At 35.0% G+C, this 43061-nt stretch carries 43 protein-coding genes; 6 read left to right on the forward strand and 37 right to left on the reverse strand.

The features are described from left to right. The 12 genes from Q0K80_RS03300 to Q0K80_RS03355 all read right to left on the reverse strand — a co-directional run. Nucleotides 1-270: helix-turn-helix domain-containing protein (locus tag Q0K80_RS03300; RefSeq protein ID WP_294603115.1), on the reverse strand; the 270-nt coding region annotated here is incomplete at its 3' end. 149 nt (nucleotides 271-419) lie between these two features. Next, nucleotides 420-1241 (reverse strand): PTS system mannose/fructose/sorbose family transporter subunit IID, encoded by an 822-nt coding sequence (locus Q0K80_RS03305; RefSeq protein ID WP_294603117.1) that lies wholly within the window; start codon nucleotides 1239-1241, stop codon nucleotides 420-422. Further along, the gene (locus Q0K80_RS03310) at nucleotides 1225-2013 is read right to left on the reverse strand and encodes a PTS sugar transporter subunit IIC (protein ID WP_294603119.1); all 789 of its coding nucleotides are present in this window, start codon (nucleotides 2011-2013) and stop codon (nucleotides 1225-1227) included. The genes Q0K80_RS03305 and Q0K80_RS03310 overlap by 17 nt, the downstream gene beginning before the upstream one ends. A 5-nt stretch (nucleotides 2014-2018) precedes the next feature. Then, a complete protein-coding gene (locus Q0K80_RS03315; RefSeq protein WP_294603122.1) occupies nucleotides 2019-2495 on the reverse strand; it encodes a PTS sugar transporter subunit IIB in 477 nt (158 codons plus the stop codon). 11 nt (nucleotides 2496-2506) lie between these two features. Further along, nucleotides 2507-3211, reverse strand: a complete 705-nt coding sequence (locus tag Q0K80_RS03320) for a GntR family transcriptional regulator (protein WP_294603125.1) — start codon at nucleotides 3209-3211, stop codon at nucleotides 2507-2509. 15 nt (nucleotides 3212-3226) lie between these two features. Further along, nucleotides 3227-4204: an SIS domain-containing protein gene (locus Q0K80_RS03325; protein WP_294603127.1), complete on the reverse strand. Its 978-nt coding sequence runs from the start codon at nucleotides 4202-4204 to the stop codon at nucleotides 3227-3229. A gap of 92 nt (nucleotides 4205-4296) precedes the next feature. Beyond that, nucleotides 4297-5274 (reverse strand): SIS domain-containing protein, encoded by a 978-nt coding sequence (locus Q0K80_RS03330; RefSeq protein ID WP_294603130.1) that lies wholly within the window; start codon nucleotides 5272-5274, stop codon nucleotides 4297-4299. A 43-nt stretch (nucleotides 5275-5317) separates the two neighbouring features. Further along, the gene (locus Q0K80_RS03335; RefSeq protein ID WP_294603132.1) at nucleotides 5318-6154 is read right to left on the reverse strand and encodes a PTS system mannose/fructose/sorbose family transporter subunit IID; all 837 of its coding nucleotides are present in this window, start codon (nucleotides 6152-6154) and stop codon (nucleotides 5318-5320) included. A gap of 9 nt (nucleotides 6155-6163) precedes the next feature. Further along, nucleotides 6164-6958: a PTS sugar transporter subunit IIC gene (locus Q0K80_RS03340; RefSeq protein WP_294603135.1), complete on the reverse strand. Its 795-nt coding sequence runs from the start codon at nucleotides 6956-6958 to the stop codon at nucleotides 6164-6166. Between the two features lie 15 nt (nucleotides 6959-6973). Further along, nucleotides 6974-7444: a PTS sugar transporter subunit IIB gene (locus Q0K80_RS03345; RefSeq protein ID WP_294603137.1), complete on the reverse strand. Its 471-nt coding sequence runs from the start codon at nucleotides 7442-7444 to the stop codon at nucleotides 6974-6976. Further along, on the reverse strand, nucleotides 7441-7863 hold the full coding sequence (locus Q0K80_RS03350; protein ID WP_294603140.1) for a hypothetical protein: 423 nt from the start codon (nucleotides 7861-7863) through the stop codon (nucleotides 7441-7443). Before Q0K80_RS03350 ends, Q0K80_RS03345 begins: the two co-directional genes overlap by 4 nt. Before the next feature lie 223 nt (nucleotides 7864-8086). Next, entirely contained in the window at nucleotides 8087-9082 is a 996-nt protein-coding gene (locus Q0K80_RS03355; RefSeq protein ID WP_294603142.1) for an SIS domain-containing protein, read from the reverse strand. 184 nt (nucleotides 9083-9266) lie between these two features. Here Q0K80_RS03355 and Q0K80_RS03360 point away from each other — a divergent pair, with 184 nt between their 5' ends. Beyond that, the gene (locus Q0K80_RS03360) at nucleotides 9267-9989 is read left to right on the forward strand and encodes a GntR family transcriptional regulator (protein ID WP_294603145.1); all 723 of its coding nucleotides are present in this window, start codon (nucleotides 9267-9269) and stop codon (nucleotides 9987-9989) included. An 88-nt stretch (nucleotides 9990-10077) separates the two neighbouring features. Here the strand turns inward: Q0K80_RS03360 and Q0K80_RS03365 are convergent, their stop codons facing one another. The 3 genes from Q0K80_RS03365 to pfkB all read right to left on the reverse strand — a co-directional run bounded on the left by Q0K80_RS03365 (nucleotide 10078) and on the right by pfkB (nucleotide 14342). After that, entirely contained in the window at nucleotides 10078-10746 is a 669-nt protein-coding gene (locus Q0K80_RS03365; RefSeq protein WP_294603147.1) for a hypothetical protein, read from the reverse strand. A 742-nt stretch (nucleotides 10747-11488) separates the two neighbouring features. Beyond that, on the reverse strand, nucleotides 11489-13411 hold the full coding sequence (locus Q0K80_RS03370) for a fructose-specific PTS transporter subunit EIIC (protein WP_294603150.1): 1923 nt from the start codon (nucleotides 13409-13411) through the stop codon (nucleotides 11489-11491). Nucleotide 13412: 1 nt separating this feature from the next. After that, a complete protein-coding gene (pfkB, locus tag Q0K80_RS03375; protein ID WP_294603153.1) occupies nucleotides 13413-14342 on the reverse strand; it encodes a 1-phosphofructokinase in 930 nt (309 codons plus the stop codon). Between the two features lie 120 nt (nucleotides 14343-14462). Here pfkB and Q0K80_RS03380 point away from each other — a divergent pair, with 120 nt between their 5' ends. Then, the gene (locus tag Q0K80_RS03380; RefSeq protein ID WP_294603156.1) at nucleotides 14463-15224 is read left to right on the forward strand and encodes a MurR/RpiR family transcriptional regulator; all 762 of its coding nucleotides are present in this window, start codon (nucleotides 14463-14465) and stop codon (nucleotides 15222-15224) included. A 101-nt stretch (nucleotides 15225-15325) separates the two neighbouring features. Here Q0K80_RS03380 and Q0K80_RS03385 read toward each other — a convergent pair whose 3' ends face one another. Together Q0K80_RS03385 and Q0K80_RS03390 are read right to left on the reverse strand one after the other, a co-directional pair. After that, nucleotides 15326-16321 (reverse strand): tagatose 1,6-diphosphate aldolase, encoded by a 996-nt coding sequence (locus Q0K80_RS03385; RefSeq protein WP_294603161.1) that lies wholly within the window; start codon nucleotides 16319-16321, stop codon nucleotides 15326-15328. A 142-nt stretch (nucleotides 16322-16463) separates the two neighbouring features. Then, entirely contained in the window at nucleotides 16464-19229 is a 2766-nt protein-coding gene (locus Q0K80_RS03390; RefSeq protein WP_294603164.1) for a TIM-barrel domain-containing protein, read from the reverse strand. 282 nt (nucleotides 19230-19511) lie between these two features. On the opposite strand from Q0K80_RS03390, the gene Q0K80_RS03395 reads away from it, so the two are divergent. Further along, nucleotides 19512-21530, forward strand: coding sequence for a hypothetical protein (locus Q0K80_RS03395; RefSeq protein ID WP_294603167.1), 2019 nt, complete (start codon nucleotides 19512-19514; stop codon nucleotides 21528-21530). Between the two features lie 71 nt (nucleotides 21531-21601). Here Q0K80_RS03395 and Q0K80_RS03400 read toward each other — a convergent pair whose 3' ends face one another. The 16 genes from Q0K80_RS03400 to Q0K80_RS03475 form a co-directional block, all read right to left on the reverse strand. Beyond that, a complete protein-coding gene (locus Q0K80_RS03400) occupies nucleotides 21602-22003 on the reverse strand; it encodes a PTS sugar transporter subunit IIA (RefSeq protein ID WP_294603170.1) in 402 nt (133 codons plus the stop codon). A gap of 63 nt (nucleotides 22004-22066) precedes the next feature. Beyond that, nucleotides 22067-22885, reverse strand: a complete 819-nt coding sequence (locus Q0K80_RS03405) for a PTS system mannose/fructose/sorbose family transporter subunit IID (protein WP_110445658.1) — start codon at nucleotides 22883-22885, stop codon at nucleotides 22067-22069. Further along, nucleotides 22872-23795: a PTS sugar transporter subunit IIC gene (locus Q0K80_RS03410; protein WP_034980636.1), complete on the reverse strand. Its 924-nt coding sequence runs from the start codon at nucleotides 23793-23795 to the stop codon at nucleotides 22872-22874. The genes Q0K80_RS03405 and Q0K80_RS03410 overlap by 14 nt, the downstream gene beginning before the upstream one ends. Before the next feature lie 10 nt (nucleotides 23796-23805). Then, nucleotides 23806-24294, reverse strand: a complete 489-nt coding sequence (locus Q0K80_RS03415; protein ID WP_187157373.1) for a PTS sugar transporter subunit IIB — start codon at nucleotides 24292-24294, stop codon at nucleotides 23806-23808. Between the two features lie 163 nt (nucleotides 24295-24457). After that, on the reverse strand, nucleotides 24458-25624 hold the full coding sequence (locus Q0K80_RS03420; protein WP_294603182.1) for an SIS domain-containing protein: 1167 nt from the start codon (nucleotides 25622-25624) through the stop codon (nucleotides 24458-24460). A gap of 23 nt (nucleotides 25625-25647) precedes the next feature. Continuing rightward, nucleotides 25648-26364 (reverse strand): GntR family transcriptional regulator, encoded by a 717-nt coding sequence (locus tag Q0K80_RS03425; RefSeq protein WP_294603184.1) that lies wholly within the window; start codon nucleotides 26362-26364, stop codon nucleotides 25648-25650. Nucleotides 26365-26523: 159 nt separating this feature from the next. Next, nucleotides 26524-26769: a hypothetical protein gene (locus Q0K80_RS03430; RefSeq protein WP_233558034.1), complete on the reverse strand. Its 246-nt coding sequence runs from the start codon at nucleotides 26767-26769 to the stop codon at nucleotides 26524-26526. A gap of 25 nt (nucleotides 26770-26794) precedes the next feature. Beyond that, entirely contained in the window at nucleotides 26795-28213 is a 1419-nt protein-coding gene (locus Q0K80_RS03435) for a PTS transporter subunit IIC (protein ID WP_122037289.1), read from the reverse strand. A 20-nt stretch (nucleotides 28214-28233) separates the two neighbouring features. After that, the gene (locus Q0K80_RS03440) at nucleotides 28234-28548 is read right to left on the reverse strand and encodes a PTS fructose transporter subunit IIB (protein ID WP_045927619.1); all 315 of its coding nucleotides are present in this window, start codon (nucleotides 28546-28548) and stop codon (nucleotides 28234-28236) included. An 11-nt stretch (nucleotides 28549-28559) separates the two neighbouring features. Beyond that, entirely contained in the window at nucleotides 28560-29033 is a 474-nt protein-coding gene (locus Q0K80_RS03445) for a PTS sugar transporter subunit IIA (RefSeq protein ID WP_294603222.1), read from the reverse strand. A gap of 357 nt (nucleotides 29034-29390) precedes the next feature. Further along, nucleotides 29391-29966: a galactose-6-phosphate isomerase subunit LacB gene (gene lacB, locus Q0K80_RS03450; RefSeq protein WP_294603192.1), complete on the reverse strand. Its 576-nt coding sequence runs from the start codon at nucleotides 29964-29966 to the stop codon at nucleotides 29391-29393. 12 nt (nucleotides 29967-29978) lie between these two features. Beyond that, nucleotides 29979-30407: a galactose-6-phosphate isomerase subunit LacA gene (gene lacA / locus Q0K80_RS03455; RefSeq protein WP_046324395.1), complete on the reverse strand. Its 429-nt coding sequence runs from the start codon at nucleotides 30405-30407 to the stop codon at nucleotides 29979-29981. Nucleotides 30408-30427: 20 nt separating this feature from the next. After that, nucleotides 30428-31183, reverse strand: coding sequence for a DeoR/GlpR family DNA-binding transcription regulator (locus Q0K80_RS03460; protein ID WP_110445648.1), 756 nt, complete (start codon nucleotides 31181-31183; stop codon nucleotides 30428-30430). Between the two features lie 292 nt (nucleotides 31184-31475). Then, the gene (gene phnD, locus Q0K80_RS03465) at nucleotides 31476-32405 is read right to left on the reverse strand and encodes a phosphate/phosphite/phosphonate ABC transporter substrate-binding protein (protein ID WP_294603200.1); all 930 of its coding nucleotides are present in this window, start codon (nucleotides 32403-32405) and stop codon (nucleotides 31476-31478) included. Nucleotides 32406-32744: 339 nt separating this feature from the next. After that, nucleotides 32745-34085: a hypothetical protein gene (locus Q0K80_RS03470; RefSeq protein ID WP_294603202.1), complete on the reverse strand. Its 1341-nt coding sequence runs from the start codon at nucleotides 34083-34085 to the stop codon at nucleotides 32745-32747. Nucleotides 34086-34103: 18 nt separating this feature from the next. Continuing rightward, nucleotides 34104-34382 carry a zinc ribbon domain-containing protein gene (locus tag Q0K80_RS03475; protein WP_294603204.1) on the reverse strand — a complete coding sequence of 93 codons (279 nt, stop codon included), beginning with the start codon at nucleotides 34380-34382 and terminating at the stop codon, nucleotides 34104-34106. A gap of 307 nt (nucleotides 34383-34689) precedes the next feature. Between Q0K80_RS03475 and Q0K80_RS03480 the strand changes: the two genes are divergently transcribed. Further along, nucleotides 34690-35652, forward strand: a complete 963-nt coding sequence (locus Q0K80_RS03480; RefSeq protein ID WP_294603206.1) for a D-2-hydroxyacid dehydrogenase — start codon at nucleotides 34690-34692, stop codon at nucleotides 35650-35652. Between the two features lie 130 nt (nucleotides 35653-35782). Beyond that, the gene (locus Q0K80_RS03485; protein ID WP_294603208.1) at nucleotides 35783-36547 is read left to right on the forward strand and encodes a MerR family transcriptional regulator; all 765 of its coding nucleotides are present in this window, start codon (nucleotides 35783-35785) and stop codon (nucleotides 36545-36547) included. 135 nt (nucleotides 36548-36682) lie between these two features. On the opposite strand, the gene Q0K80_RS03490 is transcribed toward Q0K80_RS03485, so the two are convergent. The 4 genes from Q0K80_RS03490 to Q0K80_RS03505 form a co-directional block, all read right to left on the reverse strand. Beyond that, the gene (locus Q0K80_RS03490; RefSeq protein WP_294603210.1) at nucleotides 36683-37447 is read right to left on the reverse strand and encodes a hypothetical protein; all 765 of its coding nucleotides are present in this window, start codon (nucleotides 37445-37447) and stop codon (nucleotides 36683-36685) included. A 38-nt stretch (nucleotides 37448-37485) separates the two neighbouring features. Next, a complete protein-coding gene (locus Q0K80_RS03495; protein WP_294603213.1) occupies nucleotides 37486-38196 on the reverse strand; it encodes a uracil-DNA glycosylase family protein in 711 nt (236 codons plus the stop codon). A 139-nt stretch (nucleotides 38197-38335) separates the two neighbouring features. Further along, nucleotides 38336-40699 carry a family 78 glycoside hydrolase catalytic domain gene (locus Q0K80_RS03500; protein ID WP_294603215.1) on the reverse strand — a complete coding sequence of 788 codons (2364 nt, stop codon included), beginning with the start codon at nucleotides 40697-40699 and terminating at the stop codon, nucleotides 38336-38338. Nucleotides 40700-40704: 5 nt separating this feature from the next. Next, a complete protein-coding gene (locus tag Q0K80_RS03505; RefSeq protein WP_294603217.1) occupies nucleotides 40705-41880 on the reverse strand; it encodes an MFS transporter in 1176 nt (391 codons plus the stop codon). Between the two features lie 145 nt (nucleotides 41881-42025). On the opposite strand from Q0K80_RS03505, the gene Q0K80_RS03510 reads away from it, so the two are divergent. Beyond that, on the forward strand, nucleotides 42026-42916 hold the full coding sequence (locus tag Q0K80_RS03510) for an AraC family transcriptional regulator (protein ID WP_294603219.1): 891 nt from the start codon (nucleotides 42026-42028) through the stop codon (nucleotides 42914-42916). The last annotated feature ends 145 nt before the right edge of the window (nucleotides 42917-43061 follow it).

Below are 43061 nucleotides of genomic sequence, written 5' to 3' on the forward strand. Positions count from 1 at the left end.
AAAAGCTTGCTTACGGCCGCAGTTTAAGCGGCTTATCTGGTAGCGTCTTTGCGCTGCCTGGGCATCGTAGCGGTACCGTTTGCCGTGATACAAAGAAATCTGGCCGCGTTCAAGCTCGTACTTGACTGTAGTGGGCGAACAGTTGAGGGCACGGGCAATTTGACGCAGGGACTGGCCTTGGCTGCGTAAAACTTGGATAATTACGCGGTCTTGCAAAGCAAGATGTTGGCCCTTTTGGTGAGTAGATATGGTAGAATTAAGGGAGTTCATTGGAAACTTCTTTCTAGAATTGATTGGGTTAATTACATTCTATCAGAGAAGTCCAATGGACTTTTTTTATTTTTTAATCAGGGCAAGTGTTCAACTTCATTTTACAATTTACCTTATTTTTTCAATTAAGAAATAGTCTGTAATATTTATTATATTGACAAGAAATGAAGCCAGGTTCCTAAAATACTAAATGCTACAATTGATACTAGAATCCATACCACCTTTACTTTCTTTTTCAACATAGCAAAAATGATAATAGTGGCTAATAATGGCAACATGTTAGGCATAATAGTATTTAATATGCTTGTTAAAGACTGGGCATTCTTACCAATACCTATTTTAAGAGGTGTATTTACAACAACAAGACTGGGGATCATAGAACCAATTACAAACATTCCTAAAATCGAAGCTTTATCTGAAATATTTTGAATAATATTGGTATCACTCAGTTTATTTAAAAAACTTGATCCCTGTTTATAACCAATCTTCAAACCAAAATAGCGAATTAATGTAGCCGGAATATTGTAAGCAAGTAAAAATATAATAGGTCCCAGAATATTTCCAGCCTGACACAGTGAAATTGCAAGTCCTGTACAAATAATTCTCCAAGTAGATAGAAACAGTGAGTCACCAATCGCAGACAGAGGCCCCATCAGACTTATTTTAATGTTATTAATTAAGTCGGGTGAAAAATCAGCTGAAGAAGCATTCTTCTCCTCCATTGCTATCGAAGTCCCTAAAACAAGAGGGGCAAAAATGTTGGTAATGTTAAAAAATTGCATATGCCTTTCTAAAGCAATTTCCATTTGCCTTTTATCACCTTGATAAATTGACTTTAGAGCAGGTACCATTGCGTAACAATATCCCGTACCCATTTGTCTGGTGTATTCCCAAGAGGCACCCATGGTAAAAGTCCGCCAAAACGTCTTATGTAGGACTTTATTCATTTTAATATTAGAACTCATCGACATTATCATCATCTCCTAACTGACTGTTGGCCATATTGGGTTGATATTTTTTCTCGTAAAAATACATGATTGCAATGACTGATGCGCCAAACAAAGCAACACCAATTATTGGTACTTTAAGATAAGTTGTTAACAAAAAGCCAATAACGAAGAAAGGAATTATTTCTTTGCGCAATATTTGTTCAAGTAACATTGCAAAACCAAAAGCCGGTAAAATACCACTGACAACGACTAACCCATCTTGAACGAACTGTGGAATAGCAGCAATTATTTCTTTTGAAAAACTATTACCAAAATAGAAGGCTAACATAATTAATATTACTGAGGGAACAAAATTAATTATGGTTCCACCCCAAAATGACATTCTACTTAATTTGTCTGGCTCCCCAGCTTTGGCATAGTCATCACATTTTTGGACGTACCAAGGACAAACGGCAACATAAGCAAAGTTTTGCACTAATAAAACTAACATGGAAAGAGGCAAACCAAAAGCCAATGCCGCCGAAGTGCCTTTCCCAGTTGAAATAGCAAAAACAGTCCCTAAAACTCCAGCGGAGACCATATCCTGCGGCACAGATGCTCCAACTTCCACTACTCCAATATAAGCTAATTCTAAAGCCGCACCTATTTTAATACCGGTAGATAAATCTCCTAATACTAGCCCGGTTAAAGGGCCCATGACGATAGGCCTAGCCACCATACCACGTCCAGTCAGAAAGTACTCACCATAGCCAAATAGTGCGACTAATCCAATTAAAATTGTTTTTAAAAACATGAGCACTATTCCTTTCTAAAATTTACGACTTTTTTTGCTTCTGAAGGAACCTGTTGAATGAATATTTCCGTTCCTTTTTCTTGTAGCTCCCGTAAATCTTTTCTATCTTGTGGCGTAACGCCAACAGCAGCAGACAATGATTCTGCTTCAGCAGACGGACTTGTACCACCTAAATTTAATTCTTTAATCTTGATTGTTAATTTCTTCAATAGCCGATAAGCATCATGAATACTAGCGACGACTACAAATACCTGATATTTATCTGTAACCCCGCTGTTAATAGAGTTTGCACTTTTAGCAATTGATTGAATCACTAATTTTGCACCTGCCGGCTTAGCAAGCTTCATTACGTTTTTTCTTAATTGATCACCAGCAACTTCATCATTTGCAATTAAAATACAATTAGCTCCAGTAGCTCCGTACCATGCTTGTGCTACTTGACCATGAAGTAAGCGGTGATCTACTCTAAAAAAATTAATCACTTTTTCTTTCCTCATACGTGAAATTCATACCTGTCGGAAATTATGTAGTGTTTCCCGGCGTGTACTATATTATTATTTTCATCTTCAACACACACTTGTAATAACAACAAAGGAAAGCCAACAGATTTTTTTAAGACTCTAGCTTCGCTGAGACTAGCTAAAGCAACACTAATAACCATATCACGTGACTTTAATTCTTTAATATGATATTGCCTGCGTAAAATTTGGTATAGAGATTTACTTAGATCAGCTTTCTCCAATCCAGTAAATCGTGGTAAAGGAAAATAATTACATTCAAGCATTACAGGTTCATCTTCAACTGCATATACCCGTTCAACATAGAGAGCATCTTTGGTTTTCAAAGTAGTTTTCAAATTATCAGGTGTTTCAACCTTTTTAATTTTAATTACTTTTGCATTAGCTTTAAACCCAGCGTTAGCAGCTGTTTGTGAAAAGCTTTCAGCTGAAGCAGAACTAATAATTCTTTTTACCTTGCGTGGTTTGCGGACAAATGTACCTACACCATGAATTTTTTCAATTAAGCCATCTTCAGCCAGGCCTGCAATAGCTTTGCGTAATGTTACGCGACTAACATTAAATTGCTTACTTAATTCAAATTCGTTTGGCAATTTACTATTTGTTGGATACTCACCTGTAATAATTTTTTGCTTAATTTTTTCCATTACTTGAGAATATAAAGAACCTGTTGCTGCCAAATGTCATCACTATCCTTAATATTTAACTTTGCCCATGTACCTTCTAACATCCAATGAATGATTATGTACATCAGCTAATTTTGATCTATATTCACAAAGAATAGTATAGAACAAAATTGGATTAAAGTACTCCGAAACCTTGTCATCTATCATGTCCAAGCCAAGTTTCTTAGCGTCAACAATTTCTATTTTTTCTGCATATTTCTCTAAGAAAGTTTGTGCTCTTTCATCAAGAGCTCGAGTTCTCCCTAAACTCTTAATTAGAATATAAGGGGTGTTCTTATCTGTGACTTCAAATGGACCATGGAAGTATTCTCCAGAATGAATTGCTGAAGCATTTAACCATTGCATTTCCATCAAAGAACAGATAGCAAAACCATATGCATGACCAAAAGAAGGGCCACTACCCAATACGTAAAACATTTTTTCATCTTTATACTTTTGCGCAAAAGCTTTTGTCCGTGGTTGAACCTGTTCAATGGCATTAGCAACAACTGTATCTATTTTCTTAAAGCCATCCTCAAATTGATCGACATAAGGATAGTCTTCAATTCCATGTAATAATTTTGCAGTGGCGTGCAGCGTTATCGCCATCGGATTATTAACTACTTCAGCTTCGTTACCCCACTCATAAATTATTTTAGCGTCAGAATAAGTAAGTAAATCTGCCTGTTTATTAAATGTTAAGCCAATAGTAAAAGCTCCATGCTCTTGTGCAACCTTGGCTGCTTCGACTGTTTCGGGTGTGTTACCACTGTGCGAGCAAACGAACGCGATCGAATCTTTATCTAATTTTGCCGGAGTTACATGTACAAATTCGTTTGCAGTATACCAACCTGTAGTTACTTTCTTTGCTTCCGCTTCCAGAAAATATTTTGAAACATATAAATCAACTAACGAACCACCACAAGCTGTAAAATAAATAGTATTTATTTTTCCTTGATTATGATTTAAGGCATCTTTAACAACTTTGTTTACTATATTGCTATCCATATTTTGAACTCCTAATTTATGTTAAATTTTAGTATGACTATTTAATATAAAAGGATTCTACTTTCATAGAATCCTTTTAAAACTCTTTTCTATTAATAAGTAAGTTTCCACATATAACGACGCTTGGTTAACGGATGCTTTCTAGCCTTAGCAAGCTCTTCAGCATAAACACGCATTACACCAGTATGAATCATTGGGTTAAAGTAATCAATTACATTTTCACTAGCAACTTCGTTAAGACCGTAATCCTTAGCATCAATATTTGTTACCTGTGCATCAAATCTTTGTAAGAATGTCAAAGCACGGGCATCAAGATGACGAGTACTACCATCATTCATGAACAATAGATACGGCGCATCCTTTTCGGTAAGTTCAAACGGGCCATGGAAATATTCACCGGAATGAACTGTTGGAGCAGCAATCCATTGCATTTCCATAAACAAAAATGATGCTGTTGAATATGCGACACCAAGTGATGCACCACTGCTTAGTACAAAAATTTTCTTTTCATCTTTGTACTTTTCACCAAATTCTTTTGCGGAAGGCCCAACTGATTTTACTGCATTTTTAATTAAATCAGGCATGCCGTTAAAAGCTGCAACAGCTTCATCATAAAACTGATAACCCTCAAACTGCTTAACAATTTCAATAGCAAAGGCTAAGCAATATGACATTTTTTCAGTTTTAGCAGCATAATTTTCGTGGAAACCATGAATAACTTTATATTCTGTTTCTTTAATAATAGGTGAATCATCTGCCATTGATAAAGTAATCAAGTGAGTACTCAATTCTCTAGCCTTTTTAGTTGCAGCTACTGATTCAGGAGTTGTACCGCCAAGAGAAGCAGTTATTACAATAGTATGTTCTCCCACTCCCTTTGGCGTATCATAGTTAAATTCATTTGCAGTATGAATTGAGGAAAGCAGTTTAGTACTTTCATGCGAAACGAAGTAATAACCTGGATACAGGTCGGCCATTGAAGCACCACAGCCAACAAACATTACACGATCAATATCAGGTTGTTTTTCCTTAATATCACTTACAATAGATTTAACTTTTTCAAAATCCATAATTTATATAATCTCCTTATTTATTATAAAAATTTACTAACAACTAATTAAAAATGCCTAATACGCTAAGTAGGATACCGCCAAAAATACAGATGACCATAATCCAAGCAGTGTTAACCTTCTTTTTGATTAGGTAAAACATACCTAAGGTGAATGCTAGAGATAACATCTGTGGGAAAATTGAATCTAATGTCTTTTGTAAAACAAAAGTTTTACCAAATTTAATTGGTGTCGTTATCCCAATCATCGTTGCTACCATTGCTCCAATAACCATTAGCCCGATTACGTTCATCAAAGACATGATTCTGTTAATGGTACCGTTACTAATAAGACGCTGAATATTCTTTTTACCTTGCAGATAACCCCATTTACCGCCCCAATAAGTAACAATAACTGAAGGGATGATGGAAATAATCATTGCCAAAATTGGCCCAAATATGTTTCCTTGTTGAGCCATGTTGATTCCCAGCCCAAAGGCAATAATTTTAATTGTCCCTTGGAAGAAGGAATCACCAATACCTGATAAAGGCCCCATTAACGAGGTTTTCACCCCATTAATTGAATCAGGATCGAAGGTATCTGGATTGGCTGCATATTCTTCTTCCATTGCTGAAGATAAACCTAAAACAAACGAGGTTAACTGTGGAGTACAGTTGAAGAAGGCCATATGACGATGGTATGCCTCTTTTTTCTTCTGGAGTTTTTCAGGTGTATCTGGCTTCTCGCCATAAATTTCATCTATTGTTGGTGCCATACCATACATGAAACCCATGTTCATTTGACTTTCATAATTCCAAGAAGTCTGAATAGCCCAAGATCTCCAGAAGAATTGCCAAAATCTATGACGTAGCTGTTTTTCTGTATGCTTTTGTTCAGTCATAATTTCCTCCTATAATTCTTCCAAATCATCTAGGTCGTCACTACTTGATGAATTTGATCCAGAACTATTATTGCCGTTATTAGTCATAAATTTGTTAAGAATAATAGCAAAAATAACTGCAAAAATAGCTACACTAATAACTGTCATCTTACCGTATGCGGCAATAAAGAATCCTAGGAACAAATAAACTGCATTCTTTTTATCAATCATAGTTGACATCAAAAGTGCAAACCCATATGCTGGTAAAATCTTACTTGCCAAAGTTAAACCGTTAGTTAGCCAATCTGGAATCATCTTAACAAAACTGGTAACAACGTTTGTACCTAAGAAAATTGCCAAAAATACTGGAACAAAATATAACAAACCATAAATAATTGGTCCATATACTATGTGGTAGCTTCGCGCTTTTCTGAATTTGCCGGCATCAATTGCATTTTCAACTAACTGATTAAAAGATGAAAACAGCATTCTGATAACTATGGCTACCAGTTGCCCCAAAACGGCTACTGGCAAAGCTACAGTTAACGCAGCTTGTGCACTGGTATGTGACAAAATAGCAAAAGCTGAAGCTACGACTGATCCCAAAACCATATCTGGGGGAACGGCAGCACCTACTTGAACTATTCCCATTGAAACCAGCTCTAGTGTCGCACCAACCAGCAATCCCTTCGAAACATCTCCTAGTACTAAGCCAACAAGTGTACTCACTATTAATGGCTGTTCAAAGTTTTCACGCCCAAGCAGTCTTGAGTCGAACATGGCGAATACACCGACCAAGCCGACCACTAATGCTTTCCAAAACATTTTTTACCTCCTTTTCTAAATAATATTATTTAAAAGTTCTTTATTAGCTGAAGGAACTTGTTGCATGGTGATCTTGATACCCTTGTCACACATTTCTTTAGTAAGTTTAACTTCTTCTGGAGTTAAATAAATAGCATTACTAAAGCGTTTTGCATCTGGTTTAGAAGGAATTAAGCCATAATTAATTTCAGCTACAGATCCATATGCAGCAATAAATTTACTCAATTCCGCTACGTTTTCATAAAGCAACATAATATTATCTTTTAGCGCCTTTATCTGGTCAATTTTACTAATTGCTTTATCGACGCTAAAAACGTTTAGACGGACATCTTCTGGCTTAGCCAGTTTCAAGGACATTTTCTTAAAATCATCATTTGCTGTAGCTGTATCAATTACAATTACTCTTTCGATATCCGCAAATTTGGTCCATGAAAAAATGACTTGTCCGTGCAACAATCGGTGATCAACTCTAATTACTTTTATCATAATAAATCTCCTTCATCGTCATCTTCAGTCATTAACTTATTTATCGACAAAACTCCTTTCTGTCCTTCGTTAATAGCCTCTTCTATACTCTCTTGGGTTAGGCCGGAATCTGCTGTAGTAATTAAAGTTATAACCAAAGGCAGATTCATGCCTGTTAACACAGTCAAATTTTGATGATCTTTTAACAGCTGGGTCATCTCATTATTAACTGAGCCACCTAAAACATCAGTAATGATTACTGCTCTCTCATCACCAACCTTATCAAGCGAATTTTTAATATCACCAATAAAGCTATCATCACTCGTACCATTTTTATAGGCTTCATACGCTTCGAGATTATCCTGATTGCCGGCGATCATTTCAACAGTATTTTTCATTCCCTTGGCAAGCTTGCCATGGCTAACTAAAATTATTTTCACTAAACTTCACCCCTAATCCAAACACTCACTAGCATATTATAAGATGTATTAGCATGTATACTTGATATAATAATATAAAAACAAGATCGCGTAAAGGCTTTCTTCAAAAATAATTAAATTTTATTTTAAAAATTATTTGTTTAAAGCGATTTCGTTAAATTTTTCATTAAAAAATAATGACACAAAGTTTCAAGTTCCTAAAATCATTTTGCGTCTGAAATAATTACTTATAATCTTCTTTCCACATATACCTACGAGTTTCATAGCTTTCGTGGGTAGCATAAGAAAGTTCCCTCATATAAACATTATTCAGAATAGATGAAAAAATGGGGTGATTAAAATATGGAGAAACTTCAGGCTTAATATCATCTAAAGCTATTTCCTTACCGTCTAATACATATAATTTTTTGCCGCCAAACCTTTGTTCAAATTTAAGAGCACGCTCATCTTCAGGTCTTGTTTTTCCTGTGGCCAATAGCTGAAAAATTGACTTACTTTTATCTGTAACTTCAAAAGGACCATTAAAATATTCATAACTATGAATGGTAGGTGAATTCAATTGCAGCATTTCTTCTATATTGCAAATTGAGAAAACGTAAGCTGCACCATATGCTGGACCACTGGCAATAACATAAATAGTTTTTTGATCTTTATTTTGCTCTGCCCATTCTTTTGCCAAAGGAGTGGTGTAATCAACTGCTTTACGATAAACAGGATCAAGTAAATCAAAAGTCTTCATCGCTGTTTCAAAATCATCGTAGCCTTCAACTTCTTGAAGCAAATTCATTGCTATGCACAATCCAATACTGCCATTTACACGTTCAAGCCTGCTTTTATCTAAAGCTAAACTTTCATATTTTATTTTAAAATCACAAACTTTTACCAAGTCGGATTCATCAATATACAGAGCAATTGTGGTTGCACCATGTTCTTTAGCAACTTTTGCAGAATCAATCGTTTCACTGGTTCCTCTCATAGAACATAAAACTACTAATGAATTATGGTCTAAATTCTTTGGCGGAGCATAAACGAATTCCCCACTAGTATACATACTGGAAAATAGCGTTTTTGACTCTTGATGTAAAAAATATTTAGCACCATAAAAGCCACCAAACGAACCACCGGCGCCTATCCAAATTACTTGTTTAATACCTCCTTCATCTTCCATTTTGTTAGCAGCTTTTTTGACAATCTGTTTAACTTCATCTTGTATTTTCATTTTTATCTCCTGTATTTAAAAATGATACATGTATCTTAATTTATAAATTATAAAGCGCTTCATTGACAAAGTAAAGTGGATATTTAAAAATACCAGTATCTCCATTTGGTATAAAAAGATACTGGTGCTTAATCAATCAGCTTTTGATATAATACAAATAATAATATTCAAGAAAGAAAAAAACATGTTAAAAAAATCAGAAAATCATATGCCATTATATATTGACCTGGCAAAGATCGTAAAAAACAGAATTGCAGAAAATAAATATCAAATAGGCAAAAAAATACCTTCTGAAATGGAGCTGCAAAAAGAGTTTTCTGTCAGTCGTACCACTGTTCGAAAAGCTCTTAAGGTATTAAGTGATGAGAATTATTTAATTAAGCTTCCTGGCAAAGGGACTTTTGTGTCCGACAAAAGAAACGAAATTGAAACTCAAAATCAAAAGTTTTCTAGCCTGACAGACAGTGCTGCAAAAACGGGTAAAAAAATCTCCAATCGTTTAATTAGTATCAAGACTATTACAGGTAATGATGAGCAAAATACATTTCTGCAAACTAATGCCCAACAACAAATAATTGAAATTAAACGTTTGAGGTATATCGACGATATTCCTTTCTGTCTTGAATGGATTTGGCTAGCTCCTAAATATAGTGCTATTAAAAATGAAGATCTTGATATGCCGCTGTACAAGATTTTACAAAAGAAATTTCACATTAATCCTGGAAAAGGAAAGAAGACTTTTAAAATTGCATTCGCTAATAGAGAAGAATCCTTCTTACTAAATGTTGACGAAAAAACACCATTAATGCGGATTAAAGATTTAGTTTATGATGATCATAATGTTCCGCTACATATTACTCAAGAAATTATCCGCAGCGATAGGTTTACTTATGCAGTTAACCATTAATTTTCACATCAAAAAAGCAGATACTAGTATTTTCTACTAGTGTCTGCTTACTTTTATAAATATTCTGTTTTAACTTCTGATTAACTAATTAGTACCAACCATTAGCAAGCCAGAATTGTTTAGCTGCTGCCCATGAGCCATAGCGGCCAGCAACATAGTTGTTAGCAACACGCTCTTGATTAGCGGCTGAATAGTCACCGTTAAGATATGCGGCAGAAAGTTGGTATTTACCTATGTACTGACCATTTTGCGCACTGTATGAGCCACCAGATTCACGACTAGCAATCCACGCCTTTGCCCCTGCTTCTGAGTCACTTGAAGCAGTAGTGTAATTAATATTAGTAGCGTATGTAGACTCAGTGTTATTTGCAACAGTACTGTTTTCAGTCTGGCTGCTGGTTACCGCTGTATTTTGAGATTCATTTGCCGGATGATAGCCTTTATTGACGTATTTGGCCTTAACCCATTGGTTCTTGCCTAAGTCGTACCACTTATGACCCTTTTTGTCATAAGCAGTCTTAATGACTTTCCAAGAAGAATTACTTGGTAAAATTTGACCAGTAGCCTTAGGGTGTTTATAACTGTTCCAAACATGAATTGAATTACCATCAACATAGTTAACAGTTACAACTGCTGCATCATTTTCAACGGTAGCTGCTTGAACGTCGCTGGTTGCAACGCTGCCTATAACTGCAACTCCAGAAGCAGATAATGCTGCTACTGCTGCTGATTTAACTAAAATAGATTTTACCTTCAAAAAAATTCTCTCCTTAAATAAAAATCCATAATATGTTTTTCAAATCAAAAATAGTAAACTAATAATCAATTTGATGTTATATATACTACAACGGTAAAATTGCAGAACGATAACAGGAATATCACTTAACCTTTAAGAATTAGTTACTATTTTTATAAAAAATGTCATAGTTGTAACACAAAGTTAACTGTTATTTAATTTGACAAACAGCCATAATAGCAAGGTAAAATGCAAAGTTGTAAGTAGCAAGAACATGCGTTTGTGCACTTAAATTTAAGCGAGTATAGATTATTTCTGCAACATAAATGAAAAACAATAGCCAGCTTTGAATATTTTTGTTGCAAAAGTGATATAGTTAATTTAATATTCAGTTGAAAGGAAAAGAAAAATGAGTAAATATGAAGTTAAATTAGAAGAAAAAGATTTGCAGATGCTTGAGGATTGTCATTCAAAAAATCCTTCAATTATGAAGGCATTGAATGAAGCTAAAAAGATTGAAGATTAAAAGTTAATACGAATAGAAAGTAGATATTAACTGCCCCAAAGTCTGAGAAATATTTTATGGCTAAATTGTCTAAGCAAGATAAAATTGAATTTGTTAGTCTTAGAAGATTTTCATTAGTAAAATTTTGGCGGTATAACATTATCAAATCTATCTCAGCAGCAAACACATTTGTAAGATAGCGCAATTATAACTGTAAATAAAAAACACAAGATTTTTAGTCTTGTGTTTTTTAGTATATTAATAATTATTTTCAAACAAAGCTTGAATTTCTTTAGGAGTGTTAGCCTTTTTAAGGCTTGCAATGAAGTCTTCATGAGTCAACAATTTAGCAGTATTTGACAAGTATTGCAGATGAGCACTACTATCAGTTTCTGGTATTAAAAAAGAAATAACTATATCAATTTTCTTACCATCTAAAGATTGCCAATCAATTGGCTCTTTGAGTTTTAAGACTATCATTGAAGACTTGGTAATTGTTGCTGACTGAGCATGGGGAATTGCAAAGCCATCAGTCATACCAGTTGAGCCTTCTTTTTCACGTTTAAGATAGCTATCGTAAACCGCATCACTATCATTAGCCAATTTATTTTTGACGGCAAAATCCGCCAGATATTTGAGCACATCATTACGACTAGTAACATCAACACCAACCTGAATGTTCCTTAATTCAAGAATATCACTCGGCTCAAATGCTTCTGTCTTAGTTTCAGTATTATGATTAGTTACATTGGCAACGCTAGGTGCGACAGTAGTTTCTGCTTCTACAGCTAGTTTATCTTTTTTATTAAATCTACCGGCAATTAATGCTAATAACGCACCCGAAATAGCAGCTCCAATGAGAATCCACAATACCCATAAGAAAGGTTTATTAACTAATGGTAAAACAATAAATCCACCGTGAGGAGCAGGCACACTAATTTTCGTTATGTAAGTTAAAACTGATGCTACTGCAGATCCAACCATAAAGGCCGGAATATTCCATAATGGGTGTTTAGCTGCAAAAGGAATCGCGCCTTCAGTAATATGAGTTGATCCCAGTAAAAAGTTTACATACCCAGCAGTTCTTTCACTCTTTGAATATGCTTTGCGATTCATTAAGACGGCAAAGCCTGTAGCTAGCGGTGGAGCTATACAAGCCGCAGAAACACCAGCCATAAAGTAATAGTTTCCTTGTGCCAACAGCACGGTTCCCGTAACATATGCCGCTTTATTAATTGGTCCACCAAAGTCTGCCGCACACATAATACCAATTATGATACCCAATAATACAGGATTAGTATTTTCAAATCCTTTTAGCCATGACATTAAACCAACGTTAAGAGCTTCAATTGGAGTATTCAACAGGTACATAATTGAGCCGGTTATTAAAACCCCGAGAACAGGAAAAAGAAAGATCGATTTCAAGCCCCTGAATTTATCATCAGGCAATGGTTGAAACAATTTTTGTAAGCCAAAAACTATAATTGCTGCTAAGTAGCCACCAACTATTGCTCCTAAAAAACCACCACCACCATTAAAAGTGATGAAGCCAACGGCTAAACCAACCACAAAACCAGTCCGTTGAGCCAAAGCTTCAGCAATATAAGCTCCTAAAACTGGAGCCATCAAGTTCATAGTAGTACTGCCTATTGTATTCAGCATCGCAGCAAATTGATTGTATTCACTGCTCTTAGGATTTGCCGAATCAATTCCCCAGAAGAAGGAGATGGCCATTAGCACACCACCGGCAACGACAAACGGCAACATATGAGAGACACCATTCATCAAAGAGGTATAAATTTTATTACCTAGTTTTTGATTCCCTACACTATCATTATTTGAATCCTTAGCGGCTTGTCCCTCTTTATAAATAGGAGCTGCTAGTGCTTTTTTGATTAAAGCATCCGGTTCTTTTACACCTCTGGCAACGGGAACTACAACCAGGCGCTTTCCTGCGAAGCGCTCTAAGCCAACATCAATGTCAGAAGCAACTATCACTGCTTGAGCATCTGCAATTTCCGTACTAGTCAGATTATTTTCGATGCCAGTTTGACCATGTGTTTCAATTTTGATAGTATAACCAAGCTTTTCAGCTGCTTTTTCTAAGGCCTCTTCTGCCATAAATGTATGAGCGACACCGGTTGCACAACCAGTAGCACCCACTAAATCATAATTAGCCACTTTATTTCATCCTTTCTTCCACTGAAATTTGCGGTAATAATTTACCTAAAGAAAAATCTGTCAGTCCTGTGCGACTAGCAGTATCACTACCAGCTGCAACAGCCATTCTAAGAGCTTCACCAACTGGTTTTTCCTTTTCCAAAAAGGCAATAAAAGTACCAAGCATTGTATCCCCGGCACAAGCTGAATTAACCACTTGTATTTTCGGAGCATTCGCAAATAGAACATGATGTTTATTAATAAAAGCAGCACCATCAGCACCTAGAGAAACTAGAACATTTTGGCAACCCAATTCAATTAATTTTTGAGATAATTTTACTGTTTTTGCGGCGGTCATCTCACCCTCATAATTGAAGAAGGCAGCAAGTTCGCTATCATTAGGTTTAAGTAGAAACGGTCGATATTTTAAAGTATCAATTACTTCTAGGTAACTACTGTCAATCACAAATTTAGCCCCCTGTTTTTGGACTAACTGAGCTAGTTGGACTAAAAAGTTTGGTTTTATACCCCGAGAAAAACTGCCGGAAACAACTACCATATCATCCTTAGTTACTGTGCTTTCAAGATAATCCAAAAATTGATCTTGCTTATCTGAACTTACTACCGGTCCAGGATTAACTTGTTTGTATTCTGTACCTTCGTCTAAAACATTCGTAAAGACATTAACTCTAGTAGGCTCTTTTACCTTTAAGAAATTAGTTTTAATACCCTTTTCTGTTAAACCAGAAATGACATAATCTAGTGTAAAGCCACCACCAATTCCTGTGGCCACACTATCTATACCCAACTTCTTTAAGATAAATGAAACATTGACTCCTTTACCATTAGGTTGTAATTCAAATTTTTCAGTTCTATTAACTACCTTTGGTTCCAGCTTTTTAGTGACAATTACTAAATCAATCGCTGGATTCAACGTTACTGTATAAATCAAAGATTTCTCTCCCTTTTTTTGCCTTTTGTATTATTATAAAGACAAATATGTGTAAAGTTTTTCTGAATTGATAGCGTTTACTTTAATTAATAGAAAAATATTTACAAAAGGAGCACTTAAATGTCAACAAAAGAACTTTCAGCGGCAGAATTGCATCTTTGGAATATAGTCGAAAATAATCCCCAAAAGATTGCCAAAATGTCAATAGTAAAGCTAAGTCAATTTGCCAACGTGTCAACTGCTACAATTGTGCGCACTATGCAAAAGATGGGATATAGTGGTTACACCTCTTACCGCGAAGCACTAAAATTAAAAAGCAATTCAAATTCTACTTTCAGTGTTTTAAATGACGCTGATGACAAGATCAGAAGCGTCATTACTAAAAACGAAATTGAAATGAACAATACGCTGCACAATTTGAATTATAGCACAATTGAAGACAGTATTTCGCTCACTAAACAAGCTAAGATGGTTTTTATTTTTGCTCGTGGTTTGTCTGAGTCAATTGCTCACGAAATGATGGTCAAATTACAATTAACCGGAAAATACTGTGAATTCCACTCAGATCCAAATATTATTAAAACAATTGCCAGCAAGATTAAAAAGGATTCGCTAGCAATTTTTATTACTTTGAATGGAGAAACTGAGGAATTAGTAACTGCAGCCAAAGCTTTAAATAAAAATGATGTTCCTATCTTGACATTTACCACTAATTCGTCCGGCAGTATTTTGCCTTTTACAACTTTAACTTTCATTGGCTACAAATCAAAAACTAATTACTTTCCCGAGTATGAAGTTAGATCTCGTCTGCCACTGCAAATAATGACGCGCATCTTTTGTGACGCTTATTCGGTTAGATGTGATTTTTATAAGAGCAAATAAAAAGCTTCCTATACTTTAAATGATGTGACCCCCAAATTTGTCCTAATTTTGGGGGTCATATCAAAATTTATATAGAAAGCTTTTTTATTTAGCTAATTCAGTTATTCAGCAACTTCCAGCTTATCACGCCAGGATTTTGCTCCTTTAAGAGCTTCATTTAAGTTTTCGATATTCTCTTTACCATGAGTAGCTAGCCATTTTCTACCTGCTTCTTCGCTTTCAGCAGCGAACGGTTTAATGGCTGGCTTCCAAGTAGCACGACCACAAAGAACACCATTAAAGTCAGCTCCAGCTGCTTCAGCCATTTTAATTTCAGCGATAAATTCTTCACTAGTTACACCGGCTGATAAGAAAATATAAGGCAAGTCGGTTATTTCAGATTGCTTTTTAAGCAAATTCTTGGTTTCTTCTTGAGTATAAACAACATTGTTGTCACCGTTAAAGCCTTCGACGAATTTAATGTTAAACGGAATTTCAACTTTAAGAACAGTTACACCATATTCAGGCTTTGAAAATTCTTTCATTGTCTTCAAAACTTTGTCAGCTTTAACTTTGGCAAATTCTTCGCTCTTAGCATCAGGAATGTTAGCATCATATGTCAAAACTTCCAAAAATAATGGTAATTCATTGGCCTTAGCTTCTGCACCAACTCTTTCAACAAAAGCTTGCTTTTTATCATTAATTTCTTGGCCCTCATCAGGATCATAATAAACTAAAAACTTAATGGCGTCTCCGCCTTCATTTTTAATTCTTAATCCGGACTGATTAGCAATTAAATCAGGCATTCTTCCAGGTTCGGTGGTATCATAGCCGGTTTTTTCATAAGAAAGTAATAATCCACAATTCTTATCTCTAACTTTGGTTGCCGGCAAGCCATACTCTGGATCTGTCAAAATAGATGAAGCATACGGGGTCAACTCACTAGATATTGCTTTTTTAAAATCAACGATAGTTGTTTCATCAGCAGGTTTATTGGCTGCATCAGCTAACATCTTTTTCAAAGAACCACGTTGGTCAATTGCCAAAGCACTGATTACACCATCAGTAGTTGACAAGTTTTCCATATGTTTGGCAACTGCTGCAGAAATTGTTTTCATTATATATCTCCTTTAACATTATCTTTAATCGCACAATTATTATTATATACTGATAGTTTAGCCTTTTAAAGAAAAGCAGAAGTTTTAGTAAAATTTTTCACAATTACAAATAATTCAGAAAAAGTTTACTGTAAATACCAAATTATTTCTTGGCAGAGTTAACAGCTTTCTTGGTCTTACAAATAATTTTTGTTCCCCAAGAAGAAGCTGTCATTTTTTGGATTTCTCTAACTTGAAAAGTATGTGTCGTTTCAGGTTTCAGGTTATTTAACGTAAAATCAGTTTTTTTAATATTAGAATATAACAAGCCGTCAATTTTTAGCTGATAACTGTCACAACCAGATATTGGTTGCCAAGATACCATAATGGAATCTGAAGTAGTTTCTTGAACATTTTGTGTTAAATTAGCCGGAACTATTAGAGCATCATTATTTATCGGCAGTTCATTAACCGGTACTGATGTCGTAGCAATACCTGCAACTTTAACAGTGATTTCATTTTGACACACATCCGTCTGTTGCAGCTTTATCCTTAAAAATGTTTGCTCCAAATTTGAACCAAATTCTGCTAAATATGGATTTGTCAGATAATGCGGGTCGAAATAGTAACAGTTATCATGCTTCTGAAAATCTGCTAAATTTTCTGCTGCAGTTAAATGAACTTCTTTATTACCGATTAAAACTTCGATTGTCCCTGGTGCTTTATTAGTTTTAATGCTTAATTCAGTAGATTTATCAGGTTCAAAATTTGTATAAGTACCTTGAGCTTTATTAATTTTAATAGTTAAATCAGAATCCCGCAAACTACTGGTAATTTCAGTTTGGACATATTTACCTTGCTTATATTGGGCAGAAAACCCATCATCTTCATAGATATTAAAATTGCCAGTGCCACGAGGATAAATCACAAATTGCCGCTGCTTTTTTAGTTTCAGGTATTCATCCGGAGTATTAGTTGCTGGTGCTACAGGTATAATAGCTCCTGCTTTAACAAATACCGGTAATTTCCATAATGGGGCAGCAAAATTATTAATTACTTGTCCACCTTGATATTCTTGACCAGTGAAGTAATCAGTCCAGATTTGTTTTTTATCGGGCAAATAGATTTCGTTTCTGACATCATTCCCCTTTTCATCGCTGGCAGTGTTTTGATAAATTGGAGCAACTAAGAAATTGTCTCCCCATAAATATTGGTACCTGACCAAATTAGTATAAAATTCTGGAACATTTGGGTACTCCAGAAACATGGCACGTACCATTGGCTTACTATTAAAGGTTGCCTCAGCTGCAATACTATAAATATACGGCATTAACATTGTTTTTTGCTTTAAATAGGCACGGTTCAGTTTGGTTGTGATGTCGCCAAATACAAACGGATTCTTGGGATTTTTACCCCAGCCATCCATATTCAGCTGAATTGGTGTAAAGGCCTTCCATTGATAATCTCTAGTATTAACAATCGGATTGTGACCACCAAAAATACCATCCATATCTGAGGCAACGTTAGGTTGGCCAGATAATCCTTCACCGATATAAGTCGGTATTTGGAAGCGAATATACTCCCATTCGCCACCAACTTCATCTCCAGTCCAAACTGTGCTAGTATTTTGCGTTCCTGCCCAACCATCAACTGTAATAATAAACGGTCGCAACTGATCACCTTTAATTTTAGCAATCATTTTAGCTGTACTTTGGGTGGCATTTAACCCAAATGAATAACCATGACCTACCCACGCTTCATCAGTCTTAAGTGCGGTGACACCAGCAACCAGCTCTTTTTCAAAATCACGATCATCCGGTTTAGGGTTTTCTGGATCGACGGGTGCAAGATTTTGCTGCGTCCATAATCCTACCTGCACGCCTTTGCTATTAGCGTATTGGACAAATTCCGCCAAATTTTCAAGATTTCCTGCTAAAGTATCCGTTTGTCCATAACCAGCACCATAACCATCATTAGGCAGGAACCAGCCTATAGGCATATCATGCTCGAGGTACTGTTCAAGCATTGACCGAGCACTGAATTGATAAGAAACCCCGCCATGTTCACCGTTCAGAGTTTCCCTAATTGACTTTGATTTTAATTCTGCAGGTAAATCTTTTGGTTGATATTCCCTGTAATACTTACCATCCGGATACTTAATAGCAGCCTTTTCTTCAGGATTTACTTCTACCCAATAATCCCGGTTATAAGCATTTAAATGAGCTTCATAGAAACCAAAAACTGGTGTCAAAGCCGGCCGGCCAGTTAACTGATGATAAACCTTAATCAATTCATATGCTGAATCCGCAAAGAAATAGACAGCATCGAAGCGTTTTTCTTCATGTGCAGTAGTAATTTCATTATTAGAAGTACTGTCAAAATCGTAATGTCCTGGTTTAAAAGTATTGCGGATCACGCCATAGCCAGCGGTTGACCAGTAAAAAGGATTAGGAGATGCTACACCTTGATCAACCCAATTATTGGTATTAACAATTTCAATTTTTTCTCCTGCTAGTGTGAAACGCCCGTTTTGCGTACCCCCACCAAAGTAATTACTATTGCAATCAACTAGGGTTTGAACTGTTAATGAATCTGTCAATTCAACTGACTTGGCTTCTTGAAAAATCGTCTTACCGTTTTTAGTAACGCTTAAAGTAGCTGAATTTCTGTTTAAATTAATTTCAATTATGCCCGTATCAATTTGCCAGCCGGTATTGGTCGCACCTATTCTTGCACCATCCATGCCGCAAGAATCGTAAATATTTTTCACAAAAATTTGAGCATGTAATCCAGCTTCAGATTGTTCTGGTTCTTGAAACTTTTGAGTTGGATCAATATATAATCTGAATGTTGTTGAATTCAAGATATAAAGACGAGCTGTCAGCCCGTTTTGATAGTCAATTTCAAAATAACCTGATTGCTTAGTCACTTCAGTGATAGCTTGCAATTTCAATTTACTAAAATTGGTTACCTGGTTGGTGTCATTTTTATTAATAGTGCTCTCCTCCTTAATATAAAAGAAAATTAATCTTAATTAGAAACGTTTGATAGGATTGATTATATGCTAAATCAGGGTGAGGATAAATAGCTATATACAAAATTATTGTCCAACCACTTATTTATCTTTCTCTTTAAATATCAAGGTATACAGCATTAAATTATGCTAGAATTAAGACAAGATATATAGTTATTTTTATATAGGAACAATAATATGACATTTATTTATACATTAAGATATATGCTGGATCCTAGAAAAAATACTCCAGCAAAAGACGAAAAATTAATCGAATTTGTTAAAAAAGGCCAAATTGATGATGTTGCTTTTTTCATAAATGGCGAAGAATTAAACCACAGTCACTTAACCAAAGCTGAAACGCAAGTCTGGCTGGACGCCATTAAACCTTTACAAAAGAAATTATCAGATATAGGTGTAACTACTAGCTTAAACCCGTGGACAACTATTATGCACTCCGATCGGGGGTATCAAGTTAATCCTGAGATTGGTTTCAATACTTTTGTTGACATTGATGGTAATAAGGCTAAGGATATGGCTTGTCCTGCTGATCCTATATGGCGCAAATATTTAGCCGCTACTTATGCCCAATATGCCAGCATACATCCCCGTCGATTATGGTTAGAAGACGATTTTCGCCACTATAATCACACTCCTTTAAAATTGATGTGTTTCTGCGATTATCATATGCAACTATATAATGAAAAATTGGGCAAAAAAGAAACACGTGCTGAATTTGTTAACAAGATGTTGCAACCCGGCAAACCCACTAAGGAGCGCCAAATTTACCTGGATCAAGCACGTCAAGAAATGATTGAAAATGAACATCTAATTGAACAAGCTGTTCATGAAATCAGTCCCGAAACAGATCTGGCACAGATGACTTCATACCCTGACTGGCATGCTCTTGAAGGCCGTGATTGGGATAAATTGTTTAAAGCCCAAGCTGGAGAAGGCCATCCAAAGGTTGCTCGGCCCCACCTACCTGCATACAATGAAGTTGCGCCACTAGCATATGGTAGAAATTTTGAAGAGTATACTCGTATTACCGCTGCTTTTTTAGGAGAAAATGCTGAACTTTATCCTGAATTAGAAAGTTATATGTATTCACCTTTAGTCAAATCAAATGCATTTACTGCCTTTCAAATTATCACTGCTGCTTTAATCGGAAGTCAGGGAATTCTACTCAACCTATTCGACATGATGGGTAATGGTATCAATGAAAGCTGGCATTACGCCGAAATGCTTGCTGAAATCAAACCATTTGTTAATCAGCTATTAGAAAATCGCCTCCCGCTAGATCATTTAAGAGGGATTAAGGTTCTAGTCGATCAAGATTCCAGTTATCACTTGCAAACTACTGCCGGCAAAAATGTGGAAGAACTTTTGCCCCATGAAAAAAACTGGGCTAGCCTACTAGGTGCTTTTAGTTTTGCTACAAGTATTTTACCTTTTGGTCAAAAAACTTCATTAGAAAACGAAATAATAGCTATTTCTGGGCAACTTTTACGTAATTTAACAAATGACCAAATTATAGCATTACTTAAAAATAATTTTGTTTTGCTTGATGGCGAGAGCGTGCAGGTTTTGCTTGACCGAAATCTGGGTAACTTGTTACACGTTGAGAATGCTGAGTGGCACCCAGTTCGCACAAATTATCAATCCTTTGAACAGGCTGATGGACACATTGTTGAAGGCGTCAAAAATCCACGAATAACAATGTTGCAACATACTGGTAATTATTTGAAAATAGAATATCAGCCAAATAGCGATGTAAAAGTGTGGTCTTTTGCATATAACTCAATTGATGAAAAACTAGGTAACGTTATGACAGTTATTGATCAGCATATCATTGTTTTACCCATGGATCAGGATCAACGTCACGGTTGGGATTCCCAATTTACCACATATAAGCAAGGGCTGCTCCAGCAAATGCTTGACAGTATTAAGCCTGTAGACTACTTAGTGGGGATGCCTAATGTTAAGCTCTCTGTTGAAAGCAATGGTCAAAAAGTTTGGTTTGCCAACTTTACATTAGATGGTTACCAGCAAATAAAATGGCATTTAGCAGCACCTCTTGTAAGTAATGATGCAACAATAGTGAGAAAAGTTGGTAATTCAGTTAAGAAGACAAAAATTCAGATTAATGTTGAAAATGGTATCGCTATCATTGATGAGCCTCTAGCACCACTTGAAACTATTCAAATACTGTTTTAAATTTAATAAAAGCCAAAAAAGCGCCTAGTCTCTTTGTTTAGACTAGACGCTATTTTTTGTTTATTTAAATGCTATTTTTTCATTTTAGCCAACATTTCAGTGACATCAACTATACCAGCTTTCCCAGCTGTCACATAGTCGGATTCTGTACCGCTCATTTGACTATTGAGCCATTCAATTACCAGTGGTAAATTCATTCCCGAGATCAAGTGAATTTTTTGACCACCCATAATTAGACGACTAACTACATTTGCGGGAGTTCCGCCCATTAAATCAGCAAAAACAGTAACATCGTCGATATTCATTCCTGAAATCTGCTCTTCAAATTTTTTCTTAAAATCATCAGGACCTTCAGATGGAAGCAAACATACCGTATGTACATGCTCTTGCTCGCCCATAATTAATTCAGCACTGGCTTTTACACCTTCTGCCATTTTACCATGACTAATTAAAATTAATTCCTTTTCTGCCATACTTTATCTTTCCATTTAATACTTATACTATCTAGATTTACTTAAAGCAATTACTATATCTAATTATATCTTAGCGATAACTCCAAGGCCACCTAAAACAATACAAAGTATTAAAACAATAAAGATTGCTTTGGTTGAAGTCATACCTTTCTTACCAAGAAGCCAGTAAACAAAGCCTACGACAGCTGCTGGTAACAACTTAGGAAGAATCATGTCCAAATTATTTTGAACATTCATGGTAACTTTACCAATTTGAGGTGCCCAGGCAAACTTAATGTTAACCATAGTGGCAACAAGGGCACCAACCATGAATACGCCCAAAACAGTAGCGGAATCAGTTAAAGCGTTTAAACGGTCTCTCATGTCAGTAACAAGAGAAACACCTTTATCATAAGCAAAATGAAGTTGCTTCCACCGGAAGACACAAATCAAAAGGCAGGCAATAACCCAAATGATAACACCAACTGGGTTTCCTTGTGTTGCCATTGAAGCAGCTAAAGCACCAAAAATAGTTGGAATCAAAGAAGCAAAGATAGAGTCACCGATTGCGGCAAATGAGCCCATCAATCCAACTTTAATACCAGTAACAGTGTCTTTTCCTTCAATACCTTCATTTTCCTCTACGGCAAGATCAAGACCGGTAATGATTGTATTAAAGAAGTTAGAGGTGTTAAAGAACTGCATGTGAGTCTTCATCATTTCCTTTAACTCAGGAGTATCATCGCCATAAATTTTTCTCAATTGCGGCAAAATAGTGTATAAATAGCCACTATTCTGCATTCTTTCATAGTTCCAGCCTAACTGGAAACCAAACAAAGATCTACGGTTAATTTGATTGAAGTCTTGTTCAGTTAATTTATATTTAGGTTTAGAGTTCGTCATCAGTAATCTCTCCTTCATCGTCATCAGAGCTTGAACTTGCACTATTACTTTGACTTTCAGTACTTTGTGCTTGCGCAGTACCTTTATTTATTGGAATATTCTTGTAATGCAAAATTGCAAGAGCTAATCCCAGCATTGCAATTGCAAGCATTGGCAAGCCATTGAAAATAGTAGTAAAGCCTTTGTTAACAGCTGATAAGCCTGTACCCAAAGCTTGCATACCACTAAAGAGAACTGAGAACAATGTCGTAATTGTAAAGCCCAAGATCAAATATGCTGCATGTCTCTTAACTGGTAAGTACCGCAATAAAACCGCAAAACCGACGGCTGGCAATGTGGCACCAGCAACAGTCAAACCATTACCCAGCCATAACAGATCTCCATTTAAAGCATTTGCGATCTGTTGTACTAATCCCTGACCAAAGGCCAATGCGATAAAGACAGGAACTGCACGTGAAAGTGACCACGGAATTGCACCGTATAAAACATTTCTTTCAACAGCCTTATAGTTAATCTTGTCTTGATCAATCAAATGATCAATTCTGTGTGAAAAGTAAGTATTGGCGAATCTTGCCAAAACGTCCAATTCAATCATAATAGCAGCAACTGGAACAGCAATTGAAGAAATAGCTGTTTGAGGACTCATACCTTTAATACTAGTTGAAAATGCTGTAGCTAAAACTGTACCGGTAGTAGCGTCAATTCTTGAAGCACCACCAAAAGTACCGATACCTAAAACTGTCAACTGCATTGATGCACCGATAAACAAACCGGTAGGCAGATCTCCCATAATCAGACCGGCGATCAATCCAGCACCAACTGGTGTGTTTAATGATGAATAAATTTGCAACTCATCTAAAATTTCTAATCCTGCATACAAAGTAAGCAGTAATATTTGCCACCAAGCCATTTTTCTCCTCCTACTTCATCTTTTCATTAATCAATTTCATTAAATCCCGTGACTCAACACTAGGATTTAATTGGGCAATTAAGTTAACGCCTTTGCCAGAAATCTCTCTGAAAACATCGGCTTCATGCTCATTGATATTAACTTGCTTAGTCAATTCAGTAGTATCATCTTGCTTAGACATATTACCAACATTGATTGTATCAAGCTTGATACCCATATTGAGTAGGTCAAGAAACTTATCTGGTTTCTTAGCTACCAAAAACACCCTCTGTTTTCTATAGCGATCTTTCTTAAGATGATCAGCAGCAATTTCGGTTGGTAAAACACTTAGCTTAGTAGACATAGGTGTAGCCATTCTCAAACCGCTTTTTTGGATGTCATCCTTAGCTGCCTTTTCATCAAGAACAATAATTCGTTCTACTTGCAACTGAGGTGTCCACAAGTTTGCCACCTGACCATGAACCAAGCGTTCATCAACTCTCGCTCCTACAATATTCATATTTCTTCCTCCATATCTTTTAAGGAAATCTAAATATTAACAAAAACGCTTTCAACACTAATATTAAGGTACCAACCAATTTTTGTCAATATATATTTTGGTATATTTAAAAGGCCTTTTTTTAATAACATAATTATACTTTTTTTAATAACAAAAAAGTACATTAGTTAAATTCGTGAATTGTTACACCTTTAACTACACGATTAACCGTGCCTGTTGGAGAAGGTGTATCCGGCTTATTATTAACCTTAATTGAAGTTAATAAAGCGATTGTTTGACCAAACATTACATCAGGTAAAGCCAAATATGCATCTGGCAGTAATTCTTTCTCGTCAAACGTAAACGATTTGCCTGAGAAGTTTTGTCCTTCTTTCTCCTGCCCCACGGCCATTACTAACGGTACAATTTTGTCATCTTTAATTTCGTTTAAAATGTCTAAATCATATTGTCTGGTATAAGTGTTATTTGAAACAAAATCAAAAACAATTGTCTTTTTGTCCAAAAATGATTTAGGACCATGACGTAAGCCCATTGATGTATCAAATAGTGCTGCCACTTCTCCTGCAGTTAATTCCAAAATCTTAAGCCGAGTTTCTTCGGCAAGACCTCCTAAACTGCCACTTCCTATATAAGTAATTCGATCAAAGTCAGTATCAACTAAAGATTGAATTTCATCTTCACGTTCAATTACACTTTTACCCATCTGAGCAATTTGCTTAACAATCTGCTCTTTTTTCTCATCTGATAATGTATCAAAAACAAACAGTGCCATTAAGCTCATGCAAGAAAACGAACCGGTCATGGCAAATCCCTGATCTAGAGATTTTTCCGGCATTAATAAAACTAATCCAGATGGGTCACCTTTTAAGTCTTGTGCCAAGTGTCCTTCTGGTGCACAAGTAATTGCTATTTGATATAAGTTTTTAATTAGCTTTTTGGCTAATTCTACAGTTGCCACAGACTCAGGTGAGTTACCACTGCGAGCAAATGATACCAGAATTGTAGGAGTATCTTTTTCCAAATAGTCTTCCGGAGTAGAGACAATTTTAGTAGTATCAATTGCTTCAAAGTCATATCTTGTTCTGTCACCATGCTTTTGTAAATATGGCATAATCGTATTACCAACATATGCACTAGTGCCAGCACCTGTGAAAACAACTCTGACTTTGCCGCATTTTTGCTTTATTTCGTCTAAAAATTCGGTTATTTTCGCTTTATTATTCTGATAAATTGACCATGTTTGTCCCCATAATTCAGGCTGCTGCTCAATTTCACGAGTAGTAATTTTAGCGCCCATTTTTTCTAACTCTGCATCTGTTTTTGAAAACATTATTATTTTTCCTTTCTTTATAACTAAGATAAATCATTATATTGGCGTGAACGATAAACGAATTTATCGCCTCTAGCCAAAGAAATTGTAAATTCTACTGGTACATTTTTGTCGTTAATAGTTTTTCGAAATATTTTTAGACTCGGTGAACCAACTTCCTCAGCCAAATTCTTACTCTCTTTAGCATTAAGACAAACCGCTTCAACATCTTCAAAAGCCATTACACTAATTTGGTTGTATTTTTCTTTCATAACAGTATAAAGTGGCTTAGATTTTAAATCATCAATAACAAGTTCAGGAAATATTTTTTCCGGTAAATAGGATGTACTGAAAATTCGCGGTTCGTTATTAGCAAGACGTAAACGCACCAGCTTATATGTTTTTTCTGTCGGTTCCAAATTTAGCTGTGCTGCAATATTTTTATCTGGGGTAATCAAGTCTAAACTTTGATTTTCAGTTGAAGCCTTCTGGCCAGTCCGCTTTAATTCTTCTGAAAAAGAGTACATCCCACCAATATTAGGCTGATTAAGAAAAGTACTTGAAACAAAGGTGCCCTTACCATGAAGACGATAAATCAGTCCCCGTTCTTCAAGATCCTGTAATGCTAACCTAACTGTATTACGGCTAACGCCATATTTAACCAGTAGTTGTCGTTCACTAGGTAATTTGGCTTTATGTTTAATATTTTTTATATGTTTTTCTAATTCTAAAATTACTTGTAGATAAAGTGGCTTTTCCATTAATTCCCCCTCCTTTTTTAACTGGTTGATACCACTTAAAGTTTATCAGAGAAAGCGGTTCATTGCAATTTGATTTTGGTAATTTACTGATAATAAAAAAATGAAATAGGAAATTAAAAATACCATTAAGAGAAAAACCCTTAATGGTATTGAATATATTTATTTACTTAACTTATTGCCTTTCCAATCATAGTATTTTTGACTAAGGCGATTTTTAGGATTATCAAAAACAACGATTCGATATAAAGCATAAATTGTACCAACCATGGCAATTAAGTTTGTTATCCAATTTTTAAGTAAAATCTGTAACAAGTTGACCACAATCACAACAACTGTCCAAAAAAGGATCCGATTCCTTCTTGCTTTTTCCTTAGCCGTTACTTTTGTCTTTTTCAATTCGATCACCTTTATGCAAAAATATTATTAATGATTAGTTATTTTTCTTAGCTGCAGCATATTCTGCGTTTCTCTTCTTCATTTGTTTTGCATACCAGATAAACAAGAGAAGGTATACTGCTAAAGCAATTAAGGCATAAACAATAAACATTCCTTGTTGTTTCCAGGCATTTCCAACTAAGTAAGCCAGGAATTTTTCAACTGGCCCTTCCATAGTAGTGTCTGAAACTAATGTATGTGCAGGAATAGCGGCACCAACCGAGTGAGCCATGTTGGTAACAAATGGACCAACCATAGTACCAGCCCAAAGGAAGACAGGTAATTCAATTGTTCCAATAATAATCATTCGAATAATTTTACCACGAGTAACAACTAGTAAAGCTGGAGTAACACCCATAGCAATAATACCGCCTAAAGGCATTAATCTGTTACCAGGTAAAACCATTGCTTCGAGCATCATAATTGGAGCCAAAACATTTGCGGCTGCCCATATTTCAGAACGACCAGCTAAGAATGGCCAGTCAAGTCCAATATTAAAGGTACGACCAGAGAACTTCTTAGTAGCAAAATCAGCAATCCCTTGTGATAAAGGTTCTACAGAAGCAATGAACCAAGAACCAATTACAGAGAATAATTCAATACATGAACCACCAATAAATGATAATGTAAACATGTCTTTCCATCCCTGCTCAGTCGCAAAGTTGTTACCGGCTAGTAAGGAAACAAACACACCAAGGTAAACACCGATAGCAAATCTACTGCCCCAGAAACCGATTTTTTCATTCAGTTTAGTAGAGTCAAAGTCAAATTTATCAAGCCAAGGCAGACATTTGTCAAAGAACTTGTTAAACACCATGATGATAGGATTCATCATATAGTTCATGTGAGTAGTGGTCATGGGGTTGCTGTCAGGAGCATCTAATAAGTCATTAAATGTTGGTTTCATTAAGTCAGAGTTAATAATTTTCATTGTGCCAATGAAAAGAACTAACAAAGTTGATAACCAAAGAGGAGCACCGACATATACACAGAACAAACCATCAAATGCTAAGTGCCAAACATCGAAGATATCTACATCAAGCGTGTTAGTCTTATTTAATACCAGCAGAACAACATTTAAAATAATTAAGACCAATAGATAAAACAAGGTATAAGGTGAACCCCAGGTTATAGTAGCAAGTGGTGCCCAACCCATATCCTGCATATCCATGTGGATGCCAGTGTGCTTAACAAATTGCATCATTGGCTTTTGAAATGCTGTAGTCAGCATGTTCATAACATTACCTATCGCCGTAATAGCAATAGCTAATTTCAAGCCACCTTCTAAGGCCTTAGTAAACTTGACACGAAACAGTACTGCAATTAATGTTAGAACAATTAACATTATTGTAGCCGCACCCATATCAATTAAAGGTTTAAAAAGTGAGTTAGCGAAACTAATTATCCCATTCATTTTTATTTCCTCTTGAAATCTTATTTAGCATTAATTTCTTTAACAACTTTTTCAACATTGTCATAAACTGGTTTGGCCATGGCTGGTATACGGTATAAAATTGCTCCGGCATCAATTAACGGAATTTTTGGTTTAAAAGAAAGATCGGTCTTAGCAATTGTCAAGTAGCCATCATAATGTGATAAAAGATCTTCATTAACATCCTTAATCATATAGGCATCAACTTTAACGTTGTAACCCCGCTTTCTCATTTCTTCCTCAACTGCATCCTTAATTTGGTGAGATGAATTTACCCCAGCGCCACATGCAGCTATAAATTTTACTTCTCTGCTCATAAAAAGCCCTCCTACTTTTGACTAAAATTCTTACTTAAGAGCTGATAGATTTTATCAGTTTCAGTAAGATTAAATAATGCTTGTAACTTTGAAACTGGTGAGAGTCTAAGAAAGTCCATAATTTGTGCTAATATGTTTGCTTGTCCTTCGGGATTGTTATTCAAAATCATAAACAGAAATTTTACCGGTAAACTTTGATCAGGTGCAATCATATTTTTAAAAGATACTGGTGTTTTTAAAGCAACAGGTACTATCAAACAAGTATTGACAAACTCTCCTTCAGTATGCGGTACAGCAATATTAGGCAATTCCTTTGCAATAGGTGAAGTATCTATTCCTGTCGGATATTGTTGTTCACGCTGGTTAATTCCATTGAAAAAGCCATCGTTGACCAAATCAAGAGTAAGTAATTTATCTGAAACTTCCTTAAAAATTGTGGTTGGATCTGATGCATCACTTACAAACACTGCATTCGCAGAAAACAACTTATTTTCTTTCACAAATTAGGCCCTCCTTAGCAATAGACAAGTTTTCGCTTTTGTTTGAATATGTTAATTTTTGTTCGCTTGTCTATTGCTATTATATTTAATGGCAAAGAAAAATGCAAACGCTTTTTCAAAAAATAAACTAAAAATTGTATTTAACCCATTGTATTTTCAGCCATTTCTAAGAGATTTAACTTGCTGTGAATAGTTAATTTGATAGTATCTTGGCATAGCCTTCATGTTTATGAATTAAATAAAAATATTTTTAAGCAAAATAAAAGCCATGACTTTTTAAGTCATGGTTTTTGTGTGCGATTAAAATTTTAAATCTCAAATTATTATTTAACTGTATTAGTATTAGTCGTGGTATACGCCTTCAGCCCACTTCTTATTTTCTTCATCAAAGAAGTGCACGTTATTTTTTTGATCAGGATTAGGTTTAGCAATACCGTCTATTTTGGCAATAAGTCTTTGTCTTTCTGGGGTAGACTCATATTTAGCATTCAAGAATGAATCGACAATGTCAAAAATAAAGTCACGCCCTAAAACAATGCCACCAAAACCTAAGATATTGGCGTTTAATTCACGCCGAGCATATTCGGCTTGGGCAACATCGCCTACCATTGCTGCACGAACTCCCTCGTTTTTATCAGCAGCAGTAGAAATGCCGATACCAGTACCACAAAGAACAATACCTAAATCTGCACGACCATCGGCAACATCTTCAGCTACGCGTTTACCATAAATTGGGTAGTGAGTTCTAGTATTGTCATGAGTACCTTCATCAATGACTTGGTATCCTTCTTCTTTTAAATGATCAGAAATGGCCATTTTAACAGAGGTTACAATATGATCGTTTCCTAAGGCAATAACAGTATGCTTGTCAACTTTGGGATCAACAAATTCTGGTTGTGGTCTATCATTATCTAACATTAGTAAGCCTCCTTAAATCATTTCTTCAAGCATATTCAAGCGAACCTGATGGCGTCCGCCAGCATATTCTGTATCTAGATAATGTTGCACAATTGAATAAGCTAGTTTTTCACCTACGATGCCGCTACCCAACGCAATTGCTTTTGCACCATTGTGCATAGCGGTCATATGTGCAGTTCTTTCTTCATTGACGTTTGCTGTAACCATGCCCTTAACTTTATTTGAAGCCATAGCTGAGCCCACACCGTATTCGTCAAACATAATGGCCTTTTTGATACCATTATCTAAGACTTCATGAGTCACCTTTAAACTCGATTCAACAAAGTCCTCTGCGGCTTGCGGTGTAACATCCAAAACATCATAATGATGTGCTTGCAAGTATTGTTTTACTTTTTCCTTTAAAGCAAAACCTGCCTTGTCACTACCAATGACAACCTTCATAGTCAAATCTCCTCTCAAAACTATTTATATATAGTCGTAAACTGGCTGTAATGCTTTTCCAACTCAGGTTCAATTCCATGGTTAGTAATTAGTCCATCCACATTGCGCAAATCGTAAAATTGGTGAAAATCACTGTGATCCAACTTTGTATAATCAGCGACAACAAATTTTATTTGAGAACGGTCTAATCCAATACCTTCGGTTTGACCCTCCTCTAAGTTAGCAGTTGTCAAAGAAGTATCATTAATGCCATTAACGCCGACAAAACCAACAGAAAAAGACATAGTTTTTAACTCATTGTTAGCTAAAGCACCCACAAAAGCTCCACTTATTCTTCTATATGAGCCGCCAACCATAATCAAGTCATAGTCATTCATATTATCTTTTGCAGCTTCAAATACTGGTAATGAATTAGTAACTATTCTCAAATGCTTAACTTTTAGGTTAGCAACAAGTAACTCTAACGTTGTTCCCGGGCCGACATAAATTGAGTCATTTTCGTGGATTAAGTTACAAGCTCTTTTAGCTACTTCATACTTTTCTTTACTATGAATTTCCCGTTTTTGCTGGTAGCTTTTTTCGGTCCGAATCTGATCAGATAATAACTGAGCACCACCATGAATGCGCAAAATTTTATTTGCTTTATGCAATTCATTGAGATCCCTTCTAATTGTCATATCCGAAACTTTTAAAGCCCGTGCCAATTCATCAACTGTAACAAATTTCTGAGTTTTTACTACTTGTAAGATAGTTTTCAGTCTTTCACTCTTTAACATTAGTAACCTACTTCTTAACTAGATTAAGCAACTAACTTAGTCCATTTTTATTATAGTTGTTAGATTTTGTTTGTCAATGTTTGAAATTGTTCGATAGCTATAGTTTGAACTAAAAGGGTTGCAATTTACATTTAAGTTAATTAAAACAATCTGAAGTTTTTTTACAAAGTTAAGATTGCAATTATTAAAAAAACTTATATTTATCTGAATTTAGTTTATATTTTCTCCACAAAAAATGCATCTATTTCACTTTTAACTGAAAAGATGCATTTACTATTAATTAATAATCCGACTATTTGGAAATTGACTGGGAAATTTTTTCGTATTTGCGCACAGTATCATAGTCACTATCTTTGGCTTTGACATACCCTTCATGTGAGTAAACGCGTTCGATTACTTTCTTACCTTCTTTAGATTTGCCAATTGCAATAAAAGCGTTAGCTAATTTTTCCCGGAAAGATTTTGACAAACTAGGAATAACTGAGATAGTGTCGTTGGGAATAGCACGAGTATAGTAAATTGGCACAACTTCGGACTTAATCTTAGGATTATCCTTGATTACATTGTTGCGGGCATCTTCAAAAACAAAAGCTGCATCAGTGTCTTTATTTAAAACATTTAGTACGGCTTGATCGTGCCCAGTAGTAGTAACTAATTTGCAGCTGCGAGGAACATCGAATCCCTTTTGCTTTAACTCAGCAATTGGAAAAATATAACCAGATGTTGAGGTTGGGCTTTGAATTGAAATTTTCTTACCTTTAAGATCTTTCCAACTCTTAATGCCAGAATCCTTTCTAACTAAAATCTCGGAATGGAAAGTATGAACTAGTTTTTTAGTCCAGTTGCCGTCCGGTCTGCTTAAGCCAAAACGCTCTGACTGTAATAAAACATCAGCTGCATGCTGTTTGTGAGCCTGCACATAGTCATCACCTGGTAAAAAGCCGACATCTATTTTTTTAGACTTCATTGCTTCTACCAACGCATTACCACTAGTTGAAACCGAAACATGGACTGGAATTCCCAGACGCTTGGATAACATTTTTTCTAATGGCTTTGCCTTAGTTTCTAGCGTATTCGCAGAAACGCTGGGTACGAACTGTACGTTGAGAGACTTTGGTGTACCACTATCATTTTGCTTTTTTGCTGAATTAGAACATCCGGCAAGTAAAGCTGTACCTAAAACTGCAATAGCACCAACTAAAAACTTTTTAAATTTTGGCATGATTTCCTCCTAATCTGGAAATATTGCAATCAAAAAAGACTTAGATAATACTAATGTATCAAGCTAAGTCTATTATTGATCATATTAAAAAACAGCAGCAACAATTTATATAGATAAGAAAACCGCACTTTCCCCATTGCAAAAGGCTCATCAATTTGAGTTAATCCATGCATATGAAGAAAATTACCTCTCTTTCTTATTATATAAAAAATAATAGCACAATATTAAGAGTTATAACAGATGTTTTTCTTTAAAAAAATATTCTTTTATTCATTTTAAAAAAAAGCGCTTTATTAATAAAAAGGTATTTTTAATTAAACTAGTGCTTTAAAAATAATCTTAATTATCATACTTTTTATCACTAATTATTTTTGACTTAATCTTTTGACTGCTGTCTTTGCTGTCGCCAGTCTGCTTAAAAAGACCACCCGTATAGAGCAAAACCTGTTTATGTTCAAAATCATCATGTTCAAAAGTATAAGTAATCTTATAAGTGACATTGCTGCAATTATTAGTAGCTGGTGTAATCGAAACTACAGAGCACTCCATATTGTAATCATTAATATCGTCATCTTTATTAAAACCGGAATTTTGAGAGTGTAATTCTTGATAGCCTTTGTTTTCGGCACCACCAACAAAGTCATCTTCGTCTGGTGAATTAAAATCATTTTCTAAAATTTCTTCAGCATCATCTTTATTAATTAAACCTGGCCATTCAGGTTTAATTACATTACTGCTGCTGTCATCATCTTCAAATCCCATTTCATCATAGTCAACAGTTTTCGATTTAATCGCTTTGCCATCAACTTTAGTAAGCACATAAATTTTCATATCATCAGTTATCGGATAATCTTTAAATACCTTATTTCCTCTTTTATCAAGATTTCCAACATTTTTATCATTAATGTAGACATCAGCGCCAGGAATACTTTTAATGGTAAAGTTAACTGTTTTAATATTCATATCAATTTCTTTATTGGAAAAAATACTAGTACTTTTATCAGCAGTTAACTGATGGCCTGATGCAATGGATTTGACTGCAATATGATATTTGCCAGGAAATAATGGCGTAATCTTTTTATAATAATCTTCACCACTACCATCAACTCCACCAAACTTTTTGTTATTAATATAGATAGTAGAGTTGGCGTGATTGGTTCTTATCTGCGGTGAATAAGTTTTTAACTGCAAACAGTATTTAGGAAATAAAAGTAAATAGCGGCCGTTTTGAACTAAAATGACATTTTCATATTGATCGCCATATTTAAAGGCTTCTGCCATCTTGTCAGCTTCAACATAATATTCAGCGTAATACTCTTGGGCAGGCTTTAGAGCTGCTGTTGTTACTCGTGCATTTGGATTTTCAGAGACAACATATTGGTCTAAATCGGCATGTGGGTTTTTTAAGCTTGCCGTAATCTGATTAATTTGGTTATTTTTTTGATAGTGGTTAGAACCCCACGCATAAAATGCAGCAAATGCTATCACCAAAACACCTAAGCAAATCAGCAAGATTTTATTTCTTTTTTTCAGCGGATGATGAACTGAATTTGCCGTAACTTGTTGTTGATTAACAACTGGCTGCGCTAAGCTATTAGCTTGCTGGGAATGAAATTCTTTTCGGCTAAGCTTTGTTTGAGACAAATACAGTCCTAAAACTATTAAAGCGTCCTTAATCAAAATTGTTAACCAACCATATCAGCTTGCTACATTAACACTACTTGTACCTGGATTACGCCAAGAATCAATACACCATTGCCAATAACTTAAATATTGTCCTTTCGAATTATTTATATTATTGGCAACTGTTAATTGAGACTTAGGTTGCTTTGCCTTTATTTTTGGAGAATCTTTTATCTCAGAGGTAGAAACAGTTTCTTCTTTTTGTACACTAATGTTGCGCAAGTCATAACCACAAGACGTACAAAAATTGACGTCTTTATCCATGATGGCGCCACATTGAGGACATTTTTTCATTGATAACTCCTTCTTAATTCCACTAACTTCTGTATTTATTTACTAAACTTATTTAAACCACTATTTAAAAAATGTAACTTATTTTAAAATCTAGAGGTCGCATGTTATAAGCTTTTTATTTTAACCTAATTAATAATATTTTAGTATTACTAAAAAAGCAGAATACTCGTTAAGTTTAGATTTATTTATAAATACTGTCAAATATGGTTTCAGTTACTACATTAATACTATCAAAGTTTTTTAATTATCCGCGCTATATATGTAGTAAACTTAAGAAGTACAGATATAATAATGTGAGGTTCAAATTATGAAAATTGTTAATTTAGACAGCTATGCCATGAATCCTGGTGATTTAGACTGGACAACCCTTGAAAAACTAGGCGAATGCACTTTTTATGATCGGACACCAGTTGACGATAATGCTGAAATTTTGAAAAGAATTGGAGACGCAGAAATAGTTTTAACTAATAAAACTCCACTTGATGAAAAAGTGCTAAAAATGGCACCCAACATTAAATATATTGGTGTGACTGCTACTGGTTACAATATTGTCGATACCAAAGCGGCTCATGAAGCTGGTATTCCCGTGACTAACATTCCTACTTATGGTACTGATGCCGTTGCGCAATTTACTTTTGCATTGTTACTTGAAATTACTAGTCAAGTAGGTTTACATAATCAGTTAGTCCATGAAGGGCGCTGGAGCATCAACCCTGATTTTACTTTTTGGGCAAAGCCGTTAATGGAACTAAAGGGCAAAACTTTAGGATTAATTGGCTTTGGCAATATAGCTAAAAAAGTAGCAGAAATTGCACATGCTTTTTCTATGAATATAATTTTTTGGAACCATCGGCCAAAATCAGATTTACCGGATTACGTTGAACAGGTTGAACTTGACGAACTTTATCACAAAGCAGATATCGTCAGTTTACACGTGCCACAAACGCCGGCAACTACGGAAATGATTAATCAAGAAGCAATTAGTCAAATGATGGATGGCGTCATTTTAATTAATACTGCTCGTGGTAGTTTAATTAATGAAAAAGACGTCGCAGACGCCTTAAATGAAGGCAAGATCGCTGCAGCGGGGATTGACGTTGCCCAAAAAGAGCCCATTCCTGCTGACAGTCCACTTCTTTCTGCTAAAAACTGCTATATCACCCCCCACATTGCTTGGGCACCGCGCGAAACCCGTAATCGTTTGCTTGGTATAGTCGTTGATAATCTGCAAGCATTTCTAAAAGGTGAAAAATTAAACGTCGTAAACTAAATATCATAGTCAAAAACCAGTAATCTTGATTGAGTTACTGGCTTTTTTATTCTCAAAAATCATTTTCCGTGCTTGACCTTGACACTACGTCAACCAATATACTTAATTTGCAAGTGAGGAGATTTTAAACATGTCATATTCTATCAATGAACTAGCAAAACTAGCCGGCATTTCAACACGAACTTTACGCTATTACGATAAAAAGGGACTTTTAAAAGCGCGCAGGAATCCCGAAAATAATTATCGCTATTATGAGGAAAGCGAAGTTGATCAATTGCAAAAAATTCTATTTTTAAAACTATTTGACTTGCCACTAGCTCAGATAAAACAGGTGATGCAGACTTCACCGAAAACTCAATATCAAGTTTTACGAAACCAGCGGAGCAAATTAGTAGCTCAAAAGCAATATCTAGATGATTTGATTAAGAACTTAGACAAGACACTTGCAACAATGAAGGGAGAAACACAAATGAATGACACGGAAAAATTTGCCGCATTAAAAAAAGAAATGATTAACAAAAATGAAAAACAATATGGCGCAGAAATCAGGAAAAAATATGGGGATACTAAAATAGATTTTAGTAATCAAAAATTTAGTTCTTTATCTGAAAATGAATTAGCACATTTCAAAAAACTGAGTGCTGAAATTTTAACTGAATTAAAAGACTTTGATAAGACTGCTGGTGTCAAACAATCTGCTGCCAAGCACATTTTTGACTTACACAAAGAATATTTATTGACAATATGGCCTAAAGGTCAGTATTCGGGAGAAGCCCACAAGAATCTTGCCCGAATGTATATCTGCGACACACGCTTTAACAAATATTATGCAGAAGGCACTGGTAATCCTGACGCTGCGAAAACGTTGAAAGCAATTATTGATTATTACGCGTAAGCTTTTTTAATCATTAAAAGTACAATTCCAAAATAAAACCTTTCAGATACAGATTCGTTAAGAATTGTTTTGAAAGGTTTTTTGTTTAAAGTAATTTTATTTAAACGTTTTTAATAAAAAAGATGTTATTTATATTTAATTTTTCCTTGCATTAGAAGCAGTCAGATTTTTAAAATCATTCCTGCTCCACAACCATAATGGATTTTGCAGGTCGGTTGGGACAAATTCAGTGCCCTGTAATTCTTTTGCCCAAGCATTAATTACATAGGTTTGCACTTTAGAACTTTCCATTTGTTCTTTGGTAATCAAGCCCAATTTATAACTTGCCCTTATTATATGCCTATCTGCAGCAATATAAATATCATTGGTATTTTTCAAAGGAATTGCAGTGTAATTGCTAAGAACGTACAGCCAGTAATTGCAAAGCTTATTGCCAGACAAGTATGGAAACTTTTTCTTGGCATCTTTTTGCATAAAATGCCTTATTTTATTCACATTATTATCCAAGTTGTTAGCAAATTTAATAACACTACCATCAGAGAGATCTGTAAACGTCTGACATAATTTAAGCCAAATGTCTGTTTGCTTATTCTTTTGCAAAGCAAGCCGATACTTAGTCAGAGCTTTTTGCACTGATTCATACCCAGCAGTAATAACTTTTGCCGGTATAAAAACAAAACTAGTTTCGGGATCTTTATACGTCTTCAAGGCATTTTCCCACAAAGTATATGAATTTCTCTGATAATTTAAAGCCATTGGCAACGTGAAATAAAGCGCATTTTCATTAGTGCTTGGATCTAGGTGCGGATTACTATCCTCAGGTAAAGTAGTATCACCTAAATCACCATTTTGGTACATTTGATAAATTGTTTTTACTTTTTCAAGGATTACATCGGACATAAATTGATGACCTCACTTATCTTTAAAACTAATGATTATTATTTATACGTCAAAGCATTGAGATACTTACTCAGATATTTTTCTTCATCTTCAGGATGATATTGGGTAATAAAACGCGGATGTTCAAGTGGAATTATTTTTTGAAACAAATGTAATTTTTTATTAATTTTGCTTAGTTCTTGATAATTTTGACCACTGCCGATGCAGTAACAAACAGAAGTATCAATTCCAAAGTTAATATACGTTTTAAGTGCAGAAATCATAAAAGGAGTTAACATTTCTTCAACTCGCTTATTTTCATAATAGTTGCAGTTTACTTGGTTGCCCTTGGAATTGGTCTTGCAAATGCCCAAGGGATAAACAAAATCGAGGTAAAAATCATGATAAAATTTGTTCCTTCCACCATATTTATCTATGACTTTTGTCAAAAAACTAGAAGAGGCATTACTGATATGAAAATTTGCTATTGAGATTCCTGTTTCTTTTTGGAGATTGGAAGCATCTTCAAAAGGAACTCCAGTTATAGCTGAACCTCTTCTTGCCGGTGAACTACCTAATATTAAACAACGCTTGTTGTTGTCATTGAAATATTTCTGATAGAAAGTTTGGACCACTTGCAAAACTTGCCTTTTGTTTCTGCTACTATAAGGATTAATTAATTTATGAGGAGCGGGTAAATCAATTTTTACATTACCTAATTCCTGATCAAATTGAAAAACTTTTTCTGAAAAAGTTTGTTTTTGTCTCATAAATGCCTGCTATCATATCAAGTTACAAAATTATATAAGCAAATTATAGCACATACGTTCGCAAACTTGCTAATTTTTTGAAAAATTGCATAAAAATAAAGGAGCAACCACTCTTTTGGATCAATCCTTTATTTTTACATTAATATTCCCATTGATAAGTACCTGATTTTACACTAATTCCGATATTTTGAGTTTTGGCTTCAGGATATTTTTTCAAAAAGCCAGCGGAATCTGGAAGATTTACTATAGCTTTACACCCCTCAGGAATAGTAAATTCATATTTCCCATTTAGCAATTTTATTGTAAACAAGCCATTTTCACTCAAGTATTTCATTTGGAAATCATCAACAATACCTTTTATTTGAGGTTTGATTTCTACTTCTTGAAATCCAGGCTTAATCTCTTTTAGACCAACAACTTTTCTCATAAACCAGTCAAGGACACATCCCATCGCATAGTGATTGAACGAAAATGTTCCTGTTTCGCCATCTGGTTGAATTCCTGCCCACGATTCCCAAATAGTTGTTGCACCATGATCAACTTCATATAACCAAGACGGACATTTATTCTGAAGAAAGACCTTTTTGGCTAAATCAGTTTCGCCATTATCAACTAATACATCCAGCAAATAAGGAACAGATAAAAATCCTGTATCCAAGCAGTCATGATTATTATGAATTAATGCCACTAATCTACTTAGTAATTTCTTTCTCGTATTAGTATCACTAATCATATCAAATGCTAAGGCCAGAACATAACATCCCTGATAGTCACTTGTTAATCTTCCCTCTTTGACAAATTTTTCAGCAAATGCCTGTTTAACCTTGTTCGAATATAGAGTATATTCGTTACCATTTTCACCTAAAACATTACTTATTTTAGCTAGAAGGTCAGAAGAATGAGCTAGAAAAGCTGTAGCAACGACGTCTTTAGTTGTTGCTGCAGATTTCATTGGATTAGGATCTCCAATCATCATGCTTGGAAGCATCCAGTCACCATAATGAAATGTAGTATCCCAAATGTAGCGATCAAGTCCATTCTTATCACCAGCAGCACTTTTGACGCTATAATTGTGCCACTTCTTCATGGCAACATAATTTTCGGTCAAAACCTCTTTATGACCATATCTTTGATATAAAGTCCACGGCACCATTATAATTGCATCGCCCCAACCAGCTGAACTTAAGCTGCCTTTAAAATCCAACGTGCTTTGATAAAAATTAGCTGGAGCCGGTGAATAGTCAATAATTTCTCCGTCTTTTTGTTGATCAATACGTACGTTTTTTAACCAGCGACGGATCAAATTTTCTGTGTTGTAGTAAAAAGTAGAAGCTGGTGCAAAGACTTGCATATCCCCAGTCCAACCAGCACGTTCGCGCTGCGGGCAGTCAGTTGGAATAGACAACATGTTTCCCCGTTGACTCCATTTAACGTTTTGTAGTAAACGGTTTATTTGCTGGTTAGAAGTACTTATCTTACCAGTTCTTTTCATATCACTAAAAATAACTATCGCATTTAAATCTTGAATATCCGCTTGATTAAGTCCCGTGATTCTAATATATCTGAAACCATGATATGTAAAATCAGGTTCAAAAGTTGCCAATTTACCATTACCAATCACATGATCTTCTTGATCCTTATTACGACCAATAATATTTTTAAAGAAATGGCCATCTTGATCTAAGGCTTCAGAATGTTCAATCTTAATGTCAACATCCTTTTTAAAATTCGCTGTTATCCGAATTCGTCCCGTTATAACCTGACCAAAATCAACTATTAACCTGTTTTCTTCTTGCCAAATCTTTTTTACTTTTAAAGTTTGCATTCGTTTTACCAGAGGTCCAAATTGTGGGGATAAACGCTCATAATCTGCATCAATTACTTCTGCCTCTTGAGAAAAACGAGTATTAGTAGCTAATTCATTTTTAACGCGGAGATCTTGCTTTTCACCGATAACGACATCTGCGTAACACCACTTTCCGGTACCAACCGAAAAAGATTTATCTGTACCAATTTTTAAAAAGCTGTGATCTTCATATTCAACAGTTAGGTCAGCCAATAAAGCTAAACGATCGCCAAACTGACAACTTTCGCCAGAAACTGCAATTCTGCCGGCATACCAACCATCTGCTACGACCACTGTTAACACATTTTGACCACTGGTTAATAGATCTTTTATATCGTATGTTTGATATAACAAATATTCTTGGTATTGCGTATAATCTGGTGTAAAGACGGCATCACCAATTTTTTGACCATTTAAATATGCTTGATACAGTCCCTGTGCAGTAATTTCTATTTTTGCAGAATGGATAGTTTTTTCTGTATTAAAACTTTTCTTAAAAACTATTGGTGCATGTAGTCTTTCATCAACAGGTTGGGGAACTGGTGCTTTTTTACCACCAAACATGTCAGCTAAAGAAAACTCAGGCTCTTTACTAACATAGGCAAAATCTGAACTTATCCATTTTCCTAACCACTTATCTTTACTATTTTTAATCATTTCTACTATCCCTCTTTTACAGAATTAGACATAACTTTTTTACCTAGATTTGTCAGTATACAAATAATACCAATTACAAAGCAGCATATACACCCAAAAGTAAAGGAACTTTCACCAACTTTGATGTGAAGCAAATTTAATAATACTGGACTGATGAAGCCACCTATGGAATTCATAAATTGGAAAAGCATCATTGATACTGCTAATTCATATTTATGTGAAAGTACAGACATATAAAACGGAATTGTTGACATAATCATAGACATGGCAAAACCTGAAAGGACACCGCCGATACTAATTAGAATAAGATTATTGGCAATTCTTCCTAGTAAGAAAGTAACTCCCAAAGTAATGTAACCACCAGCAATTATTTTGTCCTTAAATATTTTGTTCAGATACTTTAAGCTAAAGCCGGCAATAAAGCCTCCCGCTGTACCAACAGCATTGATAATACCCGTAATACTAGTACTTCCTAATTCTTTTTGATCAATAATAATTGACAAGTTAGTCGGATAGATTGTGTAAAGTATCCCCATTAAAAGAGTAACAAATCCTATCAACCAAACATATCCATTTAAATGTTTTAAAATCCCAAAAATATTGCTGCTAGCGTTCTGTTCCTTACTGTCTACTCGATCATTCGGTAAGGCAAACAGCACTAGGAGAAAAACAAATATACCTAAAAGAAATACCCAATAAGAATTAACCCAATTCTTAGCTCCTAAAAGTCCACCGCCAAGCATCATTATAATAGAGCCTAAACTATTCATCGCTGTGTTCTTGCCCATCATTCCATTTCTTTCTTCTCCTTCAAAAAAGATTGAAATAAGCATAGGAATTAAGGTGTTAACAAAGCCTAACCCAAATCCAAGAATAAAAGCACATCCGATTAAAATATCAATGCTGCTATGAACTAATAGCGGTAATAAACCGCCCAGCGTAGCTATTCCCAAACCAATTAATGATAATAATTTTTTAGAATATTTAACCGCCAAAGCTCCAACCACCACAGTGGCAATTAGTGTTCCTAAAGAAGGAACTGTTCCTATCATTTGAATTTTAGCGACAGGAACATTTGGAAAAGACTTTGTCATCGCCCCAAATGCGTTGGTGATTACTAAAAAGCTCATTGTTAGTAAGCTCATACTTAGAATACTTATTTTCATTTTTGTTTTATTCATAACGAATACCTCTTATCATAATAAAAACTTTCATTAATAGGCCTATCTCTTTCTTCCATGGTCATATTAGCAGCTTATTGTAAGTGCTTACAATATTGTGCTATGATAGGTTTGTGTGTTTTTATGACATTTGAGGCTTGTTAAAATGAAATTGATTGATTCTGATAAATTGCCTAAGCTTCCAAAAAATGATTTTTTTAAAATTCCAAATTTGGTTCGTTCAAGCAATATACCAAATTCTGAAAAAATATTTGTGGTAAGTCATGATTTAGATATTCCTGTACCCTTTCATAAACATGATTTTTACGAATTTGTTTTCATTACAAATGGTATAGCAATTAGCAATATTAATAATAGAGATATTTATTTACTTCCTGATTCTTTGCTACTAATGAATTTACATAGTTCTCACTCGTTAAAGGTAAAAGATCCTAAGGCACAAGTAATTAACATTTGCATTAAACCGGAAATTTTTGCAGGTGGTGTTTTTGCTGAATTTTTACAGCAAGACAATTATTTATGTAATTTTCTTTGTGATAAAGATAATAACAGTTACCTCTATTTTTCACCAACCAGCTTATCTAGATATTTACCCATAATTAACGGAATTTTATCTGAATATGTTACCAATAATTGTCATTATAATTACGCAATGCTAGGGTTATTGCTCATCTTTTTTGACCAATTGAGTCATGAAAATTATTATTCTTACACTGGAATCGATAGCCTAAGTTTAAACGTCATATCAGCAATAAAAGATAACGTTCAAACTATCACTGTCCAACAATTAGCCCAAAATTTTGGTTACAGTACGGCTTACTTATCACGATACGTTAAAAAACATACTACACTGACTATTAAAGAAATTATTATGCAAGAAAAGATGAAACAAGCTAAAAAATACTTATCAGAGACAAATTATTCGGTGGAAGAAATTTCACGGTTGATAGGTTATAAAAGTGTCAGCTACTTTTTTAAAACTTTTGAAAAGCAAAATAACGTTACTCCTGACCAATTTCGTAAAACAGTTAAATAGATAATCAACTTCTCTAAATTAAAAAAATAAAAACAATTAGGGCTACCAAATTGGCTAAAGCGCCTACAAGATCTTTCATAGCGTTAATAGTATAAAACTCATCATCAGATAAATAATTAATGCAGATCAAATGAATTACACCAGC

Source organism: uncultured Lactobacillus sp., from assembly GCF_945290125.1.
In the GTDB taxonomy this organism is placed as follows: domain Bacteria; phylum Bacillota; class Bacilli; order Lactobacillales; family Lactobacillaceae; genus Lactobacillus; species Lactobacillus rizhaonensis.

Bases quoted from the DNA above. Each gene is read 5' to 3' on its own strand.
- Q0K80_RS03480 (WP_294603206.1), top strand. From the start codon at position 34,690: ATGAAAATTGTTAATTTAGACAGCTATGCCATGAATCCTGGTGATTTA.
- Q0K80_RS03305 (WP_294603117.1), bottom strand. From the start codon at position 1,241: ATGTCGATGAGTTCTAATATTAAAATGAATAAAGTCCTACATAAGACG.
- Q0K80_RS03415 (WP_187157373.1), bottom strand. From the start codon at position 24,294: ATGAATATTGTAGGAGCGAGAGTTGATGAACGCTTGGTTCATGGTCAG.
- lacA (WP_046324395.1), bottom strand. From the start codon at position 30,407: ATGAAGGTTGTCATTGGTAGTGACAAGGCAGGTTTTGCTTTAAAGGAA.
- Q0K80_RS03330 (WP_294603130.1), bottom strand. From the start codon at position 5,274: ATGGATTTTGAAAAAGTTAAATCTATTGTAAGTGATATTAAGGAAAAA.
- Q0K80_RS03380 (WP_294603156.1), top strand. From the start codon at position 14,463: ATGTCAACAAAAGAACTTTCAGCGGCAGAATTGCATCTTTGGAATATA.
- Q0K80_RS03405 (WP_110445658.1), bottom strand. From the start codon at position 22,885: ATGACGAACTCTAAACCTAAATATAAATTAACTGAACAAGACTTCAAT.
- Q0K80_RS03355 (WP_294603142.1), bottom strand. From the start codon at position 9,082: ATGAAAATACAAGATGAAGTTAAACAGATTGTCAAAAAAGCTGCTAAC.
- Q0K80_RS03495 (WP_294603213.1), bottom strand. From the start codon at position 38,196: ATGAGACAAAAACAAACTTTTTCAGAAAAAGTTTTTCAATTTGATCAG.
- Q0K80_RS03360 (WP_294603145.1), top strand. From the start codon at position 9,267: ATGTTAAAAAAATCAGAAAATCATATGCCATTATATATTGACCTGGCA.
- phnD (WP_294603200.1), bottom strand. From the start codon at position 32,405: ATGCCAAAATTTAAAAAGTTTTTAGTTGGTGCTATTGCAGTTTTAGGT.
- Q0K80_RS03500 (WP_294603215.1), bottom strand. From the start codon at position 40,699: ATGATTAAAAATAGTAAAGATAAGTGGTTAGGAAAATGGATAAGTTCA.
- Q0K80_RS03490 (WP_294603210.1), bottom strand. From the start codon at position 37,447: ATGTCCGATGTAATCCTTGAAAAAGTAAAAACAATTTATCAAATGTAC.
- Q0K80_RS03505 (WP_294603217.1), bottom strand. From the start codon at position 41,880: ATGAATAAAACAAAAATGAAAATAAGTATTCTAAGTATGAGCTTACTA.
- Q0K80_RS03425 (WP_294603184.1), bottom strand. From the start codon at position 26,364: ATGGAAAAGCCACTTTATCTACAAGTAATTTTAGAATTAGAAAAACAT.
- lacB (WP_294603192.1), bottom strand. From the start codon at position 29,966: ATGTTAGATAATGATAGACCACAACCAGAATTTGTTGATCCCAAAGTT.
- Q0K80_RS03345 (WP_294603137.1), bottom strand. From the start codon at position 7,444: ATGATAAAAGTAATTAGAGTTGATCACCGATTGTTGCACGGACAAGTC.
- Q0K80_RS03395 (WP_294603167.1), top strand. From the start codon at position 19,512: ATGACATTTATTTATACATTAAGATATATGCTGGATCCTAGAAAAAAT.
- Q0K80_RS03435 (WP_122037289.1), bottom strand. From the start codon at position 28,213: ATGAATGGGATAATTAGTTTCGCTAACTCACTTTTTAAACCTTTAATT.
- Q0K80_RS03385 (WP_294603161.1), bottom strand. From the start codon at position 16,321: ATGAAAACAATTTCTGCAGCAGTTGCCAAACATATGGAAAACTTGTCA.
- Q0K80_RS03485 (WP_294603208.1), top strand. From the start codon at position 35,783: ATGTCATATTCTATCAATGAACTAGCAAAACTAGCCGGCATTTCAACA.
- Q0K80_RS03410 (WP_034980636.1), bottom strand. From the start codon at position 23,795: ATGGCTTGGTGGCAAATATTACTGCTTACTTTGTATGCAGGATTAGAA.
- Q0K80_RS03310 (WP_294603119.1), bottom strand. From the start codon at position 2,013: ATGTTTTTAAAAACAATTTTAATTGGATTAGTCGCACTATTTGGCTAT.
- Q0K80_RS03420 (WP_294603182.1), bottom strand. From the start codon at position 25,624: ATGTTTTCAAAAACAGATGCAGAGTTAGAAAAAATGGGCGCTAAAATT.
- Q0K80_RS03335 (WP_294603132.1), bottom strand. From the start codon at position 6,154: ATGACTGAACAAAAGCATACAGAAAAACAGCTACGTCATAGATTTTGG.
- Q0K80_RS03510 (WP_294603219.1), top strand. From the start codon at position 42,026: ATGAAATTGATTGATTCTGATAAATTGCCTAAGCTTCCAAAAAATGAT.
- Q0K80_RS03340 (WP_294603135.1), bottom strand. From the start codon at position 6,958: ATGTTTTGGAAAGCATTAGTGGTCGGCTTGGTCGGTGTATTCGCCATG.
- Q0K80_RS03325 (WP_294603127.1), bottom strand. From the start codon at position 4,204: ATGGATAGCAATATAGTAAACAAAGTTGTTAAAGATGCCTTAAATCAT.
- Q0K80_RS03440 (WP_045927619.1), bottom strand. From the start codon at position 28,548: ATGAGCAGAGAAGTAAAATTTATAGCTGCATGTGGCGCTGGGGTAAAT.
- Q0K80_RS03475 (WP_294603204.1), bottom strand. From the start codon at position 34,382: ATGAAAAAATGTCCTCAATGTGGCGCCATCATGGATAAAGACGTCAAT.
- Q0K80_RS03460 (WP_110445648.1), bottom strand. From the start codon at position 31,183: ATGTTAAAGAGTGAAAGACTGAAAACTATCTTACAAGTAGTAAAAACT.
- Q0K80_RS03400 (WP_294603170.1), bottom strand. From the start codon at position 22,003: ATGGCAGAAAAGGAATTAATTTTAATTAGTCATGGTAAAATGGCAGAA.